A 54,691-nucleotide genomic window follows, 5' to 3' on the forward strand; every position below is an offset into this window, starting at 1 on the left:
TGAGGAAAAGCAACGCATCTTCGTTGCGGTCCAATTGCGACAATACTTCGGTTCGGGCCAACGCGGCACGGCGGGTGAACCGCGCGACCGCATCGTTATCCGCCGAAAAGATCGCCTCGGCCCCTTCGAAGTCCCCGACTGAAGCCAGCGCCAGTGCCTTGTGGTACATCGCGAATTCGCGCAGGCCTTCCTGGGTCGAGACCCGGTCGAACTGTTCCATCGCGTTGGTCATCGCGCCCTGACCCATATGGGCCCAACCCATCATCAGACCATCGACCAGCGGCCCAACACCCTGCGTTTCCGGGTCGCGCTCCAGGAATTCGTCCAACGCGCCATCTGCGACCATATTGGCAGCGATCACCATGCGCGCCGCCTGGCTAGGCATGCCACGCTCCTCTATCGCCTCAGCGACAGGCAGGGCACGCTTGATCTCGCCCAGCGACAAGCGGGCCACGACCACGCTTTCAAGAAGTTGGTTATTTTCGGGATCAGCCTGCAGCGCTTCGGAATAATACTGCTCGGCCGCCGCGTAATCGCTTTGGAAAATTGCCTGACGCCCGGCAAGATACGCCCCGGACCCCGTGTCTGCGAGTGACGGAATGGCAAAGGTAGAAGTAAACAGCACAGCCAGTGCTGCGCGACGTAAACGGGATGCCACCGAAATCCTGCCTTGCTATTGTTGACTGCCACACAAGCTAGGGCTTCGGTCGGAAAGAGGCAATGGCCACGCCTTCACGACGCCGCCATTGCCTGTTTTTTGCTTACATGTTGGGATAATTCGGCCCGTCACCGCCCTGCGGCGTGGTCCAGGTGATGTTCTGGCTGGGATCCTTGATATCGCAGGTCTTGCAGTGAACACAGTTCTGGAAGTTGATGACGAATCGCGGGCCGTTCTCGTCTTCGACCATTTCGTAGACACCCGCCGGGCAGTAGCGCTGTGCCGGTTCATCGAACTTGGGCAGGTTGACGCTGACTGGGATCGCCGGGTCTGCCAGCTTCAGGTGGCAGGGTTGGCTTTCTTCGTGGTTGGTGGCCGCGAAGGAGACGTTAGTCAGACGGTCGAAAGACAGCACACCATCGGGTTTGGGATAGTCGATGGGATTGTGTTTGCTGGCGTCCTCAGTCGCCTCGGCGTCGTTCTTGCCATGGCCCACGGTACCGAACAGCGAAAAGCCCAGCGTATTGGTCCACATGTCCAGACCACCCAGCATCAGCGATGCGGTCAGGCCCCATTTCGACCAGATCGGTTTGACGTTGCGCACCTTCTTCAGGTCTGCACCGATAGCGCCGTCGCGTACGTCGGTCTCATAAGCGGTCAGTTCGTCACCCGAGCGGTCGGCTTTGATGGCGTCAAAGGCGGCCTCGGCTGCGGCCTTGCCCGACAGCATCGCGTTGTGGTTGCCCTTGATGCGCGGCACGTTGACCATGCCCGCCGAACAGCCCAGCAGCGCCACGCCCGGTGCCACCAGCTTAGGCATCGACTGATAGCCGCCCTCGGTGATCGCACGGGCACCGTAGGCCACGCGCTTGCCGCCTTTCAGCAGTTCGGCCACCATCGGGTGATGCTTGAAGCGCTGGAACTCCATGTAGGGATACAGGTGCGGGTTTTTGTAGTTCAAGTGCACCACGAAACCGACATAGACCTGATTGTTTTCCAGGTGATAAATGAACGATCCGCCACCCGCATTGCTGCCCAAGGGCCAGCCCATGGTGTGGGTCACGGTGCCTTCCTTGTGCTTGGCCGGGTCGATCTCCCAGATCTCTTTCATGCCGACGCCGTATTTCTGCGGCTCTTTCCCAGCTTGCAGGTCGTATTTGGCGATCACTTCCTTGGACAGCGAGCCACGGACGCCTTCCGACAGGAAGACGTATTTGCCGTGCAGTTCCATCCCCGGTTCGGTGTTGGGGCCATAGGAACCATCCGCTTCCAGACCGAAGACACCGGCGACCACGCCTTTGACTTCGCCATTCTCACCATAGACCAGCTCCGAGCAGGCCATGCCAGGGAAGATTTCCACGCCTAGCTCTTCGGCCTGTTCGGCCATCCAGCGACAGACATTGCCCATCGAGACGATGTAGTTACCGTGGTTGTTCATCAGCGGCGGCATGGGGAAGTTTGGGATACGTATCTGACCGGCTTCACCCAGCATATAGAAATTGTCTTCATGCACCGGCACGTTCAGCGGCGCGCCCTTTTCTTTCCAGTCCGGGATCAAGGCATCCAGGCCGCACGGGTCCAGCACCGCGCCCGACAGGATGTGCGCGCCCACTTCCGAGCCTTTCTCAAGCACCACGACGTTCAGATCGGCATCCAGTTGTTTCAGACGGATGGCCGCCGACAGGCCCGCAGGACCTGCGCCCACGATCACCACATCATATTCCATCGCTTCGCGTTCAATATCGGCCATCGTGGGCTCCTTAGCTAACTTTCCGAATTGGCGCTGTTTCAGCTTGGCTGGCGCAATTTTGTTTCACGGCTGATTACATGCTGAGAAAGACATAGGTCAATCGAAACACGGCGTAACAATGCCGCTATTCGACACTTCAGCCCTCAGGAGTGTCCCCCATGAGGTATCTGGGGCCGCTTCCTTTGGATTTTGCCCGGTCATCGGGATTGTAGAGCGCGCATTTGGGCAAGCTCAGACAGCCACAGCCGATGCAGCCATCCAGATTGTCCCGCAGCCGGGTCAACGTGTCGATTCGCTGATCCAGGTGCGCGCGCAGCCCGACGCTGATCTCTTTCCAATCCTGCGGCGTGGGAGTGCGGTTTCCGGGCAGGCCCGACAGCACCTGACGAATTTCCGGCAGGGACAGACCGAATTGCTGGGCGATCATAACAAAACTTAACCGCCGGATATCGGCACGCTGATAGCGCCTTTGCCCGCCCGCATTGCGCCACGGTGTGATCAGCCCCTGCGCCTCATAGTAGCGAATGGTCGACACCGCTAATCCTGTGCGCCGGGCCAAAGCTCCAATTGCCAGTCCTTCGGATACCGCCATTTCAACCTCTATAAATCTCTTGACCTAAAGTTAGGTTTAGAAATTACGGTGAGTCGGGACAAGCCTCAATTCGCAAAGGAGATCCCATGATGGCGACGCTTGAACACACCAACTTTACCGTCCGCGACCCACAGGCTTCGGCCAAGTGGATGCACGACGTCTTTGGCTGGAAAACCAGGTGGGAGGGTCCGGCCATTGCCGGAGGATACACCGTCCATGTTGGCAGCGCGCACACCTATCTGGCGCTTTATGCGCCCAGCGATCCGAAACCGTCGTCCGAAAGCAGCTATGACATCGTGGGCGGGCTGAACCATGTGGGTGTTCTGGTCGAAGATATCGACGAAACCGAGGCCAAAGTCGTCAAGGCCGGATTCACGCCAAAATCCCACGCGGATTACGAACCGGGCAAACGATTCTATTTCGACGATGACAATGGCATCGAATTCGAGGTGATCAGCTACGCCTAGGCTGTAATCCGCATCGGGGCGATTTAGCCCCCTTGCATTTTCCACGCCATTTAGGTCAGGTAATTGACGACCCATTCATTCGCCCCGGCGCCTATTTCGTGCGGCGGGGCTAATCACTTTACGCGTGGACGACAAGAATATGGAAAAAATTCCAATGACGCCTGCGGGCAATGCCGCGCTCGCAGCCGAGCTCAAAAACCTCAAATCCGTCGAGCGCCCTGCGATCATCGAGGCGATCGCCTCGGCCCGAGAGTTGGGCGATCTGAAAGAAAACGCCGAATACCACTCGGCCCGCGAAAAACAGGGCTTTATCGAAGGCCGGATCAAAGAGCTTGAAGGCATCCTGTCGCTGGCCGACGTGATCGACCCGGCAAAGCTGTCCGGTGCTGTGAAATTCGGCGCCAAGGTCACGTTGGTTGATGAAGATACCGACGAAGAAAAGACCTGGCAGATCGTGGGCGAGTATGAGGCCAATATCGAAGCGGGTCTGCTGAACATCAAATCCCCTATCGCCCGCGCGCTGATCGGCAAGGATGAAGGCGACAGCGTCGAAGTGCGCACCCCCGGCGGCGTGCGCTCGTATGAGATCTTGACTATCGAATACGCCTGACCCCGGAGCGCACGCATGTCCGACCCCACGACAGAGCAGGAAGCCGAGCAGCCAACTTCGCTGGGTATCTATGACAAGCCCGCCTTGCCTGCCCTGACCGAGATCGAGATCGCGGCCATCGCGCTCAGCGTGATCTGGCTGATCGTTTCGGTCGTGTTTCTGGTGCTGCCCGACAAGGTCGAAGGTGGCGGCTTTGTGGTGACATTGCTGGCGGTGTTCATGCCCGTTGCGATGATCTGGGTTGCAGCGACTGCGATGCGGGCCAGCCGTATCATGCGCGAGGAAAGCACGCGGCTGCAAACCTCGATCGATGCGTTGCGCAATACGTTCATCGCCCAGCAACAGCGCAGCTCCAGCGGGTATGAGCCTGCGGTCACGCAAAAGCTGGACCAGATCGCTGAGACCGCGAAGAAGACCGAAACCGCGCTGGCCACATTCTCGACCCAACGTACTGAGCCGGTGCGAGGGAAATCGCCCAACGCAAACGGGGATCAGACCACGCTGGAACTGGGTACGCAGGCCGAAGATATCGCGCCCCCGCTCAGCAATGATGTGTTTATTCGCGCACTGAATTTCCCGGAAACCCAGGAAGATACCGAAGGGTTCAACGCCCTGCGGCTGGCGCTGAAGGATCGCAAGGCGGCGCAACTGGTACAGGCGTCTCAGGATGTTCTGACCTTGCTTAGTCAGGAAGGCATCTACATGGATGACCTGCGCCCCGACATGGCGCGCCCCGAGATTTGGCGGCAATTTGCGCAAGGCGCGCGGGGCCGATCCGTGGCGGCCTTGGGTGGCATCCGGGACCGCTCCTCTCTGGCGCTGACTTCGGCCCGGATGAAGCAAGACCCGATTTTCCGGGACGCTGCACATCACTTTCTGCGCCGGTTCGACCATATGATTATCGAGTTTGAACCCGAAGCCAGCGATGCTGATCTGACGGCCTTGGGCGATACGCGCACCGCGCGGGCGTTCATGCTGTTGGGACGGGTTGCCGGGACCTTCGATTAAAGACCGAAACTACCATAGGGGATGAACCGGACGAGGTCGCCCGGTCGGATATGGCGCGCGCCATCCTCAATCTCGACCAGACCCTCTGCCCAACTCAGCCCGCTGATCCGGCCTGATCCTTCGGATGCAAAGACCTCGGCCCGTCCATCGCGCACACGGGCGCGCAGGTATTCGCGGCGGCCCGGTTTCTTGCGTTTCTCGAAGGCGGCGGGCACGTCGAATCCTTGCGGCTCCAGCCAACCCTCGCCTGCCAACAGACCCAAGGCAGGACGTGCAAAGATCAACGTGCAAACCAACGCGGCCACTGGGTTTCCCGGTAGGCCGAACACAGGCGTTCCGTCCCACATCCCAAGCGCCAGAGGCCGACCCGGTTTCAGTGCAATCCGCCATTCCTGTATCGCCCCTGCCTGCCGCAACAGGGCCGAGACATGGTCCTCATCCCCTGCAGACGCGCCGCCACTGGTCAAGATCACATCCGCTCGTTCAGCGGCTTGGTTCAGACAAGTCCGCAACGCCTCGCGGTCGTCGGGCACCCGGCCCATATCGACCGCCTCAAACCCCATGCGTTCCAACAAGGACAACAGCATCGGACGGTTGGCATCGTAAATCTGGCCCGGACCGGCGGATTCACCGGGTTCGACCAGTTCATCCCCCGTAGACAGAACCGCCACGCGCAGCACTTTGCGCACCGGAACCTCGGCCAGACCGGTGGCCGACAACAGCGCCAGATCGGCCGGGGTCAGGCGACGTCCGGCGGGCAGAACCGCGTCGCCCTCAGCCACATCCTCGCCTGCCTTGCGGGTATTTGCGCCGCGTTTCAGGGGTCCGTGAAATGCAATGTGCCGGTCCTGAACGGTCACGTCCTCTTCCAAAATGACGGTATCAACGCCCGCAGGCAGCGCTGCCCCGGTCAGCACACGCAGCGCATGGCCTGCGGGCACCAAGCCGTCAAACGGTATCCCAGCCGCCGCGCGCCCCGGATGCAGCGGCATCACTTGCGGCCCGTCAGGCGCGGCCCCGGCAAAGCCATAGCCATCCACCGCCGTATTGGGCTGCGGCGGATTCGAACGTTGGGCGATAACCTCCTGCGCCAGAATACGCCCTGTGGCCTGCGCCAAGGGCAGGGTTTCCACGCCCGCAACCACGGTCAGCCGGTCGCGCAGCAAGGACAGCGCGTCCTCGACCGGGGTCCAGTTCACCCCGGCAGGCAAGGCAAAACAATCGTTGCGCAAGGGCGGAGGTGTGATGTCGGGTTTGGTCATAGCCCCACCTCTTGCAGGATGAAATCGGCAATCGCCGCCGTGTCGTTCAAGTCAAAAACCGGTTGGTCGACCTTTAGCGGCGTGTCGCTGGCCACGGCGCGGATCGTCGGGTTTCCAGGGGCCATCAGAGCGTTCCCGGCCTCGGCCCGGAAGGCCTCAATCTTGGGGTGATCCTCGCGTTTGAACCCTTCGATCAGCACCAGATCGATCGGAGACAGCCGGGCCAGCAGATCCGCCATCGAAGGCTCGGGCGCACCGCGCAGTTCTTGCATGATCGCGAGACGCTGACCCGAGGCCAGCAGCACCTCGGACGCGCCCGCCGTTCGGTGGCGATAGCTGTCGGTGCCGGGCTGATCCACATCGACGCTGTGGTGCGCATGCTTAAGGGTCGAGACAGAAAACCCCCGCCCGGTGATCTCGGCAACCAAACGCTCCATCAACCCGGTTTTGCCAGCGTTTTTCCAGCCGGTGACGCCGTAAACCCTCATGCCTGCTCCAACAGTTGTTCGGCCCGCGCAAGATCGTCGGGCGTGTTGACGTTGAAGAACGGATCGAACGGGTCGGCGGGGAACAGCGCCTCGCGCCCGTCATGCTGGTCGGTCCAGATCACCACTTTGCGCAAACCGTCCTGCAACGCCGCCCGCAGATCTTCGCGCAGCGCAACGGGCCAGAGGCCAAAGGTCGGGTGCCGGTTGACACGTTTGCCACCGCCGGATTTCAGCGCCTCGTCCCCCGCGCGCGGCGTGGTGGCCAGCACAAGCGGACGGGTCTGCCCTTCGGCGGCGTCTACCAGTCTGGCCACCAGATCGCGCGGAAAAAATGGCGTGTCGGCAGCGGCGGTGACGATGCAATCGGCCCCTTCTTCGGCGGCCCAGTCCAGCCCAGCCAGAACACCGGCCAGAGGGCCCGCGAACCCTTCGACCGTGTCCGCGATCACCGGCAGGTTCAGGTCGGAAAACCGCGCGGGATCGCCATTGGCGTTCAGCGCCAGACTGTCCACCTGCGGGGACAAGCGGTCGATCACATGACCAAGCAGGCTTTGTCCGCCGATTTGCAACAGGCCCTTGTCACCGCCGCCCATCCGGGTGGCCAGACCGCCTGCGAGGATGATGCCGAGGGGGCGGGTCAAGCTGCCCTCACCGCAAAACGCCAGTTTTCAACCGTTTCAAGGAAGTTCTGAGCGTCCCCTGTGCTCAGAAGTTTCTTGGGCAGCACATAGACGAAAGCACCAGCGTAAAAGAAGAACCCAGCCTTATCTTCGATAACTTTCTCAACAGCACGCCAAGAAACATTCCAAGTTACATAGGGCGACCGCATATCCAAACCGTCTGGTGTGAATGTAAAGTCAGTTCCGCCGTTGTAAATCGGCGATGCCATCATCTGCCCGACTTTCAGCCTTCTGGAAAAACGTTCCGCAAAAAAAAGCACGCCAGCTCCAATTATCCCGCCGGATACAGGTGCAAAAAGACCTTGTGTCAGAGGGAGAGCGCTAAGCGCACGAAACGCTATGAAAGCGACAACAATCCCGCCAACAACAGCCAAAATTCCTCTTATTGAATCCAATGCCACGTAGCCCCAGTGAGCGCCTTTTCCGGTGTTACTTTGCCTGCACTTACCCATGGCTCTAACGAGGATCTTGTCGTCAATTTGTTCTGACCAGTGATATTTGTAAGTCAATGTCTACTCCGCACTCTTCCGCCTGTTTTTCTTATCCTCAACCGCCACGCTGGCCGGGTCGATGTCGCGCAGCAGGCGGTCCTCGCCGGAAAGGCACACGAACCGCTGGCCGCGCATTCGACCGATCAGGGTCAGGCCGACCTCGCGTGCGATCTCGACGCCCCACGCCGTAAACCCGGATCGAGACGCCAGCACCGGGATGCCCATCATCGCCGTTTTGATCACCATCTCGGAGGTCAGACGGCCCGTCGTATAGAGGATCTTGTCCTCGGCCACCGCGCCCTCGGACAGCATCCAGCCCGCGATTTTGTCGACCGCGTTGTGACGACCCACGTCTTCCATATAGACCAGAGGGCAACTTTCGTGGCACAGCACCGTGCCGTGTATCGCCCCGGCTTCAAGGTACAATGACGGCGTGCGGTTGATCTTGGCGGCCAAATCATACAGCCACGAGGTCCGAACCTGAACCTGTGGCAGGCGCACACCCTCGAGCCCCTCCATCATGTCGCCAAAGACCGTGCCCACTGCGCAGCCACTGGTGCGGGTCTTTTTCTTGAGCTTGTCCTCATAGGATGTCTCACGCGCGGTCCGCACGACCACGGTTTCCAGATCGTCGTCATAGTCAACGCGGGTGATGTCATCATCGGCCAGCAGCATCCCCTGATTGCGCAGGAAGCCCAGTGCCAGATATTCGGGATAATCACCAATTGTCATCGCCGTCACGATTTCCTGCGAGTTGAGGAAAATGGTCAGCGGGCGTTCCTCGACCACCGAGATGTGGCTGACCTCACCATTCTGGTCCACGCCCTCGACCGCGCGGGTCAGGCGTGCAGCGCCCGGATCAGGGGCAATGAGATAGTCTGACAGGTTCTGTTCGGTGGCCAATTGCAACCCTTTCCCAAGACCGCTACTGCTGCGGATAACACCATAGGATTTAGCCATGGCAGACACCACATCCAAGTCATACTTCTGGAAGGGTTTTCGCGACGGGACGCCGTTCATCTTAGTTGCGATCCCCTTTGGTACCCTGTTCGGCGTCTTTTCGACCGAAGCCGGGCTGAACGTCGTACAAACGCTGGCTTTTTCCGCCACCGTCTTTGCCGGGGCCGCCCAGTTCACCGCCTTGCAGCTTTTGCAGGACAATACACCCACTGCGATCGTGCTGGCCTCGGCTTTGGCGGTGAACTTGCGGGTTGCGATGTATTCCGCTTCGCTGACGCCGTATCTGGGGGCGGCACCGCTGTGGCAGCGGGCCTGTGCGGCTTATCTGACGGTGGACCAGACCTATGCCTGCTCGATCATGCGGTTCGAAAAAGAGCCGGACATGACCATCCCGCAACGCATGGTCTATTTCTTTGGCACCGCAACGCCGCTGACCCCGTTGTGGTTGTTGGCGACCTATCTGGGGGCGGTTTTGGGCACGCAAATTCCCGAAAGCTGGGCGCTGGACTTTGCGCTACCGATCACCTTTCTGGCCATGATCGGCCCGATGATGCGCACGCTAGCGCATGTAATCGCCGCTCTGGTTGCCATCGTGGTCGCGCTGTTGACCGTGGCTGTGCCCTTTAATCTGGGTCTGTTGATTGCTGGCACGGCGGGCATGATCGCAGGTGCGCAGGCCGAGCTGTTTCTGGAGCGTAGGAAATCATGACCCACATCGACACGACCACCATCTGGATCATCATCCTCGGGTTGGCCGTGGGCAGCTTTGCCCTGCGCTTTACTTTTATCGGCATCGTTGGCGACCGCCCGATGCCCGCATGGCTGCTGCGGCACCTGCGTTACACGGCGGTGGCTATAGTACCGGCCCTGATCGCGCCCTTGGTGGTCTGGCCCACCGCGACCGAAGGGCAGCCAGATGTCCCAAGAATGACCGCCGCTGCGGTCACGCTGGCCGTCGGGATTGTCACCAAGAACGTGATCGCAGCCATCTTCAGCGGGGCCGCAACGCTTTACGGACTGCTCTACCTATTGGGCTGAGCTAGCCTCCAACTGGTTCAAACGCGCATTGTTGAAGGCGAGACCGGTTTGCAGATCGGCGTCGTCGTTTTCCCGGTACTCGGCGGTTTGAACACCCGGTAGCTGGGCAAATTGGTCCGACAGCTTGACGGGATAAAAGGTGGTTTCGATCTGCTCGAACCCCGGCACCTGCTGCAGCAACTGAGCCGTCGAATTGGCGCAAAACGCACCTGCAACCGGCCCTGACTGCTTGGCAAGCTGCAGGGCAATCTCGGCCTGCTGGGGGGTCACTTCGACGGTTTGGATGCGCGCATAGTGCGTTTCACGCGCATGGCTGCTGCGATAAGCGCGTTCCACGTTGGGGGTGATGCCGTACAGGACGTCGTCCTTGATCGGCACCACATCCGCCCGGAATGATCCCGCAGGGTCAAAGATCACCCTTTCACTGCCACTGATCATCAGCGACGTGTGGGCACCCGAACCCGTCCGGGTGCTGATCATCGTATAAAGGGTCAGGGTCGACGGCCCGGGATCACGATAAGATCGCGACACGATCTCGGCCTGCTCGGCTTGCGGGCGTTGCGATCCGGTGCAGCCGGCCACTGTCACTGCCAGCAGGCAGGCCATTAAAATCCTGATCACAACCGACCCCGATTCTTGAATTTAAGAGGCGAAAACCGCCAAGAAGAGGCACAGGAAGGCAATCGCAACCACGCACCAGGTGGTGGCCTTGATAAAGCCGTCAAAGGTTTTTTCCTGAACTTTGATGTCCATTTCGCCGTGCTTGTGTTCAGCCATCTGAAAGATTCCCAATTCGCGTATTTGAAATGTTGGATAATCGAAAATCCAAGGGCTGTCACCACGTCATTCGCGCGCAGGTGCAAGAGACGGAAACACCGAACATCCCGGATACCCAAACCCCCAACGCCAGGGCAGCCCCGAGCATGGCGCACCCCCAAACCGGACCGCTGCATACATCGCCTCGGCCGTGACCGAATGGGCGGTGCGAATCTGGTCGGGAGTCATATCGTAGAGAACAGCATATTCTTGGGCGTAATCGGCGCCGTGCTGCTTGACGCAGGCGCGCAGCGTGTCATCGGCAGACAGGCGCGCGGTATAGCTGTCCTCAGCAAAAAGCCCGGCCCCTGCATTGTGATATGCGCGGTCATGGGTCACGCAGCAATATTCCCACGGCGGATGCGCCCGATAGAGCGCGCGGAACTTGGGAAAGGTTTCGGCCACGAAGCGCCAGCTTGATGACAAACCGCCAGAACAGCCGTCGGTTTCAAATGGCGCAAGAGGAGCACCGGTCGCGACTGAAATCAACGCGCGGTGGGCGGGCATTTCAAGATTGCGCAGGATGTCCTGAGCTGCGGCAGGTCCCGCCATCAATACCACGAGGATGGCTGACTTAAGGGCTTTCATCGCGCATCGTCTCGGTATCGACGGACATTCCGAAGGTGGTGGCGAACCACAACAGCAGGCGTTCAGCCGGACCCATCTCGGCACGAACGCGCAGGACCTCATTTGCCATGGCGGGGCGATCGGTGATTAACCCGTCCACACCCATTGAGGCCATGGCAGACATTTGCAGTGGATCGTTTACTGTCCAGACATAGATATCCTTGCCTGCCGCCTGAACGCTACGAACCAATCCCGGCGTTGCCATCGCTGCGTTAACGGCGACAAATTCACCCTCCAACCCGGACAGATCGCCGACGGCAGTCGCCGCCAGAACACCAGCGCGCCAATCTGGGCGCAGCTTTTTCATCTTTTGCACGGCGGGGTATTTAAGCGACATGGTGGCGATGTCGTCCTGCATGTCGAACTCTTCCACCAGCGCGGCGACGCGGTTTTCCAGATCAACGTCGTGGCCGTAATATTTCAACTCAACAATAACCTTGGATCTGCCTTTGGCTGCCTCCAGAACCTGTCGCAGGGTCGGGGTGCGTTCATCGGCGTATTCAGGATCGAACCAACTGCCGATGTCGATCTCGGCCACGTCTTCCATCGTGGCATCCCAGACCTTGGTGGGCACACCGGCCAGTTTCATGAAATCACTGTCATGGGCCACGATTACAACGCCATCCGCCGATTCCTGCACGTCGATCTCAACCCAATCCGCGCCATCCTCGATCGCTTTTTCAACAGCAGCCATGGTGTTTTCGGGCCGCAACGCCGCCGCGCCCCGGTGTCCAATAACCTCGGCCCGGTCTGGGGCCTGAATGTTCTCAAGCAGGCCTTGCCCCAACCATAGCCCGATCAGCACCGCTACAGCGGCCGCACCGACGGCGCCCAAAAGCGGCACACGCAGGTTGCCCGGCTCTGGGTGCGGCGGTTCCGAGGTCTTGATCTCGAAAAACCCATCCAGCAACACGGCCAGAGCGCCCAGTGCAGTTGCCGCCAGGATCAGCCCGGCCAGCGACCACAGACCCGCAACGATCAGGCTATAGATCAGTGCCAGCCGCAGATGCGCCGCTCCTTGCAACGGAACCAGATCGAACAGAAGCCCTGCAACGGTTGCGATCAAACCGGCAATGACAAGGCGCAGGACAAGCCAAATCGCCAGCTCAATTTTCAACCGCCCGCGTTTACCCTCCATCCGGTTGGCGCTGATGTTAAAGGCGCTAGCCGGAGCAACCCCTTCGAACAGGACCAGATGCAGACCCAGCGCCCAGGCCGACAGCCGGCGGATCAACACCCATGCCATCGCCAACATAACTGCCCCGATCAGCCCTACCGCAATCCAGAAGGACGGAGGCTGAAAGGTCAGGTAGTAGTTGATGTCATATTCCGTCAGCGTCCACCACGCGATCAGGGCCGAGACGGCCGCGAAAGGCAGAATCAACAGCAAAACCCGCAAAATAAACCGCGCGGCAAAACTAAAGAGCGCAGGCAAGCGCGACAGGATCAAACGGATCGCGGAACTGCCCGCCCGCCACGCGTCGCTTTCCCCCATCCGCAGTGATCCGGCCATGACGGAAAACACCAACACTTCAGCCAGCAGAAGGATGCTGAGAACTGCGATCGCGACCACGAAGCCGACCGGAGACAGGATGAAAGCCGCGATATCCTGATCGGTCAGGGCGGTCTGATCGGACAGCGAGACCGCCAAGTTCACCGCAATCGCCACGCCGGGCGCAATCAGGGCCACCAGCAGCAGCCGTACGGCGATGTATACCGGCACAAAAACGTGCCATCGCGCCCATGCCCCCCTGTAGGCATTTGTAACGTCAACGAAAGTCGTCATGCCGCGCCCCTCCTGAATGGTGCACTCATTCAAGGCTGCGCAAACGTGAATTGCAAGTCAGGTAATCAGCTATCTTCCAGATCAGCCGCCAGCCTGAACCCGATCCGGTTGGCCGGTTTATCCTCGACCGATTTGGGTAGGGCGCGCAGCATCACGTTCAACTGACTGACGTGTTGCACCAGTTGCGTCCGCGCGCCCGTCGCATCCGATCCATAAAACGTGATCATATCCGGGTCGAAATAGCCCATCCCTTCGATCCGCATCACGCCAGCGTCGCCACCGGTAAAGCCCATGGCAACTTCGTGGTCGGCATCCAGCGTCTTTTCGAAATTCTGGATATAGAGGATCAACCGCTCGTAAGCCCATTGCGCGGGGCTTTTGGTCTCGACCGGTTTCTGCAGCGTGTTGGGCAACTCCTGTGCCCCGGATTGAGCGTCAGGATTGGCATGGAACTCGTAGCATCGGGGAAGGGCTGCGGATTCTGCCGCCTCGGCCGAGGTATCGATCTTGTCCATGGTTTTACCCTTTGCGCTGAAACTCCCACGCCCCGTCTGCGCGCCGCGTCCGGGTCACCGCTCCAATGTGATAGAGATGGTTCAGATGTGCAACTGACTCGACCAGCGCCAGCCCATATTCGCCGTTGCCGATCTCTCGTTTGAACAGGGGCGGAAAGCACTCGGCGGCGGTTTTCGGCGTGTTCAGAAAATCGGTCAGACGTTCCAGCGCGCTGTGATGATTGTTGATCAATTGCTTCATCCGCAGCGGCAGCCCGGTAAAGGGCAGTTTGTGCCCGCCCAGCGCCAGATGATCGGGCTGCGCGAGGCCCTGCAAACGCTCGCACGCGTCCAGCCATTCGGCCACCGGGTCTGCCAGCGGCTCGGTGACGTAGACCCCCAGATTGGGGCTGATCGAGCTGAGGATCTGATCCCCGGTGATCACCAGATTGTCGTTGCGGCTCCAGAAGGTGGCATGTTCGGGCGCGTGGCCATTGCCTATATGCACGTCCCAGTCGCGCCCACCCATGCGGATCACGCTGCCCTGCTTGATCCGGGTAAAGCCCAGTGGCATCGGATAGACCGTGTCGCAGAAGTTAAAGGGCCGTTCGGTCATTCGTTTGGCCAGGAAATCCGAATCCATGCCGGCGCTGCGGTAATAATCCAGCGTCTCGTTCGGCCAAGTTTCCTGGACGTCCAGTTGCAGCATTCGGGAAAACAGCCAGGCGGTGCGGGTCGTGACCAGTTCGGCCCCGTGTTCGGACTGAAACCACCCGGCGTTGCCCACGTGATCAGGATGGTGATGTGTGACAACCACCCTTTTGACGGGTTTGCCAGCCAGCGGACCGACCATCAGGTCGGTCCAGATGCGCCGGGTCTTCTTCGAGGACAGCCCCGTGTCAATCACCGTCCACCCATCGCCGTCATCCAGCGCATAGACATTGACGTGATCCAGCGCCATAGGCAGAGGCAGACGCATCCACAACACGCCTTCGGCAATCTCGATCGCTTCACCTGGTGCCGGAGGCTCGGGCCAAGGATAGCGGATCGTCAGCGCGGTATCTCCATCCATCAGGCCACCAGTTCATCTACGTCCATTGCGTAGATGTCGTCAGCGCCATTCTGCGCCTGCGCCAACAAACCGGCACATTCAGGCAGCAGCGCGTTGATATAATAACGCGCCAGCTTGAACCGAGGTCCATCGGCCGCAGCCAGCGCCGCCTTGAGGTGAAAATGTCCGCCCAACACGCGCGCAAACGCATGAAGATAGGGTACCGCACCGGCAAAACGGGTGTTCATATCGCTCTGCGAAACCAGCCATTCGGTGGTTTCACGCAAGCTTTCGGTCGCTTCCCAAACCGGGCCCGCAAGTTCGGGCATGGTAGCGCGGGCCTTTTCGGCGTGATCTTCGATCTCGTCCAGCAGGCGACCCGCCGCCTCGCCGCCATCCATCATCTTGCGCGCGACAAGGTCCATCGCCTGAATGCCGTTCGTGCCTTCGTAAATCGCGGTCACGCGCACATCGCGGTAGAACTGCGCCGCGCCGGTTTCCTCGATAAAACCCATGCCGCCATGCACCTGAACCCCTGTTTCCGAAACCCGCATTCCGGTTTCAGTGCCAAAGACCTTGCTGATTGGCGTCAGCAGCGCTGCGCGCGCCACCCAATCAGCATCCCCGGTGGCTGTGGCCATGTCGATGGCCGCAGCGTTGGCCAGCATGATTGCACGCGCCGCAAAAACATCGGCACGCATACCCATCAGCATCCGGCGCACATCCGCATGGTCGATGATGGTGCCCGAGGGGGTCTTGCCCTGCTTACGTTCCTGCGCATAGGCCAGTGCGTGCTGATAGGCCCCTTCGGCCGCACCCACGCCCTGCCCGCCGACGCCCAGACGAGCGTTGTTCATCATGGTGAACATCGCGGCCATACCGCCATGTTCCTTGCCCACCAGCCAACCGGTGGCCCCGTCATACTGCATTACACAGGTCGGCGAGCCGTGCAGACCCATTTTATGCTCCAAAGAAACCACTTTCAGGTCATTAGCCACGCTGGGGTTCCCATTCTCATCCGGCAGGTACTTGGGCACCAGGAACAGCGAAATCCCTTTGGTTCCGGGCACACCGTCGGGCAGACGCGCCAGCACCAGATGGCAAATGTTTTCGGCAAAATCGTTATCGCCCCACGAGATATAAATCTTTTGGCCCGAAACCGCATAGGTGCCATCACCGTTGGGCTCGGCTTTGGAGGTCAGAGCACCCACATCTGAACCGGCCTGCGGTTCGGTCAGGTTCATTGTGCCCGACCATTCACCTGCGATCATCTTGGGCAGATACAGTTCTTTCAAGCTGTCGCTGGCGTGATGTTCCAACGCCTCGATTTGGCCCTGGGTCATCAAAGGGGCAAGTTGCAGCGACAGACAGGCGGCCGACATCATCTCGTTAACAGCCGTGGTCAGGGTCATCGGCAGGCCCATACCACCATATTCCGGGTCAGCGCTCATCCCGATCCAGCCGCCTTCGGCAATTGCTTTCCAACCGTCGCCATAGCCCGGCGAGGTGCGCAGAACGCCGTTTTCCAAGCGCGCGGGCTCCAGATCGCCGGGGCGTTGTAGCGGGGCCATAACCTCTTCGCACATCTTGCCCGCTTCGGTCAGAATTGCGCTCACCACATCTTCGCTGGCTTCCGAAAACCGGTCCGTCGCCGCGATCTGATCGAACGCGACGCCGTGGCGGAACAGGAACTCATAGTCGGAAACGGGAGCGCGATAGGGCATGGCTTCACCTCGGGGCTTTCAATGGGTCTCAAACGGCAGGGTTGGAAAACCCGGCACCCGCCGTTATTCATCTGGATTTAGACGATTAGGTACCTGTCCCCATGATACAAGCAATCGAAACGCGGCGTCACCCCTCATGATCCCCAACGGAACCCTCGAACTGTCCGCCGACCCGACCGGAATTGCGCAGGCGGCGGACCTGCTGCGGCAGGGTCTGCTGGTCGCCTTCCCGACCGAGACTGTCTATGGGTTGGGTGGCGATGCTCGCAACGGTGAGGCAGTCGCAAACATCTACGCGGCCAAGGGACGGCCCAGTTTCAATCCTCTGATCGCGCATGTCGCCTCGGTTGAGGCGGCACAGCGCTTCGTGCAGTGGTCGGATCAGGCCGAAGCACTTGCGCATGCCTTCTGGCCCGGCCCGCTTACGCTGGTGCTGCCCCTGCGCGCAGATCATGGCGTGTCGTCGCTGGTCACGGCCGGGTTGGATACGTTGGCGGTGCGGGTTCCGGCCCATCCTACAGCGCGCGCCATTTTGACGGCGTTTGACGGCCCCGTGGCCGCCCCATCTGCCAACCCTTCGGGCCAGATCAGCCCAACCACCGCCGACCACGTACGCGCCGGTCTCGACGGGCGCATCGCGGCCATTTTGAATGATGGTCCCTGTGGCGTAGGCCTGGAGTCCACAATTGTCGGGCTTGCAGGTGAGCCAACCCTGCTGCGCCCTGGCGGCGTGGCCCTGGACCAGATAGAACATGTCTTGGGCACTGAGCTTCACCACCATCAACCCGGTGGCATCTTGACGGCGCCGGGTCAGCTGCAATCGCATTACGCGCCGGATTCCCCGGTTCGCCTTGAGGCTGATCAGGCGCAGGGGGATGAGGTTTTGCTGGGTTTCGGCGCGTTGGATTGCGATCTGAATCTGTCGCCCACTGGCAATCTGACCGAGGCCGCCGCCAACCTGTTTGCCGCCCTGCACAAGCTGAACGATACCGGACGCCCGATTGCGGTGTCGCCGATCCCCTCTGTCGGGCTGGGTGTAGCCATCAATGACCGCCTGCGCCGCGCCGCCGCGCCGCGAGATAGCTGATCAGGCGCGCCCAGCGCTGGCCGACAGCGTCAGCGGATCAACACCAAGGGTCGCCAGCGCGGCCTCCCATTTGTCATCATCGGGCACGTCGAACACCAGTTTCGAGGTCGCATCCGTGGTCAGCCAGCCATTCATAGCGATCTCATCCTCAAGCTGACCCGGACCCCAGCCGGAATAACCCAACGCCAGGGTCGAATTCAGCGGCCCACGCCCCGAGGCCAGATCTTCGAGCACATCCAGCGTCGCCGTCATACTGAAATCATCCGAGATCTTCATCGAATGCAGATTGGCGTCATAATCCGCACTGTGCAGGACAAAGCCACGCGACATCTCCACCGGACCCCCGAAATGCACCAGACGTTCGCCGACAATCGGAATACGGCAGGGGATATTGAGCTGGCTCAGCAGGGTCTTGATCCGCAGGTCTGCCGGTTTGTTGATAATCAGGCCCATCGCCCCGTCATCGCCATGGCTGCACATAAACACCACCGAATGATCGAAACGCGGATCGCCCATGCCAGGCATCGCAATCAACAGTTTTCCGGTTAGGTCCATAAAACGACATCTCTTGCTGAGTCACCTTCAACAATGGCCCCTGCGGACGGGCATTGGCAAGGGATCACAGCAGTTTTCCGCAGATTTCATTCAGGTGACCGGAACGTGACTTGGAATCTGCGCTGCAACCGCGCATTTATATATTATGAACGCGCATATGACATTTTCAGCGGTCGCTTTGACCCTCATCCTCGGTGCGGCCGGTGCGGCCACGGCCGAGGTCAATGGCCCTGTGGCTGAACTGGACATTCTGGATGGTGGACGCACCGTCAAGGGCACCTATCTGGGCGCCGTGCGGGTGACGTTGCAGGACGGATGGAAAACCTATTGGCGCGCGCCAGGTGATGCGGGTATCCCGCCTCAGTTCGACTGGACCAGTTCGGACAATGTCGGGGATGTGTCGATCACGTGGCCCGCACCGGATATCTTTGACCAGAACGGCCTTCAATCTATCGGCTACGAGGACCAACTTGTCCTGCCGGTCGAGATCACGCCTACCAACCCGGCAAAGCCCGTGCATCTGAAAGGCACAATGGACTTGGGCATATGCAAGGATGTCTGCATTCCCGAACGGCTGGGCTTTGACCATACGCTGAACGCTGATGCCGGGCGCAACCCCACTATCGCCGCAGCGCTGGCTCAGCGCCCTTATTCAGCGAAAGAGGCACAGGTGTCCGGTGCGCGTTGCAGCCTGACCCCCACTTCGGACGGGATCAAGATCGAAGCACGCGTGACCATGCCCTCGGCCGGAGGGCAGGAGATCGCGGTTATCGAGCCCGGCGACCCAACGCTCTGGGCTTCGCAGCCCTACACTTCGCGTCAGGGCGATACGCTGGTTGCGACCTCTGAAGTCGTCAGCGCCTATGGGGCTGCTTTTGCTCTGAACCGGTCTGCAATTCGGATCACCGTTCTGGGCGAAAACCATGCCGTCGACATTCAGGGGTGCAGCGCAGGCTGACCCCGCATGACCCAAACCCCCAAAATCGGTGCGCTGGCCGTTGTCGTGCATGCCGGGCAGGTTCTGCTGGTCCAGCGTGGCAAACAGCCTGATGCCGGGCTGTGGGGGTTTCCCGGGGGTCATGTCGAATGGGGCGAAACCGTTCTGGAGGCCGCCCGGCGGGAATTGCTGGAGGAAACCTCGGTCAACGCGCGCCCGTTGCACTATCTGGACAATCTGGACCTGCTGCGCCGGGATGCCCAAGGTGCGGTTCTAAACCATTATCTGCTGGTCGGTGTGGCCTGTGAATATATCTCGGGTCAGCCTGCCGCAGGTGATGATGCGCGGGATGCGCGGTGGTTTCCGCTGGATCAGATCCAACGCGGCGACCTGCCGATGAGCGACCGCGTCCCCGACCTTCTGGCAACCGCCCTGCGCCGAGGCTAGGCCATGCGCCCCTTGAGCCGCGCATAGAGCAGGCCGGACAGCGCAATACTTATCACTAAAATCATAGCAGCCCCTGCGACAAAGGCCCCAAGCCCCATATTCAACGCCGCGATTCCATCTTCGGCCCCGTAAAGACCAGTCAACATCGATATCGGTGCCCCAGTGGCCACGGGCCAGACCATGGTCAGCCCGAACCAGACCAGCAACACAAACCCCGTTGCCGTCAGCATCGCCTGTACGACCCGATCCGGGGCACGCAGGGCGCGGCGCATGGCGGTCATCGGGCGCGACAGGTCGTTCAGAATCGCCAGCAGCGCCGGAACCAACAGCAGCACCAACAGCATCCCGAATGCCAGCCCATAGACCAGCGTGATGACAGTCGGCTTCAGGAACTGCGCCTGTTGCGAGCCCTCATACAGCAAGGGTGTCAAACCCAGAACCGTGGTCAGCGTCGTCAGCATGACCGGTCGCAACCGGTCGGCGGTGCCTTCGATGATCGAGGGCACAAGCCCCCTGTCCTGCTGATAGGCATCAATGGTCGTAACCAGAACAATCGAGTCGTTGATGATGATCCCGGTCATTCCCAACAGACCGACAACCGTAAACATGCTAAGCGGGACATCCCAGATGTAATGCCCCCAAATGGTGCCAACCAGACCGAACGGAATGATCGCCATGACCACCAGTGGGCGCGTCCAACTGGCAAAGACCCAGGCCAGAACCAGATAGATGCCGGTCAGGCACAGGATCAGACCGGTGCGCGCCTCGGTCAGGAATTCATCTTCTTGTTCGCTGAGGCCAGCCATGGTCCATTCCACTTGCCGTTCAGCGGCTATATTGGGCAGGATCTCTTCTTGCATGGCACGCGCGATCTCGGCGGCTTGGGCAGGATCGTCTTCCGAGATATCCCCGTTGACCGAAATCACCCGCAGCCCATTCTCGCGCCGCACGGTGGAAAAGCCAGACTTGCGCTGGACCGAAACGATATCGGCCAGCGGCACATAGACCCCATCCGGCGTACGCATCAGCGTGCGCTCCAGAAAATCGGCGGTTAGCTCCCCTTCAGGCAGTTCAACCCTGATCTCAGCGCTGCGAGGGCCATCGGGGAAGGTCGCGGCCTCGATCCCGTTTAGCCGGTCACGCAGAACACGGCCAAGCGTTTCGATGCGGAAACCCAACGCTTGCCCCTGTGCCGTCAGATCGAGGATGTATTCTTCTTTGTCATAGGCCAGATTGTCTTCCAGCGCGGACACTTCGGGGTATTTCGACAGTTCAAGTTGCAGGTCCTCGGACGCCGCCTTGAGCGTGTTCACATCCGCTCCGGAAAACTGCACGTCGATTGCATCGCCGCCCGGTCCTGACCGCCATCCCCTAAAGCTGAGCAATTCGACCTTCGGATGGCGCGGGACGTAGTCCTGAAGTTCTCCGATGAACTCAAAGCCGGAATAGGGGCGCAGGTCGGCATCGATCAGTTCGATCGAAATCCCGCCCAACAGATCTGAATCCTTGCCGTCCGCCGCAGCCAGTCCGAACCCGGCGGTGCCGCCGACCTCGGCCAAAACGTATTCGATGGGGTTGCGGCCGTGGCGCTCTTCGTAGATCTGCCCCATCTCTTCGACCGCGATCTGCAACTGCCGCATCATCGCCAGCGTGTCCGTGCGGGTCGCACCCTCGACCATGATGAAATTACCGGTGACCGAGCCACGTTCGGGCGCGTTAAAGAACCGCCAGTTCACGTCGCCCTTGATGAACAGAGCCACCTGGCTGGCCAACACCATCACCATGGCAGCCACCACCACATACCGTCCGGCGACGGCCCAGGCGATCACCTTGCGGAAGACATGATCCCGCACCCAGCGGAACCCGCGATTGACCACGCGGTTGGGCAGATCGTACCAATGCTCCTTGGCCGAATGCGCGATAGCATGGGCCATGTGGTTCGGCAGGATTAAGAAGCATTCGATCAACGAGGCGATCAGCACCGCAATCACCGTGAAGGGGATATCGCGGATCAACTCGCCAAACCGACCTCCAATCGCGGTCAGGCCGAAAAAGGCAATCACCGTCGTCAACGTCGCGGCAAAGACCGGCATGGCCATCCGGCGTGCGGCGCGTTCGGCGGCGACCATGGGCGGCTCGCCTAGTCGTCGGGCACGGAAATCGGCGTGTTCGCCCACCACGATGGCGTCATCCACGACAATACCGAGCGTGATGATCAGACCAAACAGCGAGACCATGTTGATCGACAACCCGCCGATATACATGAAGGCAATCGCCGCAGACATCGCCACCGGAATCCCCGCCGCCACCCAAAAGGCGATCCGCGCGTTGAGGAATAGAAACAGCAGGCACACGACCAGTCCCAACCCGACCAGCCCGTTGTCGATCAAAATATCCAGACGGTCGGTGATGGCCTGCGCACGGGTTCGGATCAGCTCGACCGTGACACCTTCGGGCAGACTGGCCTGCATTTCGGCGACCACGTCTTCGACCGTGTGCTGAATTTCAATCGCATCCCCCAGGTTCGAGCGGTCAACCCGCACCGACATGGCCGGGTTTTCGCCGACGAAATAGCTACGATCGCGGTTCACGCCCTCGACCCGGATCTGCGCCACATCGCCGATCAACAGCTTCGAGCCATCGTCGAAATTACGCAGAGGGATGCCCTCAATCTGCTCGGGGCTCCGTTTTTCGGTACCTGTGCGGATGCGCGCATTGGCCCCGGTCACATCACCTGCGGGGTTTGCTGTGACCTCGGCAGCGACAGCTTGTGCAATCTCGGACAGGGTGATGTCATTGGCGATCAGTTGCGCGGTGGGCACCTCGACCACGATACGCGGCGCAGCAAGGCCCCGGATCGTGGTCCGCGTGACGCCCACGGCAAACAGGCGGTTGATCAATTCATCGGTGAACTTTGCCAACTGATCCGGCGCGACCGGCCCTGTCACAACCAGATCGGTCACCCGATCGCGCCAAGCCCCGCGCCGAATAGTCGGCTCGTCCGCATCTTCGGGCAGGTTGGTCACGCCATCAACGGCAGTTCTGACTTCTTCGACCGCGCGCGACATATCCCAGTTAGGCTCGAACTCCAGCCGAATGCGGGCATTGCCCTCGCGCGACGTCGCATCTGTGCTGGCCACGCCCTCAACCGCCAACAGTGCCGGCTCCAGCACCTGAACAATCCCGTTATCCACGTCTTCGGGGCCCGCGCCTTCCCACGCGACATTCACGTCGACCCGTTCCAGGATCACATCGGGAAAGAACTGCGCCCGCATGTTTGGGGCAGCCGCGACGCCCAGAACCACCATGACCAGCAACAACAGGTTGGCGACGGTCCTATGGCGGGTGAAATAGCTGAGAATGCCGCTGGCCGCACCGGGGATTTCGCGCATCATCGCGCCTATCCTCCGGCCCGGTTTTCAATTCGCTGCACCAGCGAGGCGGGGACTTTAGGCTCGCTCAATTGAGTCAGCACGCGCTCTTTCATGTCCTTGGGCATCCGGTCGCTGGCTTCGACCTGCGCCACAAGCTGCGCTCGCTGTTCGTCTGACAGTTCGACCAAGCCCGCATCCGCTCCGGCGCTCGCCTCAACCCGCAACGGGCGCACACGTACCCCCGCGCCCAGCAGCGGCGTGCGGCCAATTACGACCTCTCGCCCTTCCAAGCCTTCGCCACGCAGCAGAACCTCATCCCCCTGACGGCGGACCAGTTGCACAGGCAGCGCCTCAAGCCGGTCATCGGGGCCCAGTACCAGAACCGTCCCCACCGCATCCAAAGCAGACGAAGGCAGGCGCACCACATTGTCCAGCGGCTGTTCCTGCACAGTGACGGTCACGAAATCCCCCGGCTTGAAGCCCGAGGCCCCGTCAAGCCGCGCATAGATCAGACGCCCGGTCTGCCCTTCCCCAGCAGACCCACTGTCACGGCTGATCTGTCCCTGTGCAGTTAGATCCGCGCCCGTGACCTCAAGCGAGACCGTGACCGGGGCCGAGATCAGATCGCCATTTGCATCCAAAAGACGCACGAACTGCGCAGTCGAGACGCGAAAAGCGACCTCCAGCGCGTTGGGGTCCACAAGTTCGGCCAGCTTTTCGTTGGCCGCAACCAAACGCCCTTCGACCAGCGTGACATCCGTCAGCGTTCCACCAAACCGGGCGTGGATGGTCATATCGCCCAGATCACGTTCGGCGGCTTCAAGCGCGATACGGGCGCGAGACAGCAGTGTCGTCGCCTGATCCACCCGCGATTCCGCCTGCGCCAATGCGATACGCCTGGCCAGAACTGCTTGCTCGGCCGCGGCTGCTGCAAGTTCCGCATCATCCGCCGCCGCGACAGAACCAACACCCCGAGCCAGAAGGTCCTGCTGCCGTTTCATCGCGCGGTTTCGCAATTCAACCTGCGTTTCTGACGATTTCAACTCATCCTGCGCCAACAGAAGCGAACGCTCGGCGTCACGTTCTTCGAACTGGGCATCCAGCAAATCCGATTTGGCGCGATCAAGGGCCGATTGCGCATTTGCCGGGTCCAACTCGACCAGCACTTCGCCTGCGGTTACCGCACCGCCATCCTCGAAATCCTCAGACAGGGCAACGACCCGCCCACCCAGCGCCGCGCGCAGTTCCAACCGGCGACGGCTTTGAACCTCACCGAACGCTTCCAGATTAGGGGTGACGGTTACAAACTCGGCCGGGCGTACGGATACGGCAAAGATGCGTTCACGAGCCTGCGGCGGGCGATCTTCGCGGGTCAGCACTTCTTGCACGGCCCCCGCGATCATCTGGGCCGCAACAAACAGCAGCGCCAGCGTCACGGACGCCAGAAACACACCGACAAGGCTCTGCCTCAGAAATCGCATGTTGCACTTACCCCGGTTGCATCAAGCCGCCACCTACAAAAGGTAGCCGGGCGGTCAAAAATGCCAAGCCACAAAGCGGTTATAAAGTGTTGAACGTGCGAGCAGTCTACTTCCGTCGCAGATGTTCGTCCAATCTGGGCATTATTTCTACAAAATTGCAGGGACGGTGGCGATAATCGAACTGCTTTTCCAGAATCGCATCCCAGGCGTCCTTGCAAGCACCGGGGCTGCCGGGCAGCGCAAACAGATAGGTGCCACCTGCCACGCCGCCCGTTGCGCGGGACTGAACGGCCGAGGTACCGATCTTCTCCATCGAGACAATCGTGAAGACGGTGCCAAAGGCCTCAATCTCTTTTTCGTAGACGTCCCGATGCGCCTCGACCGTCACGTCACGCCCCGTCAGCCCGGTGCCGCCGGTCGAGATCACAACGTCGATCTCGGGGTCGGCAATCCAAGTGCGCAGCTGATCTGCGATCTGGGCGCGCTCATCGCGGATGATTTTGCGATCCGCCACCGAATGGCCCGCCTTTTCGATCCGGTCCACCAAGGTTTGGCCCGAACGGTCCTCATCCAGTGAACGGGTGTCCGAGACGGTCAGGACCGCAATCCGAACGGGAATGAAATCCATGGTTTCATCAATGCGTGACATCTTGCGTCAGGCCCTTTCCAGAATAGCAAGGCGGATCGCCAGAGCAGTGAAAATCCCGCCCGTCACCCAACCAATGATACGTGAGGCGCGCGGGTTCGAAATCAGCACTCGCCCAGCGCCTCCAGCAAAAATCCCCACCAGTCCGTTCACCACGAACCCACCCAGCGCGATGATCACGCCCAGGATGAGGAATTGCGGCAGGATCGGTCCGATGGCCGGGTTCACAAATTGCGGGATAAAGGCCAGCACGAACAGGATCACTTTGGGATTGGTCAGGTTCACCACCATCCCGTCCCGAAACGCATAGCGCGCCGGTTTAGCAGGCGCATCCGCAGACACAGCCCCATGTCGGATCGCACCCCAGGCCAGATACAGCAGATAGGCCACACCCATCCAGCGGATCACGTCGAACAACCATGGCAGAGCAGAAACCGCAGCCCCAAGCCCAAGCCCGGCCAACAACACATGCACCATCAGCCCCGTCGAAACTCCGGCACTAGCGACCAGCGCGGGTTTTGCTCCGGATTTCAATCCCTGCCCGAAACAGAACATCATGTCCGCGCCGGGCGTAAAGTTCAGCGCCATTGCCGCCGGGATGAAAGCCAATAGAGTGACTGTTTCGATCATATCTCAACCTCGAACCAATTCACGCGCGGCCCAAGATTGGCGATCTGTGTCTGCCCTAGCGTGCCGCGATAGCCCCAGCTGTCGTGGATGTGCCCATGTAGCGACATCTGCGGTTGCAACCGTTCGATCGCATCTCGCACCGCGGTCGACCCAACCGCATCACCGGTCGAGGTCACATCGCCATAGCCTTTGGGAGGCGAATGCGTGATCAGAACTTCCGCCCCTTCGCACCGGTCCAGCAACTCAGCGGCCTCGCCCTCGGACAGGTCACAGGACCAGTCTCCGAACGGCGTCGGCGGCACGCCATAGCCCAGACCGAACAGGCGCAACCCGTCCACAGTCATACTTGTCCCGTGCAGGACATGAACGCCATACGGCGCGGCAGCGGTCAGTTCCTCGGCGCTTTCGGCGTTGCCGGACACAAGAACCAGCGGAGCGGTGATGCCGGACAACATGTCCATCGCCTCACCCAGACCCTGCCGCATGTTGCAATAGTCCCCGGCGCCGATCACCAGATCGGCCTCGGTACTCGCAGCAACCAGTTCGGAGGCGCGGTGACGTGCCATATGCAAGTCAGAAAAGGCCAGAATGCGCATCACTTACCCTCCAGCCGAGCTTTCAGTTCCAGCAGATCGGCCCAGGCCTGTCGTTTGGCCTGCGGCTGGCGCAGCAGATAGGCAGGGTGGAACATGGGGATCACCGGCAGATCCAGCGCCTGAGCCCATTGCCCGCGCAGCCGGGTGATACCTCGTTTGCCCAGCACTGCCTGACAACTTATATTGCCCATGACCACCAGCACGTCGGGCTTGACCAGTGCCACGTGACGTTCCAGAAACGGCTTCATCATCCCGATCTCTTCGGGCTTGGGGTCGCGGTTCTGCGGCGGCCGCCATGGCAGCACGTTGGTGATGTAGACGTTTTCCCGCCGATCCAGATCAATCGCCGCCAGCATACGGTCCAACAACTGACCCGCGCGGCCTACGAAAGGTTTGCCGTCACGATCCTCGTCCCGGCCCGGAGCCTCACCGATGATCATCACCGGCGCACCCGGCGTGCCATCAGCAAAAACCAACTGTCGCGCGCCGCGCTTCAACTCGCAATGATCAAACCCGTCCATCGCCGCGCGCAACTGATCCAGCGACCCCGCCGCTGTGGCCGCGGCCTTGGCAACCGCCACAGGATCGACCTGTTTGGGCTTTGCAGGCGCGGCCTGCACCTCCGGCTTTTTGGCTTTGGGTGCGGTATCGGGCAGCGCATATCGGTCAACCGGCGCGTCGCCAATTGCATCCGTTGCGCCCAGTTCGATCTGCCAATCCAGCAGCGCCCGCGCGGTGTAATAGTCCAAAGCCGATTCCATGCCCCTCAATCTAACCAGCTTTTGACCGAGGGAAAGCGAATAGCACTTGATCGCCCGCCCTGCCGCGCCGACCATTGTCGCATTCATGTTGACCCTTTTGCGATTCTTTCTGGTTGCCGTGTTGCTGATCCCCTTCAGCAGCCCAAGCTTTGCGCAGATAAATGACCGCCTCGGCATTCAAACCCCAGGCATCCATAACCGCAACGGCCTGTCGCAACGCAACCGGGTTCAGGACCGCGTCAACCAATGCCGCGCGGGGCAATTGCGGTGCGGGCGCAACTGCTGTCCGGTCGGGCAACGCTGCGGTTTTGACGGACATTGCATCCCACCCGGCGGCACCTATTGCGGCGGCGGCTTTTCCTGCGGCCCGTTCGAGCGTTGCATCGGCAGTCGCCGCTGCGCCCCTAAGGGCGAGAACAAGTGCCGGACAAGCCTGGATTGTCCCAGTGGCACCTCGTGCAACGGGCGCGGTGAATGCGAAGCGATCCAGCTGGAGTTTAACCTGCCCCGCCCACAAGCCAGATGTGACGACGGCAGCACCTGCGCCAGCGGCACAAGTTGTTTGCCGGGCGGCGGCTGCACCCGTCCGGGCTGGTTCCTATGCGAAGAAACCGGCTCGCAATGTCGGCAAGGATTCAAATGCTCAGCCAATCAAGGCTGCGTCCCGGTCAAGGCCGTTGATTGCGGCAATGCCAAATGGTGCAGACCCGGCGAGCGTTGCCTGCCCGAAGGCGGGTGCGAGAAACTGCCCGAGGGGTCGGAACCATAGGTTGCCTTAGCCCCCGCAGGTTTCTATAAGCGGCTCGATTGTCAGACAGGAGCCCGCCCATGCGTTTCGCCCATCGTCACCTTCTTGGCATCGAGCATCTGTCACAATCCGATATCACCGCCATCCTTGATCTGGCCGAGACCTATGTCGACATGAACCGACAGTCGACCAAGCATTCCGACGTGCTGTCAGGGCTGACGCAGATCAACATGTTCTTTGAAAACTCGACCCGAACGCAGGCCAGTTTCGAACTGGCGGGCAAGCGGCTGGGCGCGGATGTGATGAACATGGCGATGCAGGCCAGCTCAATCAAAAAGGGCGAGACTCTGATCGACACGGCTATGACCCTGAACGCGATGCACCCCGATCTGCTGGTGGTGCGGCATCCGCATTCCGGTGCTGTGGACCTGCTGGCGCAAAAGGTGAACTGCGCTGTGCTGAATGCAGGTGACGGCAAGCACGAACACCCGACGCAGGCGCTGCTGGACGCATTGACCATCCGCCGCGCCAAGGGTCGTTTGCACCGTCTGAACATCGCGATTTGCGGGGACGTCGCGCATTCGCGTGTGGCACGGTCGAACCTGATCCTGCTGGGCAAGATGGAAAACCGTGTCCGCCTGATCGGCCCGCCGACGTTGGTGCCTTCGACCTTTGCCGAGTTCGGGGCCGAGATTTACGACGACATGAACGAAGGTCTGAGGGACGTCGACGTCGTGATGATGCTGCGCCTTCAGAAAGAGCGGATGGATGGCGGCTTTATCCCCTCGGAGCGCGAATATTACCACCGCTACGGGCTGGATTCGGCAAAACTGGCGCTGGCCAAACCCGACGCCATCGTCATGCATCCCGGCCCGATGAACCGCGGCGTGGAAATCGACGGCACGCTGGCCGATGATATCAACCGCTCGGTCATTCAGGAACAGGTCGAAATGGGCGTCGCCGTCCGCATGGCCGCGATGGAGTTGCTGGCCCGCAACCTGCGCGAGGCGGCATGAACAACCTGACCGTCGCCCCCCATGAACGCGGCGTGATCCGCCTATTCACGCTGGATATGCGCGCTGAGGAGGCCAAGTTCCTGCGCGAACCCGGTGCCGCCGATCAAGTTCTTGGGGTCGATGGTCTGGATACAGGGCAGATCGATATCTTTCCCGTTTCAGACCTCGAAGACCTCGGGCTTTATGGATACCTGCACGAAGGTTGCGGTGTGTCCGAGGATCAGCTGAACCGCGCCACGCTGGACGCCATCGAAGGCTGGGTGATGGTGGTGCGCAGTGCCGCGTTTCACGATCGCGCGGCCAACTTGACGCCTGACGCCCGCCTTCACCTGCAAGGACTTTATACCGAAGAGGCCACCAACTGGACCGGCGGCGCGATCGACACTGAAAGCGCGCGGCCCTTCTCGGCCCCGCAATCCCCGATCGAGACCGGCGCACCCAACCGCATCGGCTCGGCCCTGTTGGCGGTGATCATCTTGTTTGTTGTCGGAGGTGCCCTGTGGCTGATCCTGTAGTCTTCACCCCGAACAAGCGCGCCTATATCCAAACCAACCTGACCCTGGCCGCCATCGCCATGGCGGGCGCGATGATCGTGCTTTGGCTGATCGGAAACCCCTATGTCTGGACCGGAGCGCCCGCCGGGCTTGCAGCCATCGGCATCCGCGCGTGGTATCTGGCGTCCGAGGAACTGAGCAATGCGTGGGAAATGTCTGACAGCACCCTCACCGGTCCCGGCCCGCGCAAGGTTGCGCTGAACCAGATCGAAGCCGTCAACACGATGGGCAGTTTCGTGCAGGTCGTCACCAAGAGCGGCGACAAGCACCTGATCAAGTACCAAGCCGACCCCGCCGCCACCAAAGCCGCCATAGAAAGGGCCATGGGATGAGCGACGACCGGTGGCGCAAGAAAATACCCGACACTGAACAGGTGCTGTGGCATGGGCGGCCTGACCAGGGATATTTTCCTCCACGCCTGAGATGGGCATATGGCATTCTAATTGCCTGCCTTGCGCTCAGTTGGATTGCCAGCCCATGGTTTGCGGAGACTGTGCGCGATTATTGGAAGCTTATCGGTTGCACGTTGTTGTTGGCGTTTTTCATGTGGTGGGAACGGTTGATCCGCACGCGGCGCGTCTACGTCGTGACCAACCGCAACGTCTGGTGGATCAGCGAGATATTCAAAGCAAAATCCTTATCCGTTCATCCCGACCTGAAATTCTATCGCAACGGACACAACATCGTTTTTTCGCAGCTGCGGTTTCTGGTATTCGAATACCTGCCCGACCCGGACGCCGCCATGGCAGCCCTGATCAAAGCCCGAGAGGCCCAGACATGACCGACCAGATTTTCACCAATGCCCGCCTGATCGACCCCGAGGCCGGAACGGACACAGTTGGTTGGCTGCACGTCTCGGAAGGCCGCATTGCTGGCCTCGGCGAAGGTGCCGCTCCGGCCACAGACGCACAGGTGATCGACTGCGGCGGGCAATGTCTGGCCCCCGGCATCGTCGATATCGGAGTCAAGGTTTGCGAGCCGGGCGAACGGCACAAGGAAAGCTATAAATCCGCCGGCTTGGCTGCCGCAGCGGGCGGCGTAACCACCATCGTTACCCGTCCCGATACGCTGCCCGCCATCGACACACCCGAAACGCTGGAATTCGCCACGCGCCGCGCGCAGGCGGATGCGCCGGTCAATGTGCTGCCCATGGCCGCGCTGACCAAGGGCCGCGAAGGGCGCGAGATGACCGAGATCGGCTTTCTGCAAGATGCAGGCGCTGTGGCCTTTACCGATTGCGACCACGTAGTCGCCAATACCAAGGTTTTTTCCCGCGCGCTGACCTATGCCAAATCCTGCGGCGTGCTGGTGATAGCGCATCCGCAGGAACCGGGACTCAGCACCGGGGCCGCCGCTACCAGCGGCAAGTTCGCCGCGCTTTATGGGTTGCCTGCCGTTTCGCCCATGGCAGAACGCATGGGGCTGGACCGCGATATTGCTCTGCTTGAGATGACCGGAGCCGCCTACCACGCCGATCAGATCACCACCGCCCGCGCCCTGCCCGCGCTGGAGCGCGCCAAGCGGAACGGGCTGAATATCACCGCAGGCACCTCGATCCACCACCTGACGCTGAACGAATTGGACGTGGCCGACTATCGCACCTTCTTCAAGGTCAAGCCGCCGCTGCGGTCCGAGGATGACCGGCAAGCCGTAATTGAGGCGGTGCGCACTGGTCTGATCGACATCATCAGTTCGATGCACACGCCACAGGACGAGGAAAGCAAACGCCTGCCGTTTGAAGAGGCAGCATCGGGCGCAGTGGCGCTTGAGACGTTATTGCCTGCCGCACTGCGCCTCTATCACGCCGAGCAACTGGACCTGCCGACCCTGTTCCGCGCCATGGCCTTGAACCCGGCCAAACGGCTGGGGCTGGAGAGCGGACGACTGGCCGAAGGCGCGCCAGCTGATCTGGTGCTGTTTGACCCGGACGTGCCCTTTGTGCTGGATCGCTTCAGCCTGAAATCGAAATCGCAGAACACTCCGTTTGACGGCCAGCGGATGCAGGGTAAGGTCACGGCAACCTATGTCGCAGGCCAAGAAGTATACCGGAGACCCTGATGCCCCCAATTGACAGTTCCACGGCCCAACTGATCCTTTGGGCCGCATTTGGCTATCTGATAGGGTCGATCCCTTTTGGTCTGATCCTTGCCAAGGTGATGGGGCTGGGAAATCTGCGCAATATCGGCTCGGGCAATATCGGCGCGACCAATGTCCTGCGTACCGGGAACAAACGCGCTGCTGCGCTGACCCTGATCTTTGACGCCGCCAAAGGCGGGGTCGCTGTCCTGCTGGCGCGCGCACTGGCCGGAGAAGACGCCGCTCAAATCGCCGCCCTGGCCGCGTTTTTGGGCCATTGCTATCCGGTCTGGCTGGGGTTCAAGGGCGGCAAGGGTGTCGCGACCTTCCTCGGCCTGTGGCTGGCATTGGATTGGCGCGTCGGCGTAGCCTGTTGCCTGACATGGCTGGTGACGGCGCTGATCTGGCGCATCTCGTCTCTCGCGGCTCTGATGGCTGCGGCGATGTCGACAATCTGGATCATGGTGCTGACTGAGTCCTCGACATTTGGGCTGGGTGTTATCCTGACCTTGCTGGTCTACTGGCGCCACAGCGCCAATATCGCGCGCATCAAAGCTGGAACCGAGCCAAAAATCGGTCAGTCTTGACCGCCTCGGACACGTTTCTGACCGCATTCTTCGCAATCCCTCTTGGCACGTCTAAGGGGCAGAGCGGCGCCAAATCCTATGTCGTCAGTCGATCCGAGTTGGCAGGTGGGAAATCCCACAAACTGGTGGCCCGTGAACGCGGTGGGCCGGACTATATCAGCCTGAACCTTTATCTGACCAAAAACAGCGGCGCCCTGCTGCGCCCCTGTGAGATGTCGGCACAAAAAGTCACTGAATTCGTGATTTCTTTTCAGCCCGAAAAGTAAGCATCGCCCTTTATTCATGGGCGAAACGCGTTTGTTACCTCATGATCACATTTGATTGTTTTGAACGTGATCAGACCGGCCCCCACTTCGGGGTCGTGACGGCCAATTACCGACCGCACAGAACAAAATCGACAGGGTTGCCCAGATACAATTACTGTGTCGTCCGGTGGCTCAATTCACGAAAGGTGAACACCATGAACAAGATCAAATCCCTCATCGGCGGCGTTGCGCTGTCCGTCGCAGTTGCAAGCACGGCTCTGGCCGCTGGCGTTGAACTGAACGCAAGCTCGACCGGCCTGGCGCTGCAGGGTTATGACCCGGTTGCCTATTTCACCGTTGGCGAAGCCACCAAGGGCGACTACCGCATCACCACACTGCACAACGATGCGCTGTACCGCTTTGCTTCGGAAGAAAACAAAGTTGCATTTGAAGAAAACCCCGAAGCTTACCTGCCCGCATATGGCGGCTACTGCGCATTCGGCACCGCGATGGGCTTCAAGTTTGACGGCGACCCGAACTACTGGAAAATCGTTGACAACAAGCTGTACCTGAACCTGTCGGCCGACATTCAGGAACGCTGGGAAGGCGACATCCCGGGCTTTAACGAGCGCGCAGACGCCAACTGGAAAGACATTGCCGGCAAAACTCCGGCAGAGCTGCAAGCTCAATAATCCACTCACGGATTACCTCGGGGCGGCGGCAGAGAAATCTGCCGCCGTTTTTCGTTGGACAGCTATCTGTAGATAGTTTCCCTTCCGCAAGCAAACTTTCAACCGCACGACGCCCCTATGCCACGTCGGTTCGGTGAAAACCCCCTCCTTCGCTAAATCACCGAGTGATCCAACCCTTCGCTCAAACGTATTCAAATATGCAAGTGCGCGATCCAAACCGGGAAAGGCGCAATAAACCGAGCTGAGGGAAAGAAGCACGACATGAGAAAAAAGATTTTGGCGGCCACTGGCCTTGCGTTTCTGGCGGCGGGATCAGCCGCTGCGCAATCTTCAGGCGACTGGACGGGGTTCTATGGCGGTCTGCAAGTCGGATATGCCGATATCGACACAAACATCTCGGGCATCGACGGCGGCGGTGCGATTGGCGGCATCATTCTGGGCTATGACTACGATCTTGGCGATTGGGTTGTTGGCGGCGGCTTCGACTACGATTGGACAGACGTTGATCTGAGTGGCGCAGCCACGGTCGAGGATGTTTGGCGCATCAAAGCGCGCGCGGGTTACAAAGTCACATCGCAAGGGCTGCTTTATGGCATCGGCGGCTTTGCCGAAGCCGGAACCGATAATCTGGGCAGTGACGATGGTTGGTTCATCGGTGCCGGGTACGAACAGATCGTTGCCCCGAATGTAAGCATCGGTGGCGAAATCCTGTATCACGAGTTCAACGACTTCAATTCATCCGGCGTCGACGTCGATGCGACCACCTTTCAGGCCCGCGCCGCATACCGGTTCTGACTCATTCCTTGCGCACAAGCTTGGTCCCGACCAGAAGTCGGGGCCATGTCAGATCATAGTTCCAGGATGGTGCTGCCCGTTGTCTTGCGTGCCTCAAGCGTGCGATGCGCCTCGGCCACCTGATCCAGCGGGAAACGCTGGTCGATGTGGATTTTGACCTCGCCCCCATCAACTTTGTTGAACAGACGGCGCGCCATCGCCTGACAAACGCTGTGATCGGCAATATGCGTGAACAAGGTGGGCCGTGTGATCTTGATCGAGCCTTTCTTGGCCAAAATGCCGATGTCGATAAGCGGTACCGAGCCCGATGCATTGCCAAACGAGATCATCATCCCCAGTGGCTTGAGACTGTCGAGCGAGCCGTTGAACGTATCCGCTCCGATCGAGTCCATTACCACGTCCACGCCTTTACCACCCGTGATCTCGGCCACGCGCTCGGCGAAGTTTTCGGTGCGGTAGTTGATGCAATGCGCCGCCCCGTTGAACTTGGCGAGGCTACATTTTTCGTCCGTTCCTGCGGTCCCGATCAGTTTAATCCCCTCGGATTTGGCCCATTGGCAGGCGATCAAGCCTACACCTCCGGCAGCGGCGTGGAACAGAACCGTATCCCCGCGTTTCAACGGCGTCGTGCGATGAAATAGATATTCGACCGTCATCCCCTTGAGCATCATTGCCGCAGCCGTGTCAAATGAGATGCTTTCAGGCAGCGGGCACACTTGCGCCGCAGGCATCACCCGCGCCTCGCAATAGGCCCCGGCTGGCATTGCGGCATAGGCCGCGCGCTGACCGGGTTCCAGATGGGTCACGCCTTCGCCCACTGCCTCGATCACGCCCGAGGCTTCCATTCCCAGCGCGTGTGGCAGCTCAAGCGGGTAAAGACCCGCGCGCTGGTACACGTCGATAAAATTCAGTCCGCAGGCACGGTGACGAATGCGCACCTCGCCCGGTCCCGGCTCGCCCACCGGGCGATCTTCGAGGGTCAGAACCTCGGGGCCACCATGTTTGTGAATGACGACTGTACGTGCCGTTTGCTGCATACTCACCTCCTGTACCCTGACGACAAGCTAACACGCTTGTGACGCAGCGCAATCGGCACAAAAGCGCAACCCGGCGCAAATCGGGAAAAACTGTGCTATACTCGGAGGTAAGCGTTGCCGGCGGGTCCGGCCCAGGGCAACCGATGCCGGATTCTCTCTGCTGCGCCAAGCCGCAAAAGAGGAGGGGATGACGATGGCGAAAACGATTGGAAACCCGGTAAGCTGGGCTGCGCGAAATCTTGGCGCTACCAGCGATCACATCGCGGAAAGCGTCAACAGCCTTGGCAGTGCCGACACACGAAAACTGCCAGTTGTTCGAGATCTGACCATGCAGGACCTGCGGGAATGTTTGAAGGCCGGGGGTCGCGACTTTCTGGAAACCCGCGCGGATGCGGTGTTTGTCGTGCTGATCTATCCGATTGCGGGCTTGCTGATGTTTGGGTTGGGGCTGGACCGCAACATGATCCCTCTGCTGGCCCCTCTGGTCGCAGGGTTCGCGCTGATCGGCCCTGTAGCCGCCGTTGGCCTCTATGAGATCAGCCGCACCCGTGAAAAGGGCGGCGAGGCGCATTGGCTGGACGCGCTGTCTGTATTCCGCTCACCTTCCTTCGGCGCCATTCTCGCGCTGGGGTTCTATCTGGTTATGTTGTTTCTGATCTGGCTGATGGTGGCGCAGAACATCTATGTGCGAACCCTTGGTCCTGATCTGCCAGAGTCGTTGGGCGCATTTCTGACCCAGACCTTCACGACCGGCGCGGGTTGGACCATGATCCTGTTCGGCAACGCGGTCGGCTTTTTGTTCGCCCTGATCGCGCTTGCGGTCAGCGTTGTCAGCTTTCCGCTGTTGCTGGACCGCAAGGTCGGGCTGCCGGTTGCTGTGGTGACGTCGGTCCGGGTGCTGAGACAGAACCCCGCCGTCATCCTGGGTTGGGGATTCATCGTCGTCGGAATGCTTATCCTGGGCGCGATCCCGCTGCTGCTGGGGCTGATCGTGGTGATCCCGGTTCTGGGCCACGCCACGTGGCATCTCTACCGCCGCGCCGTGGCCTGAACAGGCTGGCGGTGTTTAGCCGCCCACCTTCAGAACGATTTTACCGATATGGCCCGAGCTTTCCATCCGTGCATGGGCCGCTGCGGCCTCGGCCATATCAAACTCGTTGTCCATTACCGGTGCAATCTTGCCTGCATCCAACAGCGGCCAGACTGCCTCGCGCAGGTCCTGGGCGATTTTGGCCTTAGCCAGATCGGATTGCGGGCGCAAGGTGCTGCCGGTCAAGGTCAGGCGTTTCACCATCATCATGGCAAAGTTCAGCTCGACCTTGGGGCCTTGCAGGAAGGCGATTTGAACCAGCCGCCCACCCTCGGTCAGAGCCTTAACGTTGCGCGGGATATAGTCCCCGCCCACCATATCAAGGATTAGGTTCGCCCCGCCCTCGGCGCGCATGGTGGATACGAAATCCTCATCCCGGTAATTAATCGCCTTTTCGGCCCCCAGTTTCTCGCAGGCGGCACATTTCTCGGCCGATCCGGCGGTGGCAAAGACCCGTGCGCCGAACGCATTTGCAAGCTGGATCGCCGTTGTTCCGATCCCGCTGGACCCACCGTGAACCAAAAACCGCTCGCCCGCTTTCAGACCGCCGCGTGTGAACACATTGGACCAGACGGTAAAGAAGGTCTCGGGCAGACACGCAGCCTCCTTAAGGCCCATCCCCTCTGGCAGCGGCAGGCAATGGGCAGCGGGCGTGGCAACGTATTCGGCATAGCCACCGCCGGGCAACAAGGCGCAAACCTGATCGCCGATGGCGACACCTTCGACCCCTGCGCCGAGGGCAACGACTTCGCCCGACGCCTCAAGCCCCGGCAGATCACTCGCGCCCGGAGGCGGATCATACGCGCCCGCACGCTGCAAAGCATCCGGGCGGTTAACACCCGCATAGGCCACTTTCAACACCACCTGACCAGCGGCGGGCTCGGGCACTGGGCGTTCGGTCAGTTGCAACACATCCGGGCCGCCGGGCTTGGTGATTTCAACGGCGCGCATCATTTGGGTCATAGGCAAGTCCTCCTTGGCGCAATGCCTAGCAGGCGAAATCGGAAAGGCCCAGACACTTACGTGCTACTTGCGTGGGTTCAGCATTCCCGGCAGATCAGCCCGCATCTTCATCGGCGCTTTCACCTGACCGGCCAGCCAATTCGGAACCGCAAGGAAAGGTTTGAACAGAGGGTTGCCGTTCACCTGCGCCTTGAGCTTTTCAAACTGCATGACGTTATCGATGCGACGATCCAGAAACTCCCACGTCTTCTGATGATCCGGCGAATCATCCCCCAGCCAGAACAGCACGGTCGAGGAATAGACCCCCGACAGCGTCGCCCGCTTGGTGTACCAGTTCACATCATTCGAGGTATCCCCCAGCGTGTTCCAGATCAGGTCGCAGGTCTGCCACATCGCCTTCGCCCCATCCGCCGCATGCATCGGCAGCGAAAACAGCGTCATGCCGCGGCGCACCAATTCCTTATCATCGACGGCCTGTAGGCGAAACCGGACCGCAGCGGCGATACGGTCGCGGAACTTCAGATCGCTCAAATCCTCGGTTTTCAAGCGTTCCACCATGGCCGCATCCCCCTGGGCATGAAAAGCCAGCGCCATATCGGCCGCGCCACGGGGGCAGATTGAGCGGGCCAGCGCCTCATCAATATCGCAATCACTGATGGCCATGCGAAAGCAGGTTTCCGACCATCCGTCAAACGGGACATGGTCCAGCATCGCATTCAATAGCTGCTCTTTTGCGTCTTCATAAGTGGTGGTCATGGCGGTTCTCCGGGTTCTGGCACCAGTACTAGACAAGTTAGAACGGCTTTGCTATACGGCCACTTCCTGCAATTTCCTTGCAACTCTATCTAGAAAGGTGGTGACAACCACATGCAGGTTAGTGTTCGCGACAATAACGTCGATCAGGCGCTTCGTGCCCTGAAGAAAAAGCTGCAGCGCGAAGGCGTGTTCCGTGAAATGAAGCTGAAGCAACATTTCGAGAAACCGTCCGAGAAAAAAGCGCGCGAGAAAGCTGAAGCGATCCGCCGTGCCCGTAAACTGGCACGTAAGAAAGCACAGCGCGAAGGTTTGCTCTAAAACCCCGCTCGTCCAGCTTTGGATGACACTATTTGACGACCCCCGACGCATCGCTCGGGGGTTTGTCGTTTCTGGCCCAAAGAAAAACGCCCCGGAACATCAGGGGCGTCAGGATCAGTAGATTTTGGGCACGTGCAGCTCATCCGGCAGAACACGACGTTCATATTCGGGGTTGTACTTGCGATCCGGCAGATTGACCTTTTCCTGCGGTACATCGGTGTAGGGGATCTTGGTCAACAAGTGTTCGATACAGTTCAGACGTTCGCGCTTTTTGTCATTGCCTTCGACGATGTACCACGGCGCTTCCGAGATATTGGTGCGGAACAGCATATCCTCTTTGGCCTTGGTGTAAGCCTCCCACCGGATGCGGGATTCCAGATCCATCGGCGACAGCTTCCACTGTTTCATCGGATCGTGAATACGCATCAAGAATCGCAATTGCTGTTCTTCATCGGTGATCGAGAACCAGTATTTCAGCAAAATGATGCCCGAGCGCACCAGCATCCGTTCAAATTCGGGAACATCCTGAAAGAACTGTTCAACCTGATCCTCGGTGGCAAAACCCATGACCCGCTCGACGCCCGCGCGGTTGTACCATGACCGGTCAAACAGCACGATCTCGCCCGCCGCCGGCAGGTGCGGAACGTAGCGCTGGAAATACCACTGGCTTTGTTCCCGGCGACTGGGCGCGGGCAAAGCCACAACCCGCGCGACCCGAGGGTTCAGACGCTGGGTGATCCGCTTGATCACGCCCCCCTTGCCCGCGCTGTCACGCCCTTCGAACAGGATACAAACCTTGGCCCCGGTATGCTGTACCCAATCCTGCACCCTGATCAGTTCAGCCTGAAGGCGCAGCAGGTTGCGGAAATAGACCTTGCGGTCCAGCATCTCAGGGTGCTGATCCTTATAGATCTTGCGGATCTCCATCGAGAGCATGGGCTCGCTAAACTCGATCTCGAAATCTTCGTCTAGCGTGTCTTCCAGCTCGGCCTCAAGCCAGTCTTTGGGGGCGTCGTTGTATTCGTCAGCCAAGGTCTGCTCCTTACTAGTAACCGGGTTCGGACCCTATCGGGCGCATGTAACCGCCTGATATCATCAGATGAATTGATGAAAGCCCTTTCCTATGCTCATCGGACCGTTACGGCAAGGTCGCGGGTCGGACACGGAAACGGCACCCTTTCCAAATATGTGGACCTGAAAACGCCCAAATGCAAGCAACGGAATTGCCGCATTGCCAATGGGTTGCACTCCGCCGGCTTGCATCAACGTACCCTGTTGCTGCATCAAGGCCGGGTCAAAACCGCGAGAGGCCTGTGGCGTATTTCCTTTCCCTTCTGCCCCTTATTTGGCCCTGGTTCATCCTGATCGCCGCTCAGATCAGCGCGATATCCGGTCGATGGCGTCTTGGCGCATCGTTGCTGAGCCTGTTCGGAACAGTCGCCTTCGCGCAGGGGCTGGTTTCAGCCAGCGCCTTAATGGTCGCGATTGCCGGGCTTGCGGGGGCCGCAGCGCTGCGCCGCACATCCGGGCTTTGGTCTTTGCCCGGCCATTTCGCGCTGATCTTATGGTGTGTGGCCTTGGGTGCGCATATCGTTCCGGGGTTCAACAATCTTCTGGTGCTTGATCAGGTGCAGGCCGGACCCGGAAGTACCGATTTCTCCATGTATATGAATCTGGACAAACCTTTGGTTCTGTTCGCCGCACTTCTGGTCTGGCCCGGACAGAATGCAGGCTTGCCCGCTATTCGCAAAACGCCATTGATCCTGGGGATTTTGACCTTGCCCGCTTTATTTGCGCTAGGCCTGTCCCAGCAAGCGGTGCGCCCCGAGGTTGGTCTGCCACATTGGTGGCTGATCTTTGCGCTGTCCAACCTGTTCCTAACCTGTTTGGCGGAAGAGGCCTTTTTTCGCGGCTATCTGCAATCGGCCCTGTCCTCAAAGCTCGGCGCGGCCTTTGGTATCGCTGCGGCCAGCTTGTTGTTTGGGCTGGTGCATTTTGCCGGTGGCCCGGCGCTTGTCGTGTTCGCAGCTATTTTGGGCGCGGGATGCGGATTGGGATATTACGCGACCAACAGGCTATGGGTGCCGGTTCTGATGCATTTCGCCTTCAACGCCGCGCATCTGGCGCTGTTCACCTATCCCGGCCCCGCCTGACGTCAGACCGGCAGCGCCGTAGTCTTGAACACAGTTCTCAGCGCGAATGAGCTTTGCATCTGCGCCACACCCGGCAAGCGCGAAAGGTATTGGCGATGAATGCGGGCAAAATCCTCGGTATTTTCGGCCACGACTTTCAGAATGTAATCCGCCGTCCCGGCCATTAGATGGCATTCCAGCACATCGGGGATACGGGCAACGGCTTTTTCGAACGCGTCCAGAACTTCTTCGGCCTGACCCTGCAAGGTGATCTCGACAAACACCGTGGTCGGTACGTTCATTTTACGTGCGTCCAGCAGGGCCACATAGTTGCGGATATAGCCCTCAGCCTCAAGCCGTTGGACCCGACGATGGCAGGCCGAGGGCGATAGATTCACCTGCTCGGACAGCTCTGCATTAGACATCCGGCCATTTTTCTGTAACGAAGCCAGAATCTTTCGATCCGTCGTATCTAGGCTCATAGGCGCAATTCCTTTGCGTGATTGGATCATTATACAGGAAATTCTCCCGAATAAAACCGCCAGGACGGGTAGAGTTTCACAGAAATTGCAGCGCAGTTTGCCCATTCTTTAGGCAGTTTATGAACGGAGAGACCAAATGAAAATCGGTTGCCCAAAAGAGATCAAACCGCAGGAGTTCCGCGTCGGCATGACTCCGAATGCTGCGCAGGAAGCGGTTGCGCGGGGTCATGAGGTGATCATCGAAACAGGCGCGGGCCTGGGCTCGGGCTTTGACAATGCCGACTATGTCGCTGCTGGTGCACAGATCGTAGACACCGCCGCCGAGGTATTCGCCACCGCTGACATGATCGTCAAGGTCAAGGAACCTCAGGCAGGTGAGCGCAAGATGCTGCGCGAAGGCCAGTTGCTGTTTACCTATCTGCACCTCGCCCCCGACCCGGATCAGACCCATGACCTGCTGTCCTCGGGCTGTACTGCCATCGCCTATGAGACAGTGACGGACGCGAGCGGCGGCCTGCCGCTGCTGGCTCCTATGTCCGAGGTTGCCGGGCGTCTGGCCCCGCAGGTCGGGTCTTGGACGCTGCAAAAAGCCAATGGCGGACGCGGTGTGCTGATGGGCGGCGTGCCAGGTGTCGGGCCCGCAAAAGTGGTTGTGATTGGCGGCGGTGTGGTCGGCACGCATGCGGCCAAAATCGCCGCGGGCATGGGCGCGGATGTGACGGTTCTGGACCGTTCGCTGCCTCGCCTCCGCTATTTGGATGACGTGTTCGGCGGGCAGTTCAAGAACCAGTATTCAACCGCTGGTGCCACCGCCGAGCTGATCCAGACGGCCGATATGGTGATCGGCGCGGTTCTGATCCCCGGCGCAGCAGCACCCAAACTGATCACCCGCGCGCAACTGTCCACCATGAAACCCGGTGCGGTTCTGGTCGACGTTGCCATCGACCAGGGCGGCTGTTTCGAGACGTCGAAGGCCACCACCCATGCCGATCCGATCTACGAAGTCGATGGCGTCATGCATTACTGCGTTGCCAACATGCCCGGTGCCGTGGCGCGCACATCGACCATCGCCCTCGGCAATGCGACGATGCCATTCATGCTGGCTCTGGCTGACAAGGGCTGGAAACAGGCCTGCCAGGACGATCCGCACTTGATGGCCGGTCTGAACGTCCATGCAGGTCAGCTAACCTACTATGCGGTTGGCAAGGCATTGACGTCGTTTCCCCCAACGTGGTCATCAAAGCCTGAACGGCTCCCGCCCCTGAGAGCGCCCTCTCCCGAGGGCGCCTACAGCGTTGGGCATAGCGCCGCGTCTGCGACGCGGCGCGGAGGGCACAAGACGAACGCTCCCGCAAAACGCAACAGCGCCGCGCGATTAGCGCGGCGCTGGGCCCAACCGGAAAAGGGCATTTCAATGCCCGTATGACGGGCGGGAGATTTACGCCTGCTTGTGAATCTCGACCGAATGCGGGTAAGGGATCGAAACGCCCTTGGCGTCGAATGCCTCTTTCACAGCTTTGGTCAGCTCGAATTTCACGTCCCAGTAATCTCCCGCGTCACACCATAGGCGCGCTGTCAGGTCGACCGAGCTATCGCCCAGATTTGTCACACGTACCCAGGGCTCCGGGTCGCTGTGAATACGCTTGTCGGCTTTGGCCACGTCCAGGATGATCTGCATCGCGGCATCCGCACTGTCGCCATAGTCGATCCCGAACACCAGATCGACGCGGCGCGTGTCATGGGCCGAGAAATTGGTGATCACGCTGCCCCAGGCCTGCCCATTGGGCACGATGATCTGGACGTTGTCAGGGGTGACCAGTTCCGTTGTGAACAGGTTCAGATCCTTCACCGTCCCGGCAGTACCGCCAATATCGACATACTGACCCAGCTTGTACGGCCGGAATACGACCAGCATCACCCCGGCCGCCAAATCGCTGAGCGTCCCCTGCAAGGCCAGACCAATGGCCAGCGAGGCGGCACCCAGAATAGCGACGATACTTGTGGCCTCGATCCCGAAAATGCCCAGAACAGCGACCAGCACCATCGCCAGGATCGCCCACTTCACCAGGCTGGCAACAAAATTCCCTAGCGTCGGATCGATTTGTGGGGTTGCGTTGATGCGACGCCGCACCACGCCCGCGATCATCCCAGCTACGGTCCAGCCCAATACCAGAACAACCAGTGCCTTCACGGCATTCATCACCAGCGGCGCAAAAGCACCGACCTGTGTAGCAACTTCATCCACGCGTTTCTCCTTCTACAAGCCATAAGAAAACCCGCGACGCGCGCGGAGATCACCAAACTGTGAGCGATAAATGCGCGTCAGTCTAGGTGCGGATTTCTCTGCTTTTCCCCGCCTGTTCCCGAATGCACAATATCTGACCAGTAACGCACAGCGCGCGCCACTGGTAGATCGGCACCGCAACACCTAACTGTGTTCGGAACCTTCATACAGGAGCCCCTATGCTGGACGCCGCAAACCACCCGATCACTGCCCGCTGGCCCGCACAGTCACCGGAAAAACTGCAACTCTATTCCTACCCCACGCCCAACGGCGTCAAAGTCTCGATCATGCTCGAAGAGATCGGCCTGCCCTATGAGGCGCATCTGGTCACGCTGGCGGACTCAGACGTAAAAAGCCTCGAATTCCTTTCGCTGAACCCCAACAACAAGATCCCGGCCATCATCGACCCGAACGGACCGGATGGCGAGCCGGTCTCATTGTTCGAAAGCGGTGCGATCCTGCTGTATCTGGCTGAGAAAAGCGGTCAGCTGATCGGAAAAACTGCGGCGGACAAAGCACGTGTGACCCAATGGTTGATGTTCCAGATGGGCGGGCTGGGTCCGATGTTCGGGCAGCTTGGCTATTTCCACAAATTCGCTGGCAGCGAGATCGAAGACCCTCGCCCGCGCGAGCGCTACATCAACGAGGCCAAGCGTCTGTTGAACGTCGTTGCCACGCAGCTGGACGGGCAGGACTGGATCGCCGGGGACTACTCGATCGCTGATATCGCCATAGTCCCATGGCTGCGCGGGTTGGACTACTACGGCGTCAAAGACCTGCTCGGATGGTCGGATTTCGCCAATCTTCAGCCTTATGTGGACCGTTTCCTAGAACGTCCAGCAGTCCAGCGCGGATTAACTATACCTGCGACAAGCTAAGGCAGATCGGGGGCGAGGCATTGCCCCGCCCCAACGCCCGCTATCCGGGCAGTTGTCCGGTCAGAACATAGCGCAGCACCTCGACAACCTGAGCGGGGTGCTCGGCGACGGCCAGCGCTGCGGCGTCGACCTCTTTCAACGCGTGCTGATGATCGGAGCCGTGCAGCACGATCAGCGATTTGCCCAACGCGGCGGCGTAACCCGCATCAAACGCGGCGTTCCACTGTTTATACTTGTCGCCAAACCGCACAACGACCACGTCGGCATCCGCAATACCCTTTCGGGTGCGAATGGCGTTGACCATCGCACCTTTGTGGTCGTGCCAGTATTTGTTCGACTCTGCCCCCAGAATGGCCACGCCGCAATCGTCGCTGGCGGCGTGATCGGTGACGGGGCTGTTGAAAGTGACATCCAGCCCCTTGGCGCCATCGATGATCTGTTCCCGCCAATCGGTATGGATTTCACCCGAGAGGTATACGTTCAGGCCCATAGTTAACTCCTTGTTATTTGTCTGCGACCCTAGTCAGAAATCGGCGGCAACCCATGGGGCGTTCAGAAGCGCAACCGCCAGAAAATCGGCTGATCCTCTTTCACCGCCCGCCGGGCTGTACTGCGATGTTTGCTGCCCAGCATTGGGGGCATCTCGCGCGTTTGTTGGAACCCGAATGCACGCGGCAGTCGGGTATAGATCGAACGCGGCGGCAGCCGACCCCATGTAATCCCTTTCAGTTTAGCGCCGGACTCTGGCTGGTGCATCCAGACATCACGCACGGCAAACTCATCCCGCAGCAGCATCAGGACCGACAGCATCATCACATCGGCCCAGATTTTGGCGTATCTCTGCTGCAGGCTTTGCTCATAGTCGCTGGTCAGCCGCAATGCCCGCGACCGGGGCGCACGATGTTGCAACCGCCGCCGGGCGCGACCTACGAAACGCAGCCAATCGGACTGGATCTCTTCGATCAGGCAATGGCCGCTTTGCAGGTCCAGATCCAGACGACACCAAGCCAGTGTCGGGCGCCCGTGTCTGCGAACCGGGTGCAGGCTGCTTTGATAGGCGCCAACCTCAGCACGCTGTTCGAATTGCCACAGTAACGCCGCGTGTTCGCTTGGGAACCCAAGCTGAACCACCAGATTGTGGGCTTTACGTGTCGTCTGCTCGCCGGACCAGATGTCGAAGCTCAGGCAGAAATCCAGCCAATCGGATTGATACGCAACCTCCAGCCCCCTTGTCGCCGCCGGGCCCAAAGCCCCAAGCCGCATCGCGCGGTCCGCATGGGCCACGGCCATTACATCGTGCCGCCGCAAGACCCCGCCACAAGACGCAACGATCGGCTGCACCAAAGGGCGCATCAGAAAGCGGGACAGTTCAGACTGTTTAAGGTCCGAGATCGGCATCTCGGCCTGCATCGACTGGCACAGCAACCACGGGCTTTGCCGGTCTGGATAATAGGGAAAGGGCATCTCTTGCGGCAAAATTTGCCGGATCATCGAGATGTCTTGAAGTTTCATGACAGCTCTCCAACGGGAAACAAGGCCCGCCGGAATGCTGGCGGGCAATCAGAAAATGAAAGGCGCTTGGGCGCGTTTGGGATCTGGCATCTGGCAGACTCCGGGGTTTGATTACGTTAGGAAGTCGTCAATAGGGTGGCTTGCCGATTCTGCTCAACCCCCTGAAAGGGCCCACAGCTTTCTGTTGCGACACGGCAACAACATCCCCAGAAACGAGAAAAGCGCGCCCGCAGGCGCGCTTTGCATTTGGATCAAGGCCGGTTTAACCGCGTAACACGCCGCCAGTGGCCTTGCCGACCTTGGCGATGATCTTCTGGCCAACCGCCTCGATATCTTCTTCCTTCAAGGTTTTGTTCGTCGGTTGCAAACGCACGGTAATGGCCAGAGATTTCTTGCCCTCACCCAAACTACCGCCGATGAATTCATCGAAAACACGCACATCCTCGATCAAGGCCTTATCCGCCCCCGCCGCTGCATTCACCAGCGTCAAAGCCTCGACATCCGCATCGACGACAAAGGCAAAGTCACGCTCGACCGCTTGCAAATCGCGCAGCTCCAATGCCGCACGGGTCGCCCCGGATTTGCGGGGCAGAGGTACCTCGTCCGGCCAGATGGTAAACGCCATCGCCGGGCCCCTGATGTCCATCGCCTGCAAAATACGCGGGTGCAGCTCACCGAACACACCCAGCACCTTTTTCGGCCCCAGGCAGATCTTTCCGTGCCGTCCCGGATGCCACCACGCATCACCATCGCGCTGGACCTGCACCTTGGCGGGCGCTCCGATGGCGGCCAGCACAGCCTCGACATCGGCCTTGACGTCGAACACATCCACGGCGCGCGCGGCCCCATGCACATCCTTGGGGCCATCGCGGCCCACCAAGAGACCGGCAATCTGGGTTTTCTGATCGCCGGGCTCGCCATCATGGAAGACCGGACCAACCTCGAACAGAGCGACATCCGCAAAGCCGCGCGCCTGATTGCGGGCGGCCGCCTGCAGCAGACCGGGCAGCAGATCGGGACGCATGTGGCTCATTTCCGAGGAAATCGGGTTTTCCAGCTGCGTCGCGGCATCGCCACCCCCAAAAAGGGCGGCCGAGGCCTGATCAATGAAGGTATAGGACACACATTCATTGTATCCCAGCGCCGCGCAGGTCCGGCGCGCCATCGACTGACGGCGCTGCGTCGGTGTCATCACCGCCTTGGGGATGCCATCAGTCACACGCGGCAGCGGTTTGCCCTGCAGCTTGGTCAGGGAGGCGATCCGCGCGACCTCTTCCACCAGATCGGCCTCACCCATGATATCGGGACGCCAACTGGGCACATGGGCCATCTCACCCTCAAGACGGAAGCCCAGACGGGTCAGGGTCTGGCGCTGTTCGCTTTCGGGTATCTCCATCCCGACCAGAGACTGCACCCGCGCCGCATCCAACTTATAGGCACGTGCGTGGTTCGGAGCCTTCCCGGCCTCAACAACCGAAGACACTTCACCGCCGCAGATATCCAAAATCATCTGCGTCGCCTGCTCCAGCCCTTCACGGGTGAATTGCGGGTCAACGCCGCGTTCAAAGCGGTAGCGCGCGTCCGAGTTAATCTTCAGCGCGCGGCCCGTCAGGGCGATCTGCACATGATCCCAGAAGGCGCTTTCGAGGAAGACATTGACCGTCTCATCGGTACAGCCGGTTTCCTCGCCGCCCATGATACCCGCGATGGATTCCGCGCCCTTGTCGTCCGAGATCACCATCATACCGCGCTGCAGAGTGTATTCCTTCTCATCCAGCGCCACCAGCGTTTCACCACCCTTGGCGCGGTGAACCCGCAGGTTGCCCTGCACCTTGTCGGCATCGAAGACGTGCAGCGGGCGGTTCTGGTCAAAGGTCATGTAGTTGGTGATATCCACCAACGCCGAAATGGGCCGCAGACCGATGGCCTTCAACTGATCCTGCAGCCACTGCGGGCTGGGACCGTTCTTGACGCCCCGGATCACACGACCGGTGAAATGCGGCGCTCCGTCCAGTGTGTCGTCATCAATCGTCACCTTGATCGGGCATTCGAAATCCCCCGGCACTGGCGCGTGGATATGCTCTTTCAGCGTGCCAACCCCACGCGCTGCCAGATCACGAGCGATGCCAGCCACACCCAACGCATCGGGGCGGTTCGGCGTGATCGCAATCTCGATCATCGGATCGACCTTGGACGGATCATTCTCGGCCAGCCAGTCCACGAACCGATCACCGACTTCGCCCGAGGGCAGTTCGATAATGCCATCATGCTCGTCCGACAACTCCAGCTCGCGCTCGGATGCCATCATGCCAAAGCTTTCGACGCCCCGGATCTTGCCGACGCTGATGGTGATATCCAGACCGGGGATATACATGCCCGGCTTGCAGACCACGACGGTGATGCCTTCGCGCGCGTTGGGGGCACCGCAGATGATCTGCAGATCGCCTTCATCCGTCGCCACCGTGCAGACGCGCAGCTTGTCGGCGTCGGGGTGTTTCTCGGCCTGTTTCACATGGCCCAGCGTAAAGCCCGCCAGACGGTCCGCCGGGTTCACGACCTCTTCGACCTCAAGGCCAAGATCGGTCAGCGCCTCAGTGATCTCATCAACCGACGCATCGGTGTCGAGGTGGTCTTTCAGCCAGGACAGAGTGAATTTCATTGCTCGGGGCCTTTTTTGGCAGATATCCAGTCGGCACAGGCAATGACAAAGAATGCGCCAAGGTGCAAGCGCTGCGCGTCACGGATAGGTGGGGGTGCGGCCCAAAAGCTCGTCCAATTGCCGCCCGATCCAGCCATGGGGGATAAAATGCCCGCCCGGATGCGTGTCCAGCGTGACCTGCCCGCGTGCGCAATCGGTCCACTCGACCCGGCTGAGGGTCAGGATCGGCACCACGCTCCAATCGCCGCGCGGGGTGGCATCGTGGCACTCATACGCCGCCCGCCACAGCGCCACCGGATAAGTCGTGTCCCCATTGGAGCCATAAGGGAAATCCATCACCGTATCGCTTAAGCCGTGTACATGGCGCGCCTCGCGCGGGGCTTCGGGGCAGTCCTCGGTCTGGCGGATGCTGCCCGCAACGGCCAGCAAGGCAGCAATGTCATTGCCCGACTGGCACACATAGCGCCACGCCATCGCGCCACCAAAGGAATACCCCGAGACGTAGATACGTTCAGGATCAACCGGATAGCGCTTGGCCACATCCTCCAGCACCGCATCGGCAAAGGGCACGTCGCGTGTGTCTGATGTCCAGAAGTCCCAGCTTTTGCCCAAGCCGTTGGGGGCCACCAGCAACACGCCGCGCAGTTTTGTGGCCCCAGCGATGCGCTGATGGTTCACCACCACGGTGCCCTGACGCGCCCAGCCGTGGAAGTGCAACAGAACGGGCAGAGGGGTCTCCCCGTCCCATTCCTCGGGCTCTAACACATGATACGAGCGATCACCCAGATCACAGGCAGTGTCGCCATGGCAATCGGATTTCCAAGGCCCCATGGCGAGTGTCGGGGTTGCGGTTAGCAGCAGAAAAAGCAGTCGGTAAATCATAGGCCGGAGCCTAGCTGCCTGACGCGGGCTGTCACGTCACAACCCTGTGGGAGACTGTAACACGCGCAGATTTCGGCCCTCCGGACAGAGCGCAAGCGGCGCTATCGCCAGACCGCGGGATAGCGGTCTGCCAGCTGTGCTGAGCACTTTGTGCCTGCCAAATCCGTGTACTGTTGGAGCGTTGCGCTGGGGGAGATAAATCGCCAGCCTGTCCGGGCGGTGTCGTCCATTGGGCTCGAACCGATGGCGCCACAATGAACGACCGATAGCGCGGCGGCCTATCGGCCTTTGCTCCGCGCTAATTTCTCGAAACGGCCAAGCAGTTTCTTGGATTTCCAAAGTTGATTGCGTCGACCACTTTCAACTTGGTCCCGTTTCTCCCAGACCCGATGAAATGCCAGCATAAAAAGCCCCTGAAATGGCGACATTGCAAGCAAAATCAGAACACTCATCCATCCCGGCAAAAAGCTGGCCATCACACAGAAAACAAGAAACCAGGAAAATAGAAGACCCGCGCCAACCCACCTGCGGTTACGCCCAGAGAACGCATAACACCAGTCGTAGTATTTCGAGAAATACACGCCGAGCAGATACACTTACCGGCTCAAGCCACCATGCAGGTTCGGCATATCCAGCGCCGCAAACCCATAGTGCCGCAGCCAGCGCAGATCACTGTCAAAGAACGCTCGCAAATCCGGAATGCCGTATTTCAGCATCGCCAGACGGTCGATGCCGATCCCGAACGCGAAACCCTGATACACCTCGGGGTCGATGCCACCGGCGGCGATCACCTTCGGGTGGACCATGCCGGAACCCAGAATCTCCATCCAGTCGTCGCCCTCGCCGATCTTCAACTGGCCGTTGTCCCAGGAACAGCGGATGTCGACCTCGGCCGACGGCTCGGTGAAGGGGAAGTGCGAGGCGCGGAAGCGCAGCTCGACATCGTCGACCTCGAAGAACGCCTTCACGAACTCTTCCAGAACCCATTTCAGGTTCGCCATCGAGATGTCCTTGTCGATAGCCAGCCCCTCGACCTGATGGAACATCGGCGTGTGGGTCTGGTCATAGTCGGCGCGGTACACGCCGCCCGGACAGATGACGCGGATCGGCGCGCCCTGTTTCTCCATCGAGCGGATCTGCACCGGAGACGTATGGGTCCGCAGCACATGCGGCGGGCGGTCGTCGCCTTCGGCGCGGTGCATGTAAAACGTGTCCATCTCGGCCCGCGCGGGGTGGTGTCCGGGGATGTTCAGGGCGTCAAAATTATACCAGTCGTCTTCGATCCGAGGCCCTTCGGCCACGGAAAAGCCCAGTTCGGCAAAGATCGCGGTCAGTTCCTCGGTCGCCTGGCTGATCGGGTGGATCGAGCCCTGACGGCGCGAACGGGTCGGCAAGGTAACGTCCAGCCATTCGGTGCGCAGACGCTCATCCAGCGCGGCATCGGCCAGCGCGGCCTTCTTAGCGGCCAGCGCCGAGTTGATCTCATCCTTCAGGGCGTTCAGCGCGGGGCCTGCAACCTGGCGTTCCTCGGGCGTCATTTTGCCCAGCTCGCGCATCTTCAGCGCGACCTCGCCTTTTTTGCCCACGGCGGCGACGCGGATCGCCTCAAGCGCGTTCTCGTCACCGGCCTCGGCGATTTGGCCCAGATATTTTGCCTTAAGATCGTCCATGACGCCCTCTGAATTTGGTCGCCAACCTGCTATCGGGCCAGCCCTGCGAATGCAAGCGGGACGGTGCGGATCAATAGCTGTATTCGGGATAAATCCGGGTCAGATCGCCATTCCAGTCGCCATTGTAGTGATCCAGCAACTCATCGGCGGGGACTTTCCCTGTATCGATGCTTTCCTTCAGGGCGTTCAGGAAATGCGTCTCATCCGGCACCAGCCCGCCTGCGCCGGGGAAGGCGCGGGATTTCAGACCGGCCTCGGAAATCGCCACGACCTCGCGCGCCAGATCGTGCATGTTGATAACGCCAACCTGCGCCTGAAGACCCTGAACGGCAGCCTGAACGCGCAGTTCTTCGCGGGTTTCCGCATCCCAGCCTTTGACCAGATCCCATGCCGCATCCAGCGCGCCTTGGTCATATGTCAGACCAACCCAGAAGGCAGGCAGTGCGCACAAACGCCGCCACGGGCCGCCATCGGCGCCGCGCATCTCCATGTATTTCTTAATGCGGGCCTCGGGGAAGGCGGTGGTCAGATGGTCGGCCCAATCGGAAAGCGTTGGCGTTTCACCGGGCAGTGCGGGCAGTTTGCCCTGCAGGAAATCGCGGAAAGACATGCCCAGCGCGTTGATGTACTGGCCGTCGCGGTAGACGAAATACATCGGCACATCGAGCGCGTACTGCACATAGCGCTCGAACCCAAAGCCCTCTTCGAACACAAACGGCAACATGCCCGTCCGCGCATCATCCAGATGCCGCCAGATATGGCTGCGCCAGCTTTTCTGGCCGTTGGGCTTGCCCTCAAAGAAAGGCGAATTGGCGAAAAGCGCCGTCGCGACCGGCTGCAGCGCCAGCGCCACGCGCAGCTTCTGGACCATGTCGGCCTCGGACCCAAAGTCGATATTGACCTGAACCGTGCAGGTGCGCCGCATCATGGCGCGGCCCATGGTGCCGACCTTTTCCATATAGTCGTTCATCAGCCGATAGCGGCCCTTGGGCATCAACGGCATCTCGTCATGGGTCCAGATCGGAGCCGCGCCCAGTCCGATAAAGCCCACGCCGATCTCATCCGCGATATCCTTCACCTCGCGCAGGTGGGTGTTCACCTCATCGCAGGTCTCGTGGATCGTCTCCAGCGGAGCACCCGATAGTTCCAGCGCACCGCCGGGTTCCAGGCTGACATTCGCGCCGTCCTTTTCCAGACCGATAAGGTTGTCACCCTCGCGCACCTCGGCCCAGCCATGGCGGTCGCGCAGACCTTCCAGCACAGCGACGATCGAGCGTTTACCCTCGAACGGCAGCGGTTTCAGCGTGTCCTTGCAATAACCGAACTTCTCATGCTCGGTCCCGATGCGCCAATCGGCTTTGGGCTTGCAGCCCGATTCCAGATATTCCGCTAGCTGTTCGTGGCGTTCGATCGGCCCGCCGCCGGACTGGGGGATGGACATGAACCGCTCTCCGATCCTGATGTGTCTGTCTTTGGGTGAGTCGTGGGGTGAAATGCCGCCAGTGTCAATGCAGCCGCAGATGCGCCGGTCGCATCGGGCGCTTTTCCCAGATCACCACGGGATGCACCGCACCGCCGTTCAATTCGGCCAGCATCTGTTCGGTTTTCAGCCCCGGCAGGTTCGAGAACACATCAAAAAGCGCCTCGGCCCCCTCGGCATTCACGGGAATGTGAAGCGTTGGCTGGCCCGGCTGAGACAGTACCCAATGCGCCGGGTTCGAGGTCGGGTCCAGTGCCAGCCGTTCGATCTCGCGCGTGGCGACCATGCCGCCGTCCAGCGGGCCCAGATAGGTGATCTGACCTTCGTCGATGGTGACAACGCCGGGGCCGCCTGCCCCAGTGCGAAATCGCGCGCGCTGAAAACCTATGACGGCCAGCGCCACGGCCACGGCAACCAGAACCCAGCCCATCCAGCCCAGCAGGCCACCGGGACCGCCAATCCAGCTCAGGCCAACCAGCAGGACGGCCACGGCAACCAGCACTTCGCGCCAGCGCCACAGGGTCAGTTTGGCTTCGGGTCGGATGAAACTCATGCCGGGTCCTTCGGGTTCTTGAACAGGATCAGCGAGAACTGTCCTGCTGGTTTGAATCCGATTGCCATATAGGCACGCGCCGCCGAATTGGAAGCCGCAAACAGCACCGCGCGCGACACGCCGCTGGCATTTGCCTCGAGCAGATGCAAGGAAACAGCCAACCGCGCATAGCCGCGCCCGCGCAGCTTGGGCGGGGTATAGACCCCGCCGATCTGAACCACATCGGGCAGGCGCGCATTGAACCCTGTCATCGCCACGGGCTGACCATCGACCACAAGTACCCGGTGCGAATTTAGGTCCAGATAGGTCACATAGTCCTTACGCGCTTGCTTCCGCGCGCGGTCAGGAGCGAAATCCATCGCCTCTATCAAATAGTCGCGTCGCCATTCTTCGGTGATGTCTCCGTTGAACCCACCCAAAGGCTCAAGCATCGCACCGGTGGTATCGGGCACCACAAGTTGGGTCAGGTCCAGAGTGAACCCCGGCTCGTCACTATTGAGTGTCGCGGGACGGCCCGCCCAGCCCGCAAGCTGCATGATCCGCCGCGCTTGGGTCGCCTCGGCTGCAATCCCGAACAGCGGCCTGCCGCGGATCAGGTCGATCGCGGCCAGCAGATCGGCGTCGGAACAATCGGGGCATTGTGGCAGAACCATACCTTCGTTGGTGATGGCAAAAACGGCCCACGGATCGTCACCCAACACCCAGGCACTCAGCGCGCGCGGGCTGGTTCCGCCCAAGCCGTATTCGCGCAGATTGGCCAGCGGAAACATCGAGGTCTGGACATGCCGCGACAGAAACCGGCGGATCGCAGGCACGTCCGTCGTATCAGCCGGTCGCCAGTTCATGACCAATCCCCCAAGGCCTGCTGCCACATGGTCAAGGCCGCCACCGCCGCCGTATCGGCCCGCAGGATGCGCGGCCCAAGACTGACGACATGGGAAAAGGACAACCCGGCCAGACGCGCGCGCTCTCGATCCGAAAACCCACCCTCGGGCCCGATCAAAATAGCCCAGGGCTGGCCCGACTCATGGGCAGCCAGACGCAAGGCCGAGCCGACCTCGGCCTCATCACAGAACATCAGCTGACGGTCCTCGGGCCATGCGTCCAACAGTCGGTCCAAACGTTGCAGATCGGCAACCTCTGGCACGTAGGTGCCGCCGCATTGCTCGGCTGCTTCGACCGCGTGGGCCTGAAGACGGTCTTGCCGGATACGCTCGGAATTGGTGAATTCGGTTTGTACCGGCAGAATGCGCGCAGCCCCCATCTCGGCCGCTTTTTCAACGATGAAATCAGTACGGGCCTTTTTGATCGGCGCGAATAGGAACCACAGATTGGGCGGCAGTTGCAGCGGCTTGGTCTGGCGGGCGCAAGTCAGCACACCGCCACGCTTGCCCGCCTCGGCAACGTCGGCCAGCCACTCGCCATCTTGGCCGTTGAACAAGGACGCTTGTCCGCCGACGGCCAGCCGCATGACGCCGAACAGGTAGTGGGCCTGATCACGCGTCAAAGGAACCGATTGCCCCGCACCCAAAGGGTGCTCTACATACAGTCTGATCTTTGCACTCATGAGACCTTAATATGCAAGGCAATGCCCCAACACCAGATGGTCAGGTCGCTGATGCCGTCAGCGGCAACTGGGTCGACACTCACGCGCCCGCCTTTACCCGCCCCTATCTGCGCCTCAGCCGCGCGGATCGACCCATCGGCACTTGGCTGCTGCTGATCCCTTGCTGGTGGGGCCTTGTGCTGGCTGTCCTCAGCGACGGCTCGCCCCGGTGGGAGGATCTGTGGATCGCCGCCGGATGCGCCATCGGCGCCTTCCTGATGCGCGGCGCGGGCTGCACATGGAATGACATCACCGACCGCGAATTCGATGCGCAGGTTGAGCGTACCCGCTCGCGGCCCATCCCCTCGGGTCAGGTCACGGTGCGGCAGGCGGTGGTCTGGATGGGGCTGCAATGCCTGTTGGCTTTGGGCATTCTGCTCAGCTTCAATCAGACGGCCATAGCAATGGGCGTCCTGTCGCTGCTGCCGGTCACGATCTATCCCTTCGCCAAACGGTTCACGTGGTGGCCGCAGGTGTTTCTGGGGCTGGCCTTCAATTGGGGTGTTCTGTTGGCCTGGGCCGCACATACCGGATCCATCGGTGTGCCTGCGATTTTGCTCTATCTGGCCGGGATTGCGTGGACGCTGTTCTATGACACGATCTATGCCCATCAGGACACCGAAGATGACGAACTGATCGGCATCAAATCCACCGCGCGTC

The 54,691-nt window shown here is 60.3% G+C and carries 62 protein-coding genes (2 of these 62 only partly in view); 24 read left to right on the forward strand and 38 right to left on the reverse strand.

From position 1 onward, the window contains the following. The 3 genes from ACR3E7_RS11385 to soxR all read right to left on the reverse strand — a co-directional run. Positions 1–658: the start of a tetratricopeptide repeat protein gene (locus tag ACR3E7_RS11385; RefSeq protein WP_480504470.1), read on the reverse strand. Its footprint begins 1,055 nt before the window's first position; 658 of the gene's 1,713 nt are visible here — the first part of the coding sequence; the start codon lies at positions 656–658; its stop codon lies beyond the left edge, outside the window. 103 nt (positions 659–761) lie between these two features. Beyond that, entirely contained in the window at positions 762–2,408 is a 1,647-nt protein-coding gene (locus ACR3E7_RS11390; RefSeq protein ID WP_480504469.1) for an electron transfer flavoprotein-ubiquinone oxidoreductase, read from the reverse strand. Positions 2,409–2,544: 136 nt separating this feature from the next. Further along, positions 2,545–3,000, reverse strand: a complete 456-nt coding sequence (gene soxR / locus ACR3E7_RS11395) for a redox-sensitive transcriptional activator SoxR (protein WP_480504468.1) — start codon at positions 2,998–3,000, stop codon at positions 2,545–2,547. An 86-nt stretch (positions 3,001–3,086) separates the two neighbouring features. Here soxR and ACR3E7_RS11400 point away from each other — a divergent pair, with 86 nt between their 5' ends. The 3 genes from ACR3E7_RS11400 (at position 3,087) to ACR3E7_RS11410 (ending at position 5,085) form a co-directional block, all read left to right on the forward strand. After that, entirely contained in the window at positions 3,087–3,467 is a 381-nt protein-coding gene (locus ACR3E7_RS11400; RefSeq protein WP_170772609.1) for a VOC family protein, read from the forward strand. A 139-nt stretch (positions 3,468–3,606) separates the two neighbouring features. Beyond that, a complete protein-coding gene (gene greA, locus ACR3E7_RS11405; protein ID WP_170772611.1) occupies positions 3,607–4,077 on the forward strand; it encodes a transcription elongation factor GreA in 471 nt (156 codons plus the stop codon). Between the two features lie 15 nt (positions 4,078–4,092). Beyond that, the gene (locus tag ACR3E7_RS11410) at positions 4,093–5,085 is read left to right on the forward strand and encodes a hypothetical protein (protein ID WP_170772613.1); all 993 of its coding nucleotides are present in this window, start codon (positions 4,093–4,095) and stop codon (positions 5,083–5,085) included. On the opposite strand, the gene ACR3E7_RS11415 is transcribed toward ACR3E7_RS11410, so the two are convergent. Genes ACR3E7_RS11415 through ACR3E7_RS11435 form a run of 5 tightly spaced genes read right to left on the reverse strand, consistent with a single transcriptional unit; the run spans position 5,082 to position 8,966 of the window. Then, positions 5,082–6,347 (reverse strand): molybdopterin-binding protein, encoded by a 1,266-nt coding sequence (locus tag ACR3E7_RS11415; protein ID WP_480504467.1) that lies wholly within the window; start codon positions 6,345–6,347, stop codon positions 5,082–5,084. The genes ACR3E7_RS11410 and ACR3E7_RS11415 overlap by 4 nt on opposite strands. Continuing rightward, positions 6,344–6,835 carry a molybdopterin-guanine dinucleotide biosynthesis protein B gene (mobB, locus tag ACR3E7_RS11420; protein WP_170772617.1) on the reverse strand — a complete coding sequence of 164 codons (492 nt, stop codon included), beginning with the start codon at positions 6,833–6,835 and terminating at the stop codon, positions 6,344–6,346. The genes ACR3E7_RS11415 and mobB overlap by 4 nt, the downstream gene beginning before the upstream one ends. Continuing rightward, positions 6,832–7,476: a molybdenum cofactor guanylyltransferase MobA gene (gene mobA, locus ACR3E7_RS11425; protein WP_170772619.1), complete on the reverse strand. Its 645-nt coding sequence runs from the start codon at positions 7,474–7,476 to the stop codon at positions 6,832–6,834. Before mobA ends, mobB begins: the two co-directional genes overlap by 4 nt. Then, positions 7,473–8,024, reverse strand: a complete 552-nt coding sequence (locus ACR3E7_RS11430) for a YcxB family protein (protein WP_480504466.1) — start codon at positions 8,022–8,024, stop codon at positions 7,473–7,475. Before ACR3E7_RS11430 ends, mobA begins: the two co-directional genes overlap by 4 nt. 3 nt (positions 8,025–8,027) lie before the next feature. Continuing rightward, positions 8,028–8,966, reverse strand: a complete 939-nt coding sequence (locus ACR3E7_RS11435) for a formate dehydrogenase accessory sulfurtransferase FdhD (protein ID WP_480504465.1) — start codon at positions 8,964–8,966, stop codon at positions 8,028–8,030. Between ACR3E7_RS11435 and ACR3E7_RS11440 the strand changes: the two genes are divergently transcribed. Then, on the forward strand, positions 8,965–9,675 hold the full coding sequence (locus ACR3E7_RS11440) for an AzlC family ABC transporter permease (protein WP_480504464.1): 711 nt from the start codon (positions 8,965–8,967) through the stop codon (positions 9,673–9,675). The genes ACR3E7_RS11435 and ACR3E7_RS11440 overlap by 2 nt on opposite strands. After that, positions 9,672–10,004: an AzlD domain-containing protein gene (locus tag ACR3E7_RS11445; protein ID WP_170772626.1), complete on the forward strand. Its 333-nt coding sequence runs from the start codon at positions 9,672–9,674 to the stop codon at positions 10,002–10,004. The genes ACR3E7_RS11440 and ACR3E7_RS11445 overlap by 4 nt, the downstream gene beginning before the upstream one ends. Here ACR3E7_RS11445 and ACR3E7_RS11450 read toward each other — a convergent pair. The 7 genes from ACR3E7_RS11450 to ACR3E7_RS11480 form a co-directional block, all read right to left on the reverse strand. Next, positions 9,993–10,625 (reverse strand): hypothetical protein, encoded by a 633-nt coding sequence (locus ACR3E7_RS11450; protein ID WP_170772628.1) that lies wholly within the window; start codon positions 10,623–10,625, stop codon positions 9,993–9,995. The two genes, ACR3E7_RS11445 and ACR3E7_RS11450, sit on opposite strands and share 12 nt — an antisense overlap. Positions 10,626–10,646: 21 nt before the next feature. After that, a complete protein-coding gene (locus ACR3E7_RS11455) occupies positions 10,647–10,781 on the reverse strand; it encodes an aa3-type cytochrome c oxidase subunit IV (RefSeq protein ID WP_170772630.1) in 135 nt (44 codons plus the stop codon). 66 nt (positions 10,782–10,847) lie between these two features. Next, a complete protein-coding gene (locus ACR3E7_RS11460) occupies positions 10,848–11,408 on the reverse strand; it encodes a hypothetical protein (RefSeq protein ID WP_480504463.1) in 561 nt (186 codons plus the stop codon). After that, positions 11,395–13,233 carry a glycerophosphodiester phosphodiesterase family protein gene (locus ACR3E7_RS11465; RefSeq protein WP_480504462.1) on the reverse strand — a complete coding sequence of 613 codons (1,839 nt, stop codon included), beginning with the start codon at positions 13,231–13,233 and terminating at the stop codon, positions 11,395–11,397. The genes ACR3E7_RS11460 and ACR3E7_RS11465 overlap by 14 nt, the downstream gene beginning before the upstream one ends. A gap of 65 nt (positions 13,234–13,298) precedes the next feature. Next, the gene (locus ACR3E7_RS11470) at positions 13,299–13,748 is read right to left on the reverse strand and encodes a DUF6173 family protein (RefSeq protein WP_170789676.1); all 450 of its coding nucleotides are present in this window, start codon (positions 13,746–13,748) and stop codon (positions 13,299–13,301) included. Positions 13,749–13,752: 4 nt separating this feature from the next. Continuing rightward, entirely contained in the window at positions 13,753–14,799 is a 1,047-nt protein-coding gene (locus tag ACR3E7_RS11475; protein ID WP_480504461.1) for an MBL fold metallo-hydrolase, read from the reverse strand. After that, complete coding sequence (locus ACR3E7_RS11480; RefSeq protein WP_480504460.1) at positions 14,799–16,502, reverse strand: acyl-CoA dehydrogenase family protein; 1,704 nt, start codon at positions 16,500–16,502, stop codon at positions 14,799–14,801. The genes ACR3E7_RS11475 and ACR3E7_RS11480 overlap by 1 nt, the downstream gene beginning before the upstream one ends. A gap of 136 nt (positions 16,503–16,638) precedes the next feature. On the opposite strand from ACR3E7_RS11480, the gene ACR3E7_RS11485 reads away from it, so the two are divergent. Beyond that, on the forward strand, positions 16,639–17,589 hold the full coding sequence (locus ACR3E7_RS11485; protein ID WP_170789673.1) for an L-threonylcarbamoyladenylate synthase: 951 nt from the start codon (positions 16,639–16,641) through the stop codon (positions 17,587–17,589). Here ACR3E7_RS11485 and ACR3E7_RS11490 read toward each other — a convergent pair whose 3' ends face one another. Further along, positions 17,590–18,144, reverse strand: coding sequence for a YqgE/AlgH family protein (locus ACR3E7_RS11490; protein WP_170772643.1), 555 nt, complete (start codon positions 18,142–18,144; stop codon positions 17,590–17,592). 157 nt (positions 18,145–18,301) lie between these two features. On the opposite strand from ACR3E7_RS11490, the gene ACR3E7_RS11495 reads away from it, so the two are divergent. Both ACR3E7_RS11495 and ACR3E7_RS11500 read left to right on the forward strand, forming a co-directional pair. Further along, the gene (locus ACR3E7_RS11495; RefSeq protein WP_480504459.1) at positions 18,302–19,102 is read left to right on the forward strand and encodes a protein-disulfide reductase DsbD domain-containing protein; all 801 of its coding nucleotides are present in this window, start codon (positions 18,302–18,304) and stop codon (positions 19,100–19,102) included. Between the two features lie 6 nt (positions 19,103–19,108). After that, entirely contained in the window at positions 19,109–19,528 is a 420-nt protein-coding gene (locus tag ACR3E7_RS11500) for an NUDIX hydrolase (protein WP_170789671.1), read from the forward strand. Here ACR3E7_RS11500 and ACR3E7_RS11505 read toward each other — a convergent pair. The 6 genes from ACR3E7_RS11505 to ACR3E7_RS11530 form a co-directional block, all read right to left on the reverse strand. Continuing rightward, positions 19,525–22,923: an efflux RND transporter permease subunit gene (locus tag ACR3E7_RS11505; protein WP_480504458.1), complete on the reverse strand. Its 3,399-nt coding sequence runs from the start codon at positions 22,921–22,923 to the stop codon at positions 19,525–19,527. The genes ACR3E7_RS11500 and ACR3E7_RS11505 overlap by 4 nt on opposite strands. Positions 22,924–22,928: 5 nt before the next feature. After that, complete coding sequence (locus ACR3E7_RS11510; protein ID WP_480504457.1) at positions 22,929–24,383, reverse strand: efflux RND transporter periplasmic adaptor subunit; 1,455 nt, start codon at positions 24,381–24,383, stop codon at positions 22,929–22,931. 106 nt (positions 24,384–24,489) lie between these two features. Next, a complete protein-coding gene (gene moaB, locus ACR3E7_RS11515; RefSeq protein WP_170772654.1) occupies positions 24,490–25,032 on the reverse strand; it encodes a molybdenum cofactor biosynthesis protein B in 543 nt (180 codons plus the stop codon). 6 nt (positions 25,033–25,038) lie between these two features. Next, positions 25,039–25,659, reverse strand: a complete 621-nt coding sequence (locus ACR3E7_RS11520) for a LysE family translocator (RefSeq protein WP_170772656.1) — start codon at positions 25,657–25,659, stop codon at positions 25,039–25,041. Then, positions 25,656–26,255: a metallophosphoesterase family protein gene (locus ACR3E7_RS11525; RefSeq protein ID WP_480504456.1), complete on the reverse strand. Its 600-nt coding sequence runs from the start codon at positions 26,253–26,255 to the stop codon at positions 25,656–25,658. Before ACR3E7_RS11525 ends, ACR3E7_RS11520 begins: the two co-directional genes overlap by 4 nt. Next, the gene (locus ACR3E7_RS11530) at positions 26,255–27,016 is read right to left on the reverse strand and encodes a uracil-DNA glycosylase (protein ID WP_480504455.1); all 762 of its coding nucleotides are present in this window, start codon (positions 27,014–27,016) and stop codon (positions 26,255–26,257) included. The genes ACR3E7_RS11525 and ACR3E7_RS11530 overlap by 1 nt, the downstream gene beginning before the upstream one ends. A gap of 85 nt (positions 27,017–27,101) precedes the next feature. Here ACR3E7_RS11530 and ACR3E7_RS11535 point away from each other — a divergent pair, with 85 nt between their 5' ends. The 10 genes from ACR3E7_RS11535 (at position 27,102) to ACR3E7_RS11580 (ending at position 33,729) form a co-directional block, all read left to right on the forward strand. Further along, a complete protein-coding gene (locus ACR3E7_RS11535; protein WP_480506649.1) occupies positions 27,102–27,785 on the forward strand; it encodes a scavenger receptor class F, member 2 in 684 nt (227 codons plus the stop codon). A gap of 59 nt (positions 27,786–27,844) precedes the next feature. Beyond that, positions 27,845–28,780, forward strand: coding sequence for an aspartate carbamoyltransferase catalytic subunit (locus tag ACR3E7_RS11540; protein ID WP_480504453.1), 936 nt, complete (start codon positions 27,845–27,847; stop codon positions 28,778–28,780). After that, the gene (locus ACR3E7_RS11545) at positions 28,777–29,295 is read left to right on the forward strand and encodes a hypothetical protein (RefSeq protein WP_480504452.1); all 519 of its coding nucleotides are present in this window, start codon (positions 28,777–28,779) and stop codon (positions 29,293–29,295) included. The genes ACR3E7_RS11540 and ACR3E7_RS11545 overlap by 4 nt, the downstream gene beginning before the upstream one ends. Next, the gene (locus tag ACR3E7_RS11550) at positions 29,280–29,666 is read left to right on the forward strand and encodes a hypothetical protein (protein WP_170772665.1); all 387 of its coding nucleotides are present in this window, start codon (positions 29,280–29,282) and stop codon (positions 29,664–29,666) included. The genes ACR3E7_RS11545 and ACR3E7_RS11550 overlap by 16 nt, the downstream gene beginning before the upstream one ends. Beyond that, a complete protein-coding gene (locus ACR3E7_RS11555; protein ID WP_480504451.1) occupies positions 29,663–30,115 on the forward strand; it encodes a hypothetical protein in 453 nt (150 codons plus the stop codon). The genes ACR3E7_RS11550 and ACR3E7_RS11555 overlap by 4 nt, the downstream gene beginning before the upstream one ends. Further along, the gene (pyrC, locus tag ACR3E7_RS11560; RefSeq protein ID WP_170772669.1) at positions 30,112–31,392 is read left to right on the forward strand and encodes a dihydroorotase; all 1,281 of its coding nucleotides are present in this window, start codon (positions 30,112–30,114) and stop codon (positions 31,390–31,392) included. Before ACR3E7_RS11555 ends, pyrC begins: the two co-directional genes overlap by 4 nt. Beyond that, complete coding sequence (plsY, locus tag ACR3E7_RS11565; RefSeq protein ID WP_480504450.1) at positions 31,392–31,997, forward strand: glycerol-3-phosphate 1-O-acyltransferase PlsY; 606 nt, start codon at positions 31,392–31,394, stop codon at positions 31,995–31,997. The genes pyrC and plsY overlap by 1 nt, the downstream gene beginning before the upstream one ends. Further along, positions 31,994–32,263, forward strand: coding sequence for a hypothetical protein (locus ACR3E7_RS11570; RefSeq protein WP_480504449.1), 270 nt, complete (start codon positions 31,994–31,996; stop codon positions 32,261–32,263). Before plsY ends, ACR3E7_RS11570 begins: the two co-directional genes overlap by 4 nt. A 194-nt stretch (positions 32,264–32,457) precedes the next feature. Next, on the forward strand, positions 32,458–32,934 hold the full coding sequence (locus tag ACR3E7_RS11575) for a YHS domain-containing (seleno)protein (protein WP_170772674.1): 477 nt from the start codon (positions 32,458–32,460) through the stop codon (positions 32,932–32,934). A gap of 261 nt (positions 32,935–33,195) precedes the next feature. Continuing rightward, positions 33,196–33,729 carry an outer membrane protein gene (locus ACR3E7_RS11580; RefSeq protein ID WP_480504448.1) on the forward strand — a complete coding sequence of 178 codons (534 nt, stop codon included), beginning with the start codon at positions 33,196–33,198 and terminating at the stop codon, positions 33,727–33,729. A 53-nt stretch (positions 33,730–33,782) separates the two neighbouring features. On the opposite strand, the gene ACR3E7_RS11585 is transcribed toward ACR3E7_RS11580, so the two are convergent. Further along, positions 33,783–34,766 (reverse strand): quinone oxidoreductase family protein, encoded by a 984-nt coding sequence (locus tag ACR3E7_RS11585; RefSeq protein ID WP_480504447.1) that lies wholly within the window; start codon positions 34,764–34,766, stop codon positions 33,783–33,785. Between the two features lie 193 nt (positions 34,767–34,959). On the opposite strand from ACR3E7_RS11585, the gene ACR3E7_RS11590 reads away from it, so the two are divergent. After that, positions 34,960–35,817, forward strand: a complete 858-nt coding sequence (locus ACR3E7_RS11590; protein WP_480504446.1) for a DUF2189 domain-containing protein — start codon at positions 34,960–34,962, stop codon at positions 35,815–35,817. Between the two features lie 15 nt (positions 35,818–35,832). On the opposite strand, the gene ACR3E7_RS11595 is transcribed toward ACR3E7_RS11590, so the two are convergent. Together ACR3E7_RS11595 and ACR3E7_RS11600 are read right to left on the reverse strand one after the other, a co-directional pair. Continuing rightward, a complete protein-coding gene (locus ACR3E7_RS11595; protein ID WP_480504445.1) occupies positions 35,833–36,819 on the reverse strand; it encodes an NAD(P)H-quinone oxidoreductase in 987 nt (328 codons plus the stop codon). A 63-nt stretch (positions 36,820–36,882) separates the two neighbouring features. Next, a complete protein-coding gene (locus ACR3E7_RS11600; protein WP_480504444.1) occupies positions 36,883–37,575 on the reverse strand; it encodes a COQ9 family protein in 693 nt (230 codons plus the stop codon). A 111-nt stretch (positions 37,576–37,686) separates the two neighbouring features. Between ACR3E7_RS11600 and rpsU the strand changes: the two genes are divergently transcribed. Beyond that, positions 37,687–37,893 carry a 30S ribosomal protein S21 gene (gene rpsU, locus ACR3E7_RS11605; protein WP_005614280.1) on the forward strand — a complete coding sequence of 69 codons (207 nt, stop codon included), beginning with the start codon at positions 37,687–37,689 and terminating at the stop codon, positions 37,891–37,893. 114 nt (positions 37,894–38,007) lie between these two features. Here rpsU and ppk2 read toward each other — a convergent pair whose 3' ends face one another. Beyond that, positions 38,008–38,925: a polyphosphate kinase 2 gene (ppk2, locus tag ACR3E7_RS11610; protein ID WP_170785014.1), complete on the reverse strand. Its 918-nt coding sequence runs from the start codon at positions 38,923–38,925 to the stop codon at positions 38,008–38,010. Between the two features lie 281 nt (positions 38,926–39,206). Between ppk2 and ACR3E7_RS11615 the strand changes: the two genes are divergently transcribed. Next, positions 39,207–40,046, forward strand: coding sequence for a CPBP family intramembrane glutamic endopeptidase (locus ACR3E7_RS11615; RefSeq protein ID WP_480504443.1), 840 nt, complete (start codon positions 39,207–39,209; stop codon positions 40,044–40,046). A 2-nt stretch (positions 40,047–40,048) separates the two neighbouring features. Here the strand turns inward: ACR3E7_RS11615 and ACR3E7_RS11620 are convergent, their stop codons facing one another. After that, positions 40,049–40,507, reverse strand: coding sequence for an Lrp/AsnC family transcriptional regulator (locus tag ACR3E7_RS11620; RefSeq protein WP_170772689.1), 459 nt, complete (start codon positions 40,505–40,507; stop codon positions 40,049–40,051). A 136-nt stretch (positions 40,508–40,643) separates the two neighbouring features. Here ACR3E7_RS11620 and ald point away from each other — a divergent pair, with 136 nt between their 5' ends. Then, a complete protein-coding gene (ald, locus tag ACR3E7_RS11625; RefSeq protein WP_480719408.1) occupies positions 40,644–41,933 on the forward strand; it encodes an alanine dehydrogenase in 1,290 nt (429 codons plus the stop codon). A 12-nt stretch (positions 41,934–41,945) separates the two neighbouring features. Here the strand turns inward: ald and ACR3E7_RS11630 are convergent, their stop codons facing one another. Then, positions 41,946–42,707: a mechanosensitive ion channel family protein gene (locus ACR3E7_RS11630; protein ID WP_480504545.1), complete on the reverse strand. Its 762-nt coding sequence runs from the start codon at positions 42,705–42,707 to the stop codon at positions 41,946–41,948. A gap of 263 nt (positions 42,708–42,970) precedes the next feature. On the opposite strand from ACR3E7_RS11630, the gene ACR3E7_RS11635 reads away from it, so the two are divergent. Then, positions 42,971–43,669: a glutathione S-transferase family protein gene (locus ACR3E7_RS11635; protein WP_480504441.1), complete on the forward strand. Its 699-nt coding sequence runs from the start codon at positions 42,971–42,973 to the stop codon at positions 43,667–43,669. 40 nt (positions 43,670–43,709) lie between these two features. Here the strand turns inward: ACR3E7_RS11635 and ACR3E7_RS11640 are convergent, their stop codons facing one another. The 10 genes from ACR3E7_RS11640 to ACR3E7_RS11685 all read right to left on the reverse strand — a co-directional run bounded on the left by ACR3E7_RS11640 (position 43,710) and on the right by ACR3E7_RS11685 (position 53,992). After that, entirely contained in the window at positions 43,710–44,159 is a 450-nt protein-coding gene (locus ACR3E7_RS11640; RefSeq protein WP_170785024.1) for a YtoQ family protein, read from the reverse strand. 62 nt (positions 44,160–44,221) lie between these two features. Beyond that, the gene (locus ACR3E7_RS11645; RefSeq protein ID WP_480504440.1) at positions 44,222–45,181 is read right to left on the reverse strand and encodes a hypothetical protein; all 960 of its coding nucleotides are present in this window, start codon (positions 45,179–45,181) and stop codon (positions 44,222–44,224) included. A gap of 262 nt (positions 45,182–45,443) precedes the next feature. After that, positions 45,444–47,840: a phenylalanine--tRNA ligase subunit beta gene (gene pheT / locus ACR3E7_RS11650; RefSeq protein WP_480504439.1), complete on the reverse strand. Its 2,397-nt coding sequence runs from the start codon at positions 47,838–47,840 to the stop codon at positions 45,444–45,446. Between the two features lie 78 nt (positions 47,841–47,918). Further along, positions 47,919–48,722, reverse strand: a complete 804-nt coding sequence (locus ACR3E7_RS11655) for a CE1 family esterase (protein WP_480504438.1) — start codon at positions 48,720–48,722, stop codon at positions 47,919–47,921. Positions 48,723–49,000: 278 nt separating this feature from the next. Then, a complete protein-coding gene (locus ACR3E7_RS11660) occupies positions 49,001–49,318 on the reverse strand; it encodes a hypothetical protein (RefSeq protein ID WP_480504437.1) in 318 nt (105 codons plus the stop codon). After that, entirely contained in the window at positions 49,319–50,392 is a 1,074-nt protein-coding gene (gene pheS / locus ACR3E7_RS11665) for a phenylalanine--tRNA ligase subunit alpha (RefSeq protein WP_170789645.1), read from the reverse strand. A gap of 70 nt (positions 50,393–50,462) precedes the next feature. Continuing rightward, positions 50,463–51,833 (reverse strand): glutamate--cysteine ligase, encoded by a 1,371-nt coding sequence (locus tag ACR3E7_RS11670; RefSeq protein ID WP_170772705.1) that lies wholly within the window; start codon positions 51,831–51,833, stop codon positions 50,463–50,465. A 64-nt stretch (positions 51,834–51,897) separates the two neighbouring features. Continuing rightward, positions 51,898–52,425, reverse strand: a complete 528-nt coding sequence (locus tag ACR3E7_RS11675; RefSeq protein WP_170772706.1) for a hypothetical protein — start codon at positions 52,423–52,425, stop codon at positions 51,898–51,900. Next, a complete protein-coding gene (locus ACR3E7_RS11680) occupies positions 52,422–53,270 on the reverse strand; it encodes a GNAT family N-acetyltransferase (RefSeq protein WP_170785036.1) in 849 nt (282 codons plus the stop codon). The genes ACR3E7_RS11675 and ACR3E7_RS11680 overlap by 4 nt, the downstream gene beginning before the upstream one ends. Beyond that, complete coding sequence (locus ACR3E7_RS11685; RefSeq protein ID WP_480504436.1) at positions 53,267–53,992, reverse strand: 16S rRNA (uracil(1498)-N(3))-methyltransferase; 726 nt, start codon at positions 53,990–53,992, stop codon at positions 53,267–53,269. Before ACR3E7_RS11685 ends, ACR3E7_RS11680 begins: the two co-directional genes overlap by 4 nt. An 11-nt stretch (positions 53,993–54,003) precedes the next feature. Here ACR3E7_RS11685 and ubiA point away from each other — a divergent pair, with 11 nt between their 5' ends. After that, on the forward strand, positions 54,004–54,691 hold the 5' portion of the coding sequence (gene ubiA, locus ACR3E7_RS11690; RefSeq protein WP_480504435.1) for a 4-hydroxybenzoate octaprenyltransferase. It continues 275 nt past the right edge of the window; only the first 688 of its 963 coding nucleotides appear in the window; it begins with the start codon at positions 54,004–54,006; its stop codon lies beyond the right edge, outside the window.

This window comes from Ruegeria sp. BK1, assembly GCF_056535645.1.

Coding starts and splice junctions, on each gene's coding strand:
- ACR3E7_RS11390 (WP_480504469.1), bottom strand. CDS start 2,408: ATGGCCGATATTGAACGCGAAGCGATGGAATATGATGTGGTGATCGTG.
- soxR (WP_480504468.1), bottom strand. CDS start 3,000: ATGGCGGTATCCGAAGGACTGGCAATTGGAGCTTTGGCCCGGCGCACA.
- ACR3E7_RS11400 (WP_170772609.1), top strand. CDS start 3,087: ATGATGGCGACGCTTGAACACACCAACTTTACCGTCCGCGACCCACAG.
- greA (WP_170772611.1), top strand. CDS start 3,607: ATGGAAAAAATTCCAATGACGCCTGCGGGCAATGCCGCGCTCGCAGCC.
- ACR3E7_RS11410 (WP_170772613.1), top strand. CDS start 4,093: ATGTCCGACCCCACGACAGAGCAGGAAGCCGAGCAGCCAACTTCGCTG.
- ACR3E7_RS11415 (WP_480504467.1), bottom strand. CDS start 6,347: ATGACCAAACCCGACATCACACCTCCGCCCTTGCGCAACGATTGTTTT.
- mobB (WP_170772617.1), bottom strand. CDS start 6,835: ATGAGGGTTTACGGCGTCACCGGCTGGAAAAACGCTGGCAAAACCGGG.
- ACR3E7_RS11440 (WP_480504464.1), top strand. CDS start 8,965: ATGGCAGACACCACATCCAAGTCATACTTCTGGAAGGGTTTTCGCGAC.
- ACR3E7_RS11435 (WP_480504465.1), bottom strand. CDS start 8,966: ATGGCTAAATCCTATGGTGTTATCCGCAGCAGTAGCGGTCTTGGGAAA.
- ACR3E7_RS11445 (WP_170772626.1), top strand. CDS start 9,672: ATGACCCACATCGACACGACCACCATCTGGATCATCATCCTCGGGTTG.
- ACR3E7_RS11455 (WP_170772630.1), bottom strand. CDS start 10,781: ATGGCTGAACACAAGCACGGCGAAATGGACATCAAAGTTCAGGAAAAA.
- ACR3E7_RS11460 (WP_480504463.1), bottom strand. CDS start 11,408: ATGAAAGCCCTTAAGTCAGCCATCCTCGTGGTATTGATGGCGGGACCT.
- ACR3E7_RS11465 (WP_480504462.1), bottom strand. CDS start 13,233: ATGACGACTTTCGTTGACGTTACAAATGCCTACAGGGGGGCATGGGCG.
- ACR3E7_RS11470 (WP_170789676.1), bottom strand. CDS start 13,748: ATGGACAAGATCGATACCTCGGCCGAGGCGGCAGAATCCGCAGCCCTT.
- ACR3E7_RS11475 (WP_480504461.1), bottom strand. CDS start 14,799: ATGGATGGAGATACCGCGCTGACGATCCGCTATCCTTGGCCCGAGCCT.
- ACR3E7_RS11480 (WP_480504460.1), bottom strand. CDS start 16,502: ATGCCCTATCGCGCTCCCGTTTCCGACTATGAGTTCCTGTTCCGCCAC.
- ACR3E7_RS11485 (WP_170789673.1), top strand. CDS start 16,639: ATGATCCCCAACGGAACCCTCGAACTGTCCGCCGACCCGACCGGAATT.
- ACR3E7_RS11490 (WP_170772643.1), bottom strand. CDS start 18,144: ATGGACCTAACCGGAAAACTGTTGATTGCGATGCCTGGCATGGGCGAT.
- ACR3E7_RS11495 (WP_480504459.1), top strand. CDS start 18,302: ATGACATTTTCAGCGGTCGCTTTGACCCTCATCCTCGGTGCGGCCGGT.
- ACR3E7_RS11500 (WP_170789671.1), top strand. CDS start 19,109: ATGACCCAAACCCCCAAAATCGGTGCGCTGGCCGTTGTCGTGCATGCC.
- ACR3E7_RS11505 (WP_480504458.1), bottom strand. CDS start 22,923: ATGATGCGCGAAATCCCCGGTGCGGCCAGCGGCATTCTCAGCTATTTC.
- ACR3E7_RS11510 (WP_480504457.1), bottom strand. CDS start 24,383: ATGCGATTTCTGAGGCAGAGCCTTGTCGGTGTGTTTCTGGCGTCCGTG.
- moaB (WP_170772654.1), bottom strand. CDS start 25,032: ATGTCACGCATTGATGAAACCATGGATTTCATTCCCGTTCGGATTGCG.
- ACR3E7_RS11520 (WP_170772656.1), bottom strand. CDS start 25,659: ATGATCGAAACAGTCACTCTATTGGCTTTCATCCCGGCGGCAATGGCG.
- ACR3E7_RS11525 (WP_480504456.1), bottom strand. CDS start 26,255: ATGCGCATTCTGGCCTTTTCTGACTTGCATATGGCACGTCACCGCGCC.
- ACR3E7_RS11530 (WP_480504455.1), bottom strand. CDS start 27,016: ATGGAATCGGCTTTGGACTATTACACCGCGCGGGCGCTGCTGGATTGG.
- ACR3E7_RS11535 (WP_480506649.1), top strand. CDS start 27,102: ATGTTGACCCTTTTGCGATTCTTTCTGGTTGCCGTGTTGCTGATCCCC.
- ACR3E7_RS11540 (WP_480504453.1), top strand. CDS start 27,845: ATGCGTTTCGCCCATCGTCACCTTCTTGGCATCGAGCATCTGTCACAA.
- ACR3E7_RS11545 (WP_480504452.1), top strand. CDS start 28,777: ATGAACAACCTGACCGTCGCCCCCCATGAACGCGGCGTGATCCGCCTA.
- ACR3E7_RS11555 (WP_480504451.1), top strand. CDS start 29,663: ATGAGCGACGACCGGTGGCGCAAGAAAATACCCGACACTGAACAGGTG.
- pyrC (WP_170772669.1), top strand. CDS start 30,112: ATGACCGACCAGATTTTCACCAATGCCCGCCTGATCGACCCCGAGGCC.
- plsY (WP_480504450.1), top strand. CDS start 31,392: ATGCCCCCAATTGACAGTTCCACGGCCCAACTGATCCTTTGGGCCGCA.
- ACR3E7_RS11575 (WP_170772674.1), top strand. CDS start 32,458: ATGAACAAGATCAAATCCCTCATCGGCGGCGTTGCGCTGTCCGTCGCA.
- ACR3E7_RS11580 (WP_480504448.1), top strand. CDS start 33,196: ATGAGAAAAAAGATTTTGGCGGCCACTGGCCTTGCGTTTCTGGCGGCG.
- ACR3E7_RS11585 (WP_480504447.1), bottom strand. CDS start 34,766: ATGCAGCAAACGGCACGTACAGTCGTCATTCACAAACATGGTGGCCCC.
- ACR3E7_RS11590 (WP_480504446.1), top strand. CDS start 34,960: ATGGCGAAAACGATTGGAAACCCGGTAAGCTGGGCTGCGCGAAATCTT.
- ACR3E7_RS11595 (WP_480504445.1), bottom strand. CDS start 36,819: ATGACCCAAATGATGCGCGCCGTTGAAATCACCAAGCCCGGCGGCCCG.
- ACR3E7_RS11600 (WP_480504444.1), bottom strand. CDS start 37,575: ATGACCACCACTTATGAAGACGCAAAAGAGCAGCTATTGAATGCGATG.
- rpsU (WP_005614280.1), top strand. CDS start 37,687: ATGCAGGTTAGTGTTCGCGACAATAACGTCGATCAGGCGCTTCGTGCC.
- ACR3E7_RS11620 (WP_170772689.1), bottom strand. CDS start 40,507: ATGAGCCTAGATACGACGGATCGAAAGATTCTGGCTTCGTTACAGAAA.
- ald (WP_480719408.1), top strand. CDS start 40,644: ATGAAAATCGGTTGCCCAAAAGAGATCAAACCGCAGGAGTTCCGCGTC.
- ACR3E7_RS11630 (WP_480504545.1), bottom strand. CDS start 42,707: ATGAATGCCGTGAAGGCACTGGTTGTTCTGGTATTGGGCTGGACCGTA.
- ACR3E7_RS11635 (WP_480504441.1), top strand. CDS start 42,971: ATGCTGGACGCCGCAAACCACCCGATCACTGCCCGCTGGCCCGCACAG.
- ACR3E7_RS11640 (WP_170785024.1), bottom strand. CDS start 44,159: ATGGGCCTGAACGTATACCTCTCGGGTGAAATCCATACCGATTGGCGG.
- ACR3E7_RS11645 (WP_480504440.1), bottom strand. CDS start 45,181: ATGAAACTTCAAGACATCTCGATGATCCGGCAAATTTTGCCGCAAGAG.
- pheT (WP_480504439.1), bottom strand. CDS start 47,840: ATGAAATTCACTCTGTCCTGGCTGAAAGACCACCTCGACACCGATGCG.
- ACR3E7_RS11655 (WP_480504438.1), bottom strand. CDS start 48,722: ATGATTTACCGACTGCTTTTTCTGCTGCTAACCGCAACCCCGACACTC.
- pheS (WP_170789645.1), bottom strand. CDS start 50,392: ATGGACGATCTTAAGGCAAAATATCTGGGCCAAATCGCCGAGGCCGGT.
- ACR3E7_RS11670 (WP_170772705.1), bottom strand. CDS start 51,833: ATGTCCATCCCCCAGTCCGGCGGCGGGCCGATCGAACGCCACGAACAG.
- ACR3E7_RS11675 (WP_170772706.1), bottom strand. CDS start 52,425: ATGAGTTTCATCCGACCCGAAGCCAAACTGACCCTGTGGCGCTGGCGC.
- ACR3E7_RS11680 (WP_170785036.1), bottom strand. CDS start 53,270: ATGAACTGGCGACCGGCTGATACGACGGACGTGCCTGCGATCCGCCGG.
- ACR3E7_RS11685 (WP_480504436.1), bottom strand. CDS start 53,992: ATGAGTGCAAAGATCAGACTGTATGTAGAGCACCCTTTGGGTGCGGGG.